At 72.1% G+C, this 57,671-nt stretch carries 42 protein-coding genes, 3 pseudogenes and 1 CRISPR repeat array; of the genes and pseudogenes, 22 read left to right on the top strand and 23 right to left on the bottom strand.

What is annotated here, in order from left to right; genetic code table 11:
- Positions 1 to 92 precede the first annotated feature (92 nt).
- From ACWDCZ_RS17430 to ACWDCZ_RS17410, 5 genes are all read left to right on the top strand, one after another.
- Positions 93 to 1,820 (top strand): type I-E CRISPR-associated protein Cse1/CasA, encoded by a 1,728-nt coding sequence (locus ACWDCZ_RS17430; RefSeq protein WP_449816334.1) that lies wholly within the window; start codon positions 93 to 95, stop codon positions 1,818 to 1,820.
- A complete protein-coding gene (casB, locus tag ACWDCZ_RS17425) occupies positions 1,813 to 2,379 on the top strand; it encodes a type I-E CRISPR-associated protein Cse2/CasB (protein ID WP_387968695.1) in 567 nt (188 codons plus the stop codon). The genes ACWDCZ_RS17430 and casB overlap by 8 nt, the downstream gene beginning before the upstream one ends.
- Positions 2,380 to 2,447: 68 nt before the next feature.
- Positions 2,448 to 3,794 (top strand): type I-E CRISPR-associated protein Cas7/Cse4/CasC, encoded by a 1,347-nt coding sequence (locus tag ACWDCZ_RS17420; RefSeq protein ID WP_449816333.1) that lies wholly within the window; start codon positions 2,448 to 2,450, stop codon positions 3,792 to 3,794.
- Positions 3,791 to 4,717, top strand: a complete 927-nt coding sequence (gene cas5e, locus ACWDCZ_RS17415; RefSeq protein ID WP_449816332.1) for a type I-E CRISPR-associated protein Cas5/CasD — start codon at positions 3,791 to 3,793, stop codon at positions 4,715 to 4,717. The genes ACWDCZ_RS17420 and cas5e overlap by 4 nt, the downstream gene beginning before the upstream one ends.
- Complete coding sequence (locus tag ACWDCZ_RS17410) at positions 4,714 to 5,466, top strand: type I-E CRISPR-associated protein Cas6/Cse3/CasE (protein ID WP_449816331.1); 753 nt, start codon at positions 4,714 to 4,716, stop codon at positions 5,464 to 5,466. The genes cas5e and ACWDCZ_RS17410 overlap by 4 nt, the downstream gene beginning before the upstream one ends.
- A gap of 728 nt (positions 5,467 to 6,194) precedes the next feature.
- Positions 6,195 to 6,467: direct repeats of the CRISPR family, unit length 29 nt; unit sequence ATCTGCCCCGCGCATGCGGGGATGGCCCC.
- 379 nt (positions 6,468 to 6,846) lie between these two features.
- On the opposite strand, the gene ACWDCZ_RS17405 is transcribed toward ACWDCZ_RS17410, so the two are convergent.
- On the bottom strand, positions 6,847 to 7,200 hold the full coding sequence (locus ACWDCZ_RS17405) for a hypothetical protein (protein ID WP_449816330.1): 354 nt from the start codon (positions 7,198 to 7,200) through the stop codon (positions 6,847 to 6,849).
- Between the two features lie 376 nt (positions 7,201 to 7,576).
- Here ACWDCZ_RS17405 and mobF point away from each other — a divergent pair, with 376 nt between their 5' ends.
- A complete protein-coding gene (gene mobF / locus ACWDCZ_RS17400) occupies positions 7,577 to 12,625 on the top strand; it encodes a MobF family relaxase (RefSeq protein WP_449816329.1) in 5,049 nt (1,682 codons plus the stop codon).
- A 65-nt stretch (positions 12,626 to 12,690) separates the two neighbouring features.
- On the opposite strand, the gene ACWDCZ_RS17395 is transcribed toward mobF, so the two are convergent.
- From ACWDCZ_RS17395 to ACWDCZ_RS17350, 10 genes are all read right to left on the bottom strand, one after another.
- Positions 12,691 to 13,809: an NADAR family protein gene (locus tag ACWDCZ_RS17395; RefSeq protein WP_449816328.1), complete on the bottom strand. Its 1,119-nt coding sequence runs from the start codon at positions 13,807 to 13,809 to the stop codon at positions 12,691 to 12,693.
- A 934-nt stretch (positions 13,810 to 14,743) separates the two neighbouring features.
- Positions 14,744 to 16,558 (bottom strand): hypothetical protein, encoded by a 1,815-nt coding sequence (locus ACWDCZ_RS17390; RefSeq protein ID WP_449816327.1) that lies wholly within the window; start codon positions 16,556 to 16,558, stop codon positions 14,744 to 14,746.
- A 73-nt stretch (positions 16,559 to 16,631) separates the two neighbouring features.
- Complete coding sequence (locus ACWDCZ_RS17385) at positions 16,632 to 17,162, bottom strand: hypothetical protein (RefSeq protein ID WP_449816326.1); 531 nt, start codon at positions 17,160 to 17,162, stop codon at positions 16,632 to 16,634.
- Between the two features lie 15 nt (positions 17,163 to 17,177).
- On the bottom strand, positions 17,178 to 18,920 hold the full coding sequence (locus ACWDCZ_RS17380) for a type IV secretory system conjugative DNA transfer family protein (RefSeq protein ID WP_449816325.1): 1,743 nt from the start codon (positions 18,918 to 18,920) through the stop codon (positions 17,178 to 17,180).
- Positions 18,917 to 20,446: a type VI secretion protein gene (locus ACWDCZ_RS17375; RefSeq protein WP_449816324.1), complete on the bottom strand. Its 1,530-nt coding sequence runs from the start codon at positions 20,444 to 20,446 to the stop codon at positions 18,917 to 18,919. The genes ACWDCZ_RS17380 and ACWDCZ_RS17375 overlap by 4 nt, the downstream gene beginning before the upstream one ends.
- Positions 20,446 to 21,975 (bottom strand): SCO6880 family protein, encoded by a 1,530-nt coding sequence (locus ACWDCZ_RS17370; protein ID WP_449816323.1) that lies wholly within the window; start codon positions 21,973 to 21,975, stop codon positions 20,446 to 20,448. Before ACWDCZ_RS17370 ends, ACWDCZ_RS17375 begins: the two co-directional genes overlap by 1 nt.
- A gap of 6 nt (positions 21,976 to 21,981) precedes the next feature.
- Positions 21,982 to 23,799 (bottom strand): hypothetical protein, encoded by a 1,818-nt coding sequence (locus tag ACWDCZ_RS17365; protein WP_449816322.1) that lies wholly within the window; start codon positions 23,797 to 23,799, stop codon positions 21,982 to 21,984.
- Position 23,800: 1 nt separating this feature from the next.
- Positions 23,801 to 24,532 carry a hypothetical protein gene (locus ACWDCZ_RS17360; RefSeq protein WP_449816321.1) on the bottom strand — a complete coding sequence of 244 codons (732 nt, stop codon included), beginning with the start codon at positions 24,530 to 24,532 and terminating at the stop codon, positions 23,801 to 23,803.
- Positions 24,533 to 24,536: 4 nt separating this feature from the next.
- Positions 24,537 to 24,893, bottom strand: coding sequence for a hypothetical protein (locus ACWDCZ_RS17355; protein ID WP_449816320.1), 357 nt, complete (start codon positions 24,891 to 24,893; stop codon positions 24,537 to 24,539).
- On the bottom strand, positions 24,838 to 25,740 hold the full coding sequence (locus ACWDCZ_RS17350; protein WP_449816319.1) for a hypothetical protein: 903 nt from the start codon (positions 25,738 to 25,740) through the stop codon (positions 24,838 to 24,840). The genes ACWDCZ_RS17355 and ACWDCZ_RS17350 overlap by 56 nt, the downstream gene beginning before the upstream one ends.
- 289 nt (positions 25,741 to 26,029) lie before the next feature.
- Between ACWDCZ_RS17350 and ACWDCZ_RS17345 the strand changes: the two genes are divergently transcribed.
- From ACWDCZ_RS17345 to ACWDCZ_RS17335, 3 genes are all read left to right on the top strand, one after another.
- Positions 26,030 to 27,106, top strand: a complete 1,077-nt coding sequence (locus tag ACWDCZ_RS17345) for a C40 family peptidase (protein WP_449816318.1) — start codon at positions 26,030 to 26,032, stop codon at positions 27,104 to 27,106.
- 130 nt (positions 27,107 to 27,236) lie between these two features.
- The gene (locus tag ACWDCZ_RS17340) at positions 27,237 to 27,650 is read left to right on the top strand and encodes a hypothetical protein (protein ID WP_380659956.1); all 414 of its coding nucleotides are present in this window, start codon (positions 27,237 to 27,239) and stop codon (positions 27,648 to 27,650) included.
- Positions 27,647 to 29,224 (top strand): hypothetical protein, encoded by a 1,578-nt coding sequence (locus ACWDCZ_RS17335; RefSeq protein WP_449816317.1) that lies wholly within the window; start codon positions 27,647 to 27,649, stop codon positions 29,222 to 29,224. The genes ACWDCZ_RS17340 and ACWDCZ_RS17335 overlap by 4 nt, the downstream gene beginning before the upstream one ends.
- 658 nt (positions 29,225 to 29,882) lie before the next feature.
- Here the strand turns inward: ACWDCZ_RS17335 and ACWDCZ_RS17330 are convergent.
- Both ACWDCZ_RS17330 and ACWDCZ_RS17325 read right to left on the bottom strand, forming a co-directional pair.
- Positions 29,883 to 30,422 (bottom strand): transposase, encoded by a 540-nt coding sequence (locus tag ACWDCZ_RS17330; RefSeq protein ID WP_449816337.1) that lies wholly within the window; start codon positions 30,420 to 30,422, stop codon positions 29,883 to 29,885.
- 8 nt (positions 30,423 to 30,430) lie between these two features.
- Positions 30,431 to 31,279 (bottom strand): annotated as a pseudogene (locus ACWDCZ_RS17325) (transposase); the annotation flags it as partial.
- 331 nt (positions 31,280 to 31,610) lie between these two features.
- Here ACWDCZ_RS17325 and ACWDCZ_RS17320 point away from each other — a divergent pair.
- Positions 31,611 to 31,814, top strand: a complete 204-nt coding sequence (locus ACWDCZ_RS17320; protein ID WP_449816316.1) for a hypothetical protein — start codon at positions 31,611 to 31,613, stop codon at positions 31,812 to 31,814.
- 161 nt (positions 31,815 to 31,975) lie between these two features.
- Here ACWDCZ_RS17320 and ACWDCZ_RS17315 read toward each other — a convergent pair whose 3' ends face one another.
- Both ACWDCZ_RS17315 and ACWDCZ_RS17310 read right to left on the bottom strand, forming a co-directional pair.
- Positions 31,976 to 32,185 carry a hypothetical protein gene (locus ACWDCZ_RS17315; protein WP_449816315.1) on the bottom strand — a complete coding sequence of 70 codons (210 nt, stop codon included), beginning with the start codon at positions 32,183 to 32,185 and terminating at the stop codon, positions 31,976 to 31,978.
- Positions 32,186 to 32,205: 20 nt separating this feature from the next.
- Positions 32,206 to 33,657, bottom strand: a complete 1,452-nt coding sequence (locus tag ACWDCZ_RS17310) for a radical SAM/SPASM domain-containing protein (protein WP_449816314.1) — start codon at positions 33,655 to 33,657, stop codon at positions 32,206 to 32,208.
- Positions 33,658 to 33,862: 205 nt separating this feature from the next.
- Here ACWDCZ_RS17310 and ACWDCZ_RS17305 point away from each other — a divergent pair, with 205 nt between their 5' ends.
- Genes ACWDCZ_RS17305 through ACWDCZ_RS17295 form a run of 3 tightly spaced genes read left to right on the top strand, consistent with a single transcriptional unit; the run spans position 33,863 to position 37,610 of the window.
- On the top strand, positions 33,863 to 35,920 hold the full coding sequence (locus ACWDCZ_RS17305; RefSeq protein WP_449816313.1) for a carbamoyltransferase family protein: 2,058 nt from the start codon (positions 33,863 to 33,865) through the stop codon (positions 35,918 to 35,920).
- Positions 35,914 to 37,038, top strand: a complete 1,125-nt coding sequence (locus ACWDCZ_RS17300) for a hypothetical protein (protein WP_449816312.1) — start codon at positions 35,914 to 35,916, stop codon at positions 37,036 to 37,038. The genes ACWDCZ_RS17305 and ACWDCZ_RS17300 overlap by 7 nt, the downstream gene beginning before the upstream one ends.
- On the top strand, positions 37,035 to 37,610 hold the full coding sequence (locus ACWDCZ_RS17295; protein WP_449816311.1) for a 2OG-Fe(II) oxygenase: 576 nt from the start codon (positions 37,035 to 37,037) through the stop codon (positions 37,608 to 37,610). Before ACWDCZ_RS17300 ends, ACWDCZ_RS17295 begins: the two co-directional genes overlap by 4 nt.
- Positions 37,611 to 37,801: 191 nt before the next feature.
- Here ACWDCZ_RS17295 and ACWDCZ_RS17290 read toward each other — a convergent pair whose 3' ends face one another.
- Entirely contained in the window at positions 37,802 to 38,101 is a 300-nt protein-coding gene (locus ACWDCZ_RS17290; protein WP_449816310.1) for a hypothetical protein, read from the bottom strand.
- 636 nt (positions 38,102 to 38,737) lie between these two features.
- Between ACWDCZ_RS17290 and ACWDCZ_RS17285 the strand changes: the two are divergent.
- Positions 38,738 to 39,495: pseudogene (locus ACWDCZ_RS17285) on the top strand (IS5 family transposase); the annotation flags it as partial.
- A 582-nt stretch (positions 39,496 to 40,077) separates the two neighbouring features.
- Here the strand turns inward: ACWDCZ_RS17285 and ACWDCZ_RS17280 are convergent.
- Entirely contained in the window at positions 40,078 to 43,590 is a 3,513-nt protein-coding gene (locus ACWDCZ_RS17280; protein ID WP_449816309.1) for a hypothetical protein, read from the bottom strand.
- Between the two features lie 356 nt (positions 43,591 to 43,946).
- Between ACWDCZ_RS17280 and ACWDCZ_RS17275 the strand changes: the two genes are divergently transcribed.
- Both ACWDCZ_RS17275 and ACWDCZ_RS17270 read left to right on the top strand, forming a co-directional pair.
- Positions 43,947 to 46,091, top strand: a complete 2,145-nt coding sequence (locus ACWDCZ_RS17275; protein WP_449816308.1) for a P-loop NTPase fold protein — start codon at positions 43,947 to 43,949, stop codon at positions 46,089 to 46,091.
- A gap of 198 nt (positions 46,092 to 46,289) precedes the next feature.
- Positions 46,290 to 46,601 carry a hypothetical protein gene (locus ACWDCZ_RS17270; RefSeq protein ID WP_449816307.1) on the top strand — a complete coding sequence of 104 codons (312 nt, stop codon included), beginning with the start codon at positions 46,290 to 46,292 and terminating at the stop codon, positions 46,599 to 46,601.
- Between the two features lie 32 nt (positions 46,602 to 46,633).
- On the opposite strand, the gene ACWDCZ_RS17265 is transcribed toward ACWDCZ_RS17270, so the two are convergent.
- Together ACWDCZ_RS17265 and ACWDCZ_RS17260 are read right to left on the bottom strand one after the other, a co-directional pair.
- Complete coding sequence (locus ACWDCZ_RS17265; protein WP_380743222.1) at positions 46,634 to 46,834, bottom strand: hypothetical protein; 201 nt, start codon at positions 46,832 to 46,834, stop codon at positions 46,634 to 46,636.
- 156 nt (positions 46,835 to 46,990) lie between these two features.
- Positions 46,991 to 47,122, bottom strand: coding sequence for a hypothetical protein (locus ACWDCZ_RS17260; protein ID WP_449816306.1), 132 nt, complete (start codon positions 47,120 to 47,122; stop codon positions 46,991 to 46,993).
- A gap of 494 nt (positions 47,123 to 47,616) precedes the next feature.
- Here ACWDCZ_RS17260 and ACWDCZ_RS17255 point away from each other — a divergent pair, with 494 nt between their 5' ends.
- The 3 genes from ACWDCZ_RS17255 to ACWDCZ_RS17245 all read left to right on the top strand — a co-directional run bounded on the left by ACWDCZ_RS17255 (position 47,617) and on the right by ACWDCZ_RS17245 (position 49,468).
- Positions 47,617 to 47,874 carry a hypothetical protein gene (locus ACWDCZ_RS17255; protein WP_449816305.1) on the top strand — a complete coding sequence of 86 codons (258 nt, stop codon included), beginning with the start codon at positions 47,617 to 47,619 and terminating at the stop codon, positions 47,872 to 47,874.
- A 779-nt stretch (positions 47,875 to 48,653) separates the two neighbouring features.
- Positions 48,654 to 48,989 (top strand): hypothetical protein, encoded by a 336-nt coding sequence (locus ACWDCZ_RS17250; RefSeq protein WP_449816304.1) that lies wholly within the window; start codon positions 48,654 to 48,656, stop codon positions 48,987 to 48,989.
- Entirely contained in the window at positions 48,986 to 49,468 is a 483-nt protein-coding gene (locus tag ACWDCZ_RS17245; protein WP_449816303.1) for a hypothetical protein, read from the top strand. Before ACWDCZ_RS17250 ends, ACWDCZ_RS17245 begins: the two co-directional genes overlap by 4 nt.
- A 38-nt stretch (positions 49,469 to 49,506) precedes the next feature.
- Here the strand turns inward: ACWDCZ_RS17245 and ACWDCZ_RS17240 are convergent, their stop codons facing one another.
- Together ACWDCZ_RS17240 and ACWDCZ_RS17235 are read right to left on the bottom strand one after the other, a co-directional pair.
- Positions 49,507 to 50,022 carry a hypothetical protein gene (locus ACWDCZ_RS17240; protein ID WP_449816302.1) on the bottom strand — a complete coding sequence of 172 codons (516 nt, stop codon included), beginning with the start codon at positions 50,020 to 50,022 and terminating at the stop codon, positions 49,507 to 49,509.
- Positions 50,019 to 50,741: a hypothetical protein gene (locus ACWDCZ_RS17235; RefSeq protein ID WP_449816301.1), complete on the bottom strand. Its 723-nt coding sequence runs from the start codon at positions 50,739 to 50,741 to the stop codon at positions 50,019 to 50,021. The genes ACWDCZ_RS17240 and ACWDCZ_RS17235 overlap by 4 nt, the downstream gene beginning before the upstream one ends.
- Before the next feature lie 59 nt (positions 50,742 to 50,800).
- On the opposite strand from ACWDCZ_RS17235, the pseudogene ACWDCZ_RS17230 reads away from it, so the two are divergent.
- Positions 50,801 to 51,337, top strand: a pseudogene (locus tag ACWDCZ_RS17230) (NaeI family type II restriction endonuclease); the annotation flags it as partial.
- A gap of 619 nt (positions 51,338 to 51,956) precedes the next feature.
- Here the strand turns inward: ACWDCZ_RS17230 and ACWDCZ_RS17225 are convergent.
- Together ACWDCZ_RS17225 and ACWDCZ_RS17220 are read right to left on the bottom strand one after the other, a co-directional pair.
- Positions 51,957 to 52,397, bottom strand: coding sequence for a hypothetical protein (locus ACWDCZ_RS17225; protein ID WP_449816300.1), 441 nt, complete (start codon positions 52,395 to 52,397; stop codon positions 51,957 to 51,959).
- A gap of 13 nt (positions 52,398 to 52,410) precedes the next feature.
- Complete coding sequence (locus ACWDCZ_RS17220; RefSeq protein ID WP_449816336.1) at positions 52,411 to 56,376, bottom strand: polymorphic toxin-type HINT domain-containing protein; 3,966 nt, start codon at positions 56,374 to 56,376, stop codon at positions 52,411 to 52,413.
- A 473-nt stretch (positions 56,377 to 56,849) separates the two neighbouring features.
- On the opposite strand from ACWDCZ_RS17220, the gene ACWDCZ_RS17215 reads away from it, so the two are divergent.
- Entirely contained in the window at positions 56,850 to 57,377 is a 528-nt protein-coding gene (locus tag ACWDCZ_RS17215; RefSeq protein WP_449816299.1) for a hypothetical protein, read from the top strand.
- A gap of 59 nt (positions 57,378 to 57,436) precedes the next feature.
- Positions 57,437 to 57,671, top strand: a 235-nt coding sequence (locus tag ACWDCZ_RS17210; RefSeq protein WP_449816298.1) for a trypsin-like serine protease, incomplete at its 3' end; no start/stop codon positions are given.

Raw genomic sequence — 57,671 nt, 5'->3', positions numbered from 1 at the left:
CGCTGCACACTGCGCGCGTCCGGCGCGGTGCCGACTGCCGTTTTCCTCTGCATCTGTGGAGGCTGTCCGGTGCCCCGCCATCCCCGACCGGGATGGCGGGGCAATCCGGTCGATCGACCTACACGATCCAATCCGGGGTGCTAGCGTCGGGCTCTGCTCGGGAATGTCAACTCCCTTGCAGAAAACGGCGATCATATGAAGTGATGGGCAGAGCCTTGCCGCCAACGCACCCTTCGGCCCCGGTCGAGCAGCGCCTCAGCTGGGACCCGCGGCGAGAGCCGTGCATTCCCTCCGTGACGCCCGATGGCGCCAGGGTTGCGCTCTCCTTGTGTGAACTCCTCGATCGAGCAGATGATTTGACGACGATCGACTGTCCGACTCCGGGCGAGACCGTTGCCGTCATCGAGTTCATCATGGCCATCTGCTTCGCTTCCCGTACCTGCCCGACCACGCCCGAGGAGTGGCGGGAATGGATCCGTGACGAACACAGCCTCCGCTGCGCGGCCAAGTGGCTGACCGGTGAGCCGGCCGAGGACTGGGACCTGTTCCATCCCGATACACCCCTCGGCCAGAACTCCCTCCTGGCCTCCTCCTTCGACGAGAGCGGCACGGGGACCGCGCAGTTGGTCATCGAGCGGGCCGGTGACTACAACCAGTTCTTCGATCAGCACCACCTGGAGGACGGCGAGCCGCTGCCCGCGGCGGACGCGTTCCGGGCCATGCTCGCCCAGCACGTGTACGGCACGTACGGCAGGGCGAGGATTTCCGGCCGGATCCTCGGGCCTTCCGTCACCAACTTGTCCACCGGTCGGCTGCAGGGACGGATCCGGGTCGTCCCCCTCGGCCGTACGTTCGGCGAGACCCTGCGGCTCAACCTCTATCCGCCGGAAGGAGACCCGGGCCGGCTCAACACCTCCTGGACCAGCGGCTCCATCAGCCGCCGGAACTTCGCCGTGCGGGCCCGCCCCCGGGTGCCGCAGAGCCCTGCCGACCTGCACAGCGCCCTCGGCCGCTCCGTCCTGCTGCGACCGAAGCGCGGTGCGGATGATGGGATCGTCGTCGACCGCGTGCTGATCGGAGCCGGAGAGGTCCTCGAACTCGAACCGGAAAAGCACATGCAGGACGCCGTGTTCAGCCGGACCACCGGCGGTGAGGTCAAGCCCCTGTGGCCGTCGCCCACGCGTGCTCTCTGGCAGGAAGCACACGCCCTCTACAGCGCGGTGAAGGACGCGCAGCCCGGCCTGTACGCACGACTGCGCTCGCTGCCGCGCAAGCGGGACTCCCAGGGCGCGCCCTACCACCTGTGGGCTGTCGGCCTCGTCTCCAACAAGACGTTGCCCGTCTCCTGGACGGACGGCTACTTCCCCTACGCCCCCGCGATGGAGGCGCAGCTCTACCGCGCGTCCCGGCGGGGCTCGCGCATCGCCGAGTACCTGGCGTGGAGTCTCAAACGGGCGGCGATCCTCGCCTCGGAGAAGGTCCACTCGGCAGCGCGGCCGGCCGACGAGGCCCGGCACATGTCCCGGTTCGACGCGAGGTGGATGTTCTGGCCCGAGGCTGCCAAGCCCTTCGACCAGCTGCTGGAGGCAGTGATCGACGAGGGGTACGACAACCCGGGAGACCCGGTCGCGGCCCTGCTCCTGGAGTACACGCAGACCCTCACCGACGTGGCCCGCACCCACCTCGTCTACCGCCTCGACACCCTCCCGCCCAACGAGCGGGGCTTCCAGGCCAGGGCAGTTGCCCTGAAGCGTTTCGAGGACGACATCAGCCATCCGAAGGCCCCGGCCGAACTCCGGGGGGAGACCGCCCATGACTGAGGACAGTTCCCGAGACGGGTACCCCGTCGAGGACGCATTCCCGCACGACAGCACCGCACTGGTCGCCTGGCTCACCACCCTGGTGCGCAACCGCGAGTACGGCACTCTGGCCAACCTGCGCCGTGCCGGGGGCCGGACGAACGCGCACATCCGGGCCGGCTGGTACGGCGGCGACAACCACCGCGACCTGTTCGAGCGGATGGCCTTCCTCTTCGCGCTCTACCACCAGGGCCGTTCGACGCCCGCCTACGGCTACGGAAGCCTCGGTACGGCGGCGGCGCGCATCGGTGACAGCGTGGGGCGGGGCCCGGGCGACCCGGGTGCGCAGCGGCTCGTGGACAGGGTGGTCGTCAGCAGGAGGGTGCCGTGGCGGCACCTGCAGCACACGATCGTCCGGCTGCGGTCCTGCGACCAGCTCCCGCCCTCCTGGGCGCAGCTCACCGAGGACCTGATCCTCTGGAACGACCGCAAGGCCCGCATCGCCTACCAGTGGTCGGTCGACTTCCATGCCCCGCTCCACCGGGGCCGGACGCCCGCCGGCAGCCGGCAGAGCCGGTAGGCCCGGCAGGACCAGCAGGCCGAGCACGACACGTACTCGATCCCGACCGACCATAAGGACAGGACCGCGTGACCGCAGACGCCCGAAGCCCGTTCCTCTCGCTCCACCTCCTGGAGACGCTCGTCGCCGTGCTCCCGGTCAGGGACGAGAACGGTCAGCCCAAGTCCCTCGTGTACGGCGGGTTCGAACGGCACATGATCACCAGCCAGGCCCGGCGCCGCGCGGAGCGGGTCTACGCCCGCAACCGCGCCAACGCCGGCATCGGCGCCCTCAAGGGCCGGAGCATGGGCACCCGGACCAGGGAATGGGCACTGCTCACGGCGGCCGAACTCTCCTCCGAGCACGGCTGGGAGAAGGAGGAGGCCCTGACCACGGCCCGTGCCGTGATCGAGGCGAGCGGCCTGAAGTTCGGCGACCCGGCCAAGAAGACGGTGGCCAATCTGACCAAGGTGCTGATCTTCGCGCCCGCCGACGCGGGCGCCAGGATCGCCCGGCACATCGCCGAGAACGCCGACGAGCTCCGGCCGTGGCGCGACAGTTACCTCGCCGGCCAGCAGAAGGCCGCGAAGAAGCCCCGCCGCGGAGCGGCGAAGAACGGCGAGGAGCAGGAGAACGGCGAGGAGCAGACCGCCACGGAGCCCGGCACCACAGGCCTCCCGCCGCTCCCCAAGAGCACGCGCAACGCCGTCCTGCTCGCCATCGCGCCCCGTGACGCCGTGGACATCGCCCTCTACGGGCGCTTCCTCGCCGAGATCGCCGATTCGCCGAACGTCGACGGGGCAGTGCAGACGAGCCATGCCTTCACCGTGCACGCTGCGGAGCAGATCGAGGACTTCTACGCGGCGGCCGACGACGCGAAGCTCGACCGCAAGCGCAACGCCCTCAGCTTCCTCGACACGGCGGACGACGCGGGCGCGGGCATGACCGGTTACCAGTCGCTGATCTCCGGGACCTTCTACCGGCACGCCGTCCTGGACCGCCGACAGCTTCGCGCCAACCTCCGGCAGGCCGGAATGGAAGCGGAGGAGGTGGAGGAAGCGGCGACCGCAGCCGAGGCGGAGTTCGTCAACGCCTTCGTCGAGGCCGTCCCGGAGGCGAAGAAGAACTCCACCGCCTCCACTGGCTCGCTTCCGGCACTCGTGCTCGCCTTCGAGGGCGAGCGCCCGTACAACTACGCCGCCGCCTTCCAGAACCCCGTGGACGAGAACCCCGAGAGCAGCGGCGGCGAGGGCCCGGCCGGCCAGGCGGCGGTCCGCCGCCTGATGCGGCACCACCTCTTCGTCAGCAAGCGCCGCGACGACCTGCGGTCCGCGCGCGTCCTCACCTACGCCCCGGAGATCGCGGACCTCCTGGAGACGGTCGACCTCTCCGGCGCAGTGGACGTCGTGGACACCATCAAGGGCCTCACCCCGTGACCGAGGCCCCTGTCGCGACCGCTCCCAGTGTGACGACCGGTACCAACGCGACGCCGGACGCACCGCAGCACGTTCTGCTCATCAGACTGGCCGGGCCGCTGCAGTCCTGGGGCATCAAAGGCCGGTTCGCCCAACGCGACACCCACACCCGGCCCACCAAGTCCGCAGTGATCGGCCTCTGCGCGGCAGCCCTCGGCCTCGACCGGGAGGACCCGCTCGACGAACTCGGGTCCGTCCTCTTCGGCGTCCGCGCCGACCGCCCCGGAACGCCGATGCGGGACTACCACACCGTCGGGGGCGGAAAGTATCCCGTCCGCCCACGCGACCTCGTGACGGACCACCGCCGGGCCGCGGCCCTGGAAGCGCTCGGGGAGCAGGGGGAGGATACGACCGCATCCTTCGGCAGCCATGCGTTGGCATCCTGGTACGGCGCGCCGAAGCGGATCGCGGCGGACCCCCGTTCCGGGGCGCTGGTCGCAGGTGACGTGAGCCGTCACGCCATGATCACCGAGCGCTGGTACCTGTCCGACGCGGCCTTCCTCGTCGGCCTCCAGCACTCCGACCATGCACTGATCGAACGGATCGCCCACGCACTGGAGCACCCGAAGCGCCTGCTCTGGCTGGGCCGCAAATCCTGCCCGCCCTCGGGCGACCTCTTCGTCGGCATCGCCCCGGGCACCCTGGCGGAGGTCTTCGAAACCCGGGCACTGCTCCCGGCAGCCGACGACGGGCAAGCGCCGCCGAACGTCGCCCAGACCCGGTGGGCCTGGATCGAGAGCCCGCACCCGCTGCCGGGCGTCGGGCCGGTCCGTGACCAGCCCGAACGGTTCCTGGCGAGCGGCCCCGTCCACCGGCAGCGCTGGGAGTCCCGGCACCGCATCACCATCGCCCCACACGCCACCGAATGGGACATCATCCCGTGAACACCCCGCGCACCACCGAGCCCGTCCCTGCCCGTACGGCGGCCAGATTCGTCGCCACCCACACTCTGATCACCCTGGACGCCAGGCACCCCTTCACCGCCAAGTCGCTGATCGACGCCCAGGACATGCACCGGACCGTCATGAGCGGCTTCCGCGGCTGGGTCGACGACGGAAGCCGGGACGCCCGCGCCCAGATGAAGGTGCTCTCCAGCTGGACCGTCGACCTGAACACCGCCCGGCTCTCCCTCGTCGTACAGTCCGCCGTCCCCGGCGACTGGAGCGGCCTGCCCCGGGCGGCGCTGGTCGAACCGCCGCACAGCCTGGTGGTGGACCGCACCTTCCGCACCGGGGACCGGCTCGACTTCCGCACGGTCGTCAACCCGGTCAGCAGCCGGCCTGCCGGGCAGCCAGCCGCCGGAGGCGGCCGAGGCGGAAGGGGTGTACGGGTGCCGCACACCCGCCCGGAACACGTGAAGGCCTGGTTCGCCCGCCGCCTCCAGCCGGCCGGCGAACCCGCGGTGGCCCTGGACGGAGTGGTCCGGCTCGGCGTCGACTCGGACATAGAACGGCTCGCCCTCCGCATCCTCCCGAAGGTCTCCAGCCCCGGCCCCCACCGGGGCCTGCTCATCAGCCGAGCCGAGATCCGCGGCACCCTGACCGTCACGGACCCGCAAGCACTCACGGCCGCCCTCACCCACGGCTTCGGCCACGCCCGTGCCTACAGCTGCGGCCTGATCCTGGTCCGATGACTGCCTGACAGTGCTCACCGGACCGGTCGGACTCGGCACCGAGAGCGGGCAGCTGGCATCCTGGCCGGTCCTGGAGGGCGGCTATCTCCACGGGCACACCATTTTGCGTGAACTCCCCTTCCTGGAACGGAAATCAGCTCAGCCTTCATTCCAATCCGCCAGGCCGACACCTGCACCAGCAGTGTCGCTGAACCCCCGCCTACTCGCTCGGAGTAGGTCGCATCGGGATCTCACTAATCGGTCCCGTGTGAGAGGGGCGGCCCCGCCCCGTTGCGCACGGTTGAGCTGCCGTTGTGCATCGGCCCAGCCTTTGGGCGGATGGCTCCGTTGATCCGGAGTTGGTTGCCAACCCAAACGGGTCGTCTCTGCAGGTGCGAGGTGCCCGGCTGGTGAGGTCGAGCCGCGGGCCGATGGCACCGTGCACTGCCCGGTGGAGTTCGACGATCCGCTGCTCAACGTTGCGCTGCAGGATGCTGTCTGCTGCTCCGACCGTGCGGAGTCGCCCGACGTGATCCTGCTCGCCTTTCTCGTCCGCTGCACTGGCACGACTCCTGTGGGGATGGCTGTTCGTTCCGACTGCGCGGAGGTGACCCGAGTTGGCTGTCGTGGAGCTGCGGGTCTTCGGCGTTCGTTCCTCCTGCCCGGGTGTGCTGATTGAGGTGAGCGTCGCGGGAATCGAACTGAATGAACTGGCATATTCTGTGGTGGAGGAGCGCAGGTCAGGAAGTATCTGCCCCGCGCATGCGGGGATGGCCCCGCCACCGAGCCGTCGTGCGGCCCGACAGCGAGATCTGCCCCGCGCATGCGGGGATGGCCCCTCGAGCCGGCGCACCAGGTCGGTGACTTGCTCATCTGCCCCGCGCATGCGGGGATGGCCCCGACCACCTCGCCCGGTACCACCACCCCCACTTATCTGCCCCGCGCATGCGGGGATGGCCCCCTGACGGCCCCGTGCGCGGCCAGGACCGGACCATCTGCCCCGCGCATGCGGGGATGGCCCCTGGCCGTGGATGCGAAGCGACTCGGCGACCGCATCTGCCCCGCGCACGCGGGGCGGGTGTCTTGCCGATACTCCTTGGTGTGACGCATCGTCAGTGGCGGACGGCGGACGGCGGACGGCGGACGGCGGGCCGCGTGCTTGCGGGTCATACCGCCGGTGGTTGTCTGGGGTCGTCGGCTTGCGGGAGGTCCTGATACGTGAGTCAGGACGGGGCTGCGGCCTACTCGGCCTGGAGGCGGCGGCGGTGGCGGAGACCGGTGCGGGGTGGTGGCGGCAGGGGACGGCGATGGTGGTCGGGCCGGGTTCGGGGCAGTGCCTCCGTCAGGCCGTGCGGACGGAGGCGGATCGGGCGGCGTGCGCGGGTTGAGGAGCCTCGGTCATCAGGCGCCGGCCGGCTCGGGTTCCGCGTCCTGGCTTTCGCCACTCGCCGGCGCTGCTGCGGGGGAGGGGAAGGCGAGCTTCGCCATGCGTGCGGAGATCTCCTTCCGGCCCTTCAGCGCGGCCTGCACATCGCGCTTGGGGATCCCGGCCGTCTCCGCGAGTTCCTCGATGTCGCCGTCGAAGAGCGGCACGGCCTTTTCCAGTTCCCGTGCGAGCTCTCCCTGGGCCAGCTCGACTCGCTCCTTGGCCCTGTCGATCGCGGTCAGGGCGGAGGTCTGGCGGCTCTGCCGCTGCCGGAGGTCCTCGCGTTCCTGTTCCTGGCGCCGCTTCAGGGTGGCGCGCCGGTCGATCATCTGCTCGTTCCTGTGTGAGGTCATGGCGCGATCCTGGCGTCCCACCTCGCCCGAGTACAGCACCTTCGGGTGAGCCGCCTCGCGTTGTCGCTCGGCAGAAGGAATACGTGTTCCGGAAGTGCCCGATCACGAGCAGATCGGAAGGCGATGGAGAGACGACCAGGAGGGGTGAGAGGCGATCGAGGAAGAGCAGCGGACACGGACGAGATGCCGAAGCGAGAGCGAACGAGCAACTAGCCTGATCAAGGACAGCACACCTCTTGCTATCCGCCGTTGATCCCGAAGGAGCGCGCCAGGTGCCCTGCTCCGTCGGCCGCCCGAGCGACCGGTACGTCGTCGGCGCTCCGGTGCGTCGGGACGGCGCCGGGGTCGGTCGATGATCACCCTTCACCCGATCAGTGCGGGCAGCGGCATCGACTACCTGCTCTCCACCGTCGCCGGCGACGACGTGAGGATCGGTGCGCGCGAGCTGACGGCCCACTGGGCGGGTGGCGGTGACACCCCCGGCGTGTGGCTCGGGGCGCAGGCCGCCGAACTCGGCATCGCCGGCCGGCGGGTCACTCAGGAGGCCGCCGACGCCCTGTTCAAGGACGCCCTGAGCCCGGTCGACGGCAGCCCCCTCGGCCGGTCCTGGGGTCGTTACCCGAGCGCCGAGGAGCTGTACGAGAGGTATGCCGCCGCCGAGCCGCAGGCCACCGAGGAGCGGCTGCTCCAGCTGCGGGCGAAGGCCGAGAAGGAGGGCAACCGGACCGCCCGGTGCGGGTGGGAGATGGTGTTCTCCCCGGTGAAGAGCTTCAGCGTGCTGTGGGGGTGCGCCGGTGACGATGAGCGGGCCCGGCTGGAAGCCGTCGAGGAGCGCGCGTTCCGGCGGGTCTTCGAGCGTGTCGAGCGCGCGGCCTGCATCACCCGGACCGGCCCGACGCCTGCCTCCCAGGTGCAGGTCCGTGCCAGGGGTTTCATCGCCTGCGTGTTCGTCCACCGCAGCAGCCGGGCGGCCGATCCGGCGTATCACCGGCACCTGGCGATCAGCAGCAAGGTGCGGGTGGAGGACGGCCGCTGGCTGGCCCTGGACGCGCGCCATCTGCACCGGATCGCGGTCGCCCTCTCGGAGGCCTACACCGCCGAGCTGGAACGTGAGATGCATGCCGAATTCGGCATCCGTGCCGGGGCGCGCCAGGACAGCATCCGGCCCGCGAAGCGGCCGGTGCGGGAGTTCCTGGGGGTGCCCCTGAGTGCGGTGCGCGGGTTCTCCCAGCGCCGTGAGGCCACCGAGCGGGCCCTGGCCCGGATGATCGCGCAGTTCACGGTCCGGGAGGGCCGCGCGCCCGAGCGCGCCGAGCAGTACAAGCTGGCCCAGGCCGCCACCCTCGAGTCCCGTCCGGCGAAGACCGCGACCACTGTCGACGGCGAGCGCCGGCAGTGGCGCCGCCGCGCCAAGGCGTACGGCATCAGGCGTCCCGACAAGCTGCTGCGGGCCGCCGCCCGTACCTCCGCCACCCACCCCGCACCGGGCCCCGACCCGATGGTCGTCCCGAAGGCGATCGACGCGGTGCTCGCCGAGCTGGAGAGCCACCGCGCCACCTGGACGCGCGCCAACGTCGAGGCCGAGGCGTGCCGCCGGCTCACCGTGCTCGGCGCCCACCTGCGCGACGACTACCACCGGGTCCTCGTCCGCGTCGTCGACGGCGTCCTCAGCCCCGTCCGGTGCGAGCTGCTGACCCCGCCCGACGCGGTCCCCCTCCCCGCCCGGTACGCCCGCTCCGACGACCGTCCGTCGCTGTTCGCCGAGGTCGGCGCCCGGGTGTGGACCTCCCACGGCATCCGGGCCGCCGAGCGAAGCCTTGCCGAGGCGTCCACGACGCCCGTGCCGGTGCACCGCCTGACGACCGGGCAGGTCGACCGGGTGCTCGCGGCCGGCGAGGCCGGGCGCGGTTTCGCGCCGTCCGACGAGCAGCGCGAGGCGGTCCGCCGGATCTTCGGAGCGGACACCCGGGCCACGTGGGTGGTCGGTCCCGCGGGCACCGGCAAGACCACGATCATGCGCCTGGTGAGGGAGGTCGCGCAGGCCCACGGGATCCCCGTCATCGGCCTGGCAGGCGGCCAGGTCCAGGCCGACCTGCTGGCCGCCGAGGCGGGCATCCGGGCGGAGAACATCGCCAGGTGGCGGACCATGTCCGAGCGGTACGGGCGGGGCCTGCGCCACTGGACGCTCCAGCCCGGCACGATCGTCATCGTCGACGAGTCCGGCCAGGCCTCCACCACCGATCTCGCCGCGCTGCTCGGCCAGGTCCGGCAGGCCGGCGGGCGGCTGCTGCCGATCGGCGACCCGCGCCAGCTCGGCTCGCCAGGAGCGGGCGGAGCGCTCGCCGACATCGAGGAGACCGTTCCCGGCGCCGTCGTCCGCCTCACCGAGGTCCGCCGCTTCCGTGACCCGGGCGGCAGGGTCCGCCAGTGGGAGGTCGACGCGGCCCGCCTGCTGTCCGTCGGCGACGCCGGCGACGCTTTCGACGCGTACGACCTGCGCGGGCGCATCCACTCCGGCCCGGCCGCCCCGGTCATGCGGCAGCTCTTCGAGGACTGGCGGCGGGACGTCGAGGACGGCCTGACCTCCGTCATGATCGCCGCCACCGGTGCCGCGGTCGCCGAGCTGTCCCGCCTCGCCCGCGAGGACCGCATCGCCCGCGGCCTGGTGGACGACCGGCGCACGGCGGACCTCGGCGTCCGCGGGCGCGCCGGCATGGGCGACATCGTGGTCACCCGGGTCAACGACCGCCGCCTGGCCACCGCCGACCGGCGCCAGTCGGTCCGCAACGGCGACACCTGGAGCGTCGAGGCCGTCCGCACCGACGGCTCCCTGACCGTGCGCCACCAGCGCACCCGCCGCACCGTCACCCTGCCCCCGGCCTACGTCGCCGACGCCGTCGACCTCGGCTACGCGATCACCTCCGCGCGCTGCCAGGGCGTCACCGTCGACGTCGGCCGCGCCCTGCTCGACACCGGCTGGAACCGCAACGGCGCCTACCCGGCCCTCACCCGCGGCCGCTACGGCAACCACGCCTACCTCGTCACCCAGGAGCCCCCCGACGAGGACAGCGGCGAACCCGGCCACCCGCACACCGCCCGCGAGATCTGGCACGCCGTCGTCGAACGCGACGGCACCCAGCTCTCCGCGAGTGCCACCGCCCGCCGCCAGGAGGAGCGGGCCCAGTCCCTCGCGACCTCCACCAGCCGCCTCGTCCACGTCCTCGACGAACTCAACGCCGAAGCCGCGCAGCAGGCGGTCGCCGCACTGCTCGGAGGCCGCGCCGCCGCCCGCCTGGCCGCCGCCGAGGCCTGGCCCGCCTTGCGTGCCCGGTGCGCGTGCCTGGCCGACGACGGCTACGACACCGACCGGCTCCTGCGCGCCGTCTGGGCGGACGAGCGGGGCAACGAGACCGACCACCGCACCGGCCGGCCGCTGCGCGACCTGGCGGCCATCGTGGTCGCCCGCCTCGACGCCCTGGTCGAGCACCACGGTGAGCGCTTCCGCCTGCCCGAGGGCGCGCCCCGCCCCGCGACCGCCCCGACCTACTGGGCCCCGCCCTCCGCCCGGCCCGGCGCCGCACTGTTGGAGGCGATGGGCCTGGTGCTGCCCGACGCCGACCCCGGCGACCGGCGCGTCACCCTCGTCCACGACCTCGCCGCCCACGCCACCGTCCGGGCGGAACGCCTCGCCGCCCGCGCCCGCGCGAACGCCCACACCGGCACCGGCTGGGCGGCCGCCTACGGGCCCGAACCCGCCGACGCCGACCGGGCCCGCCCGTGGGCCGACCGGATCGCGGCGGCCGCGGCCTGGCGCGATCTGGCCGGCTTCCGCGCCACCCGGGCCACCGGTGACGCCCCCACCGCCGCGCGCACCGAGCAGCGAGGCCTGTGGCGTGCCGCCCAGCTCCTGCCCGACGAGCAGCAGCACGCCGCCGAACTCGCCGCCACCGGCCCCACCTGGCTCGATGCGCTCGGCCCCGCACCCGCCCCGGCCCACCCCCACCGCCCGCTCTGGGACAGGGCGGCGGCGCTCGTCGCCGCCTACCGCGGCCTGTGGGACCACGGACACGAGACGCAGGCGCTCGGCGACCGTCCCGAGGAGCCGATCCAGGCCGCCGACCACGACCTCGCCCGGGAGGCGGTCACCGCCTGGCAGAACCGTCCGGCCCCGACCGTCGTCGACGAGGAGCAGCGACGGCGGGCCACCGCACGCGGACGGGCCGCCCGCATTGAAGCGGCCGAGGCCGCCGACGCGCTGGCCGCCGTCCACGCGGCCCGGCGCCTGGCCGCCCGCGCACAGCAACAGGCCGACGACGAGCGGGTCCGCGCTGCCGCCGCCCGCCGGACAGCCGCCACCGACGACCAGCGCGCCCGCGCAGCCGCCCTGCAGGCACGGGCGGACGCGCACACCGTCCTGGCCGGCCGGGCCGCCGACGCGCTCGCCGCCGCCGAACGGCGATGGGCCCGTACTGCCCCCGACGGCCTGCGGGCCAGGGCCGAAGCCGGCCGCGGCCGGGCCGCCGAACAGCTTCGTACCCGGCAGCCGGCCGAGCCTCCCGACCGGCAGCGCCCTGTCCCGGCCGGCCTTCCCGCCTGGCGGGAACGGCCGTTCGGCGGCTGGTCGGACGCCGAACTCGGCGCGGCCCTGCGGACCGCCCTCGACCGCGCCGCGCGCCTGGACCGGGCCGCGGCCGACGCCGAGGACCGTGCCGCCCGTGCCGAGGCCCGGATGCGCGACGGCGGCCGCATCGACCAGCAGGTCCGGGCGCTCGTCGCCCGCGTCACCGGCGCCGCCCGGCTGCGGGCGGCCGATGCCGTACTCGCCGACCTGACCCGGCGCCGGACTCACCTGGCCGCCGAACTCGCCGCCGCCGACCCGTCCGGCCGTCCCGCGTTCCCGGGCGGGGAGCGCGAAGACCTCGTCGAGCTGCGGCGCACCCGGCAGGCGGAGTTCGAGGCCCTGCTCCAGGCCGAGCACCACCACCGGCTCCTCCGCGCCCAGGCGCTCGCCGACATCGGCGACCTCGCCGGCGTCGAGGCCGCACTGGACCTGTGGGCACGGATCGGCGGCTCCGCCGAGGCCTACCGCGACCACCTGCGCCGGATCGCGGACCAGGACGCCCGGCACCACCACCGCACCGCCCACGAGTACCGCGACCGGGCTGCTCGCCTGCGCGTGCGGGTCGGTGCCCTGCGGGAGGAACAGCAGGCGCGTACGGCGATGCCGGCCGGCGAGCGCGCACGCGAGGCGGCCGAACGCCTGCCCGCCGTCCGGCGGCGCCGGGCCGAGAAGCGGGAGACCGCCGTGCGCCGGCAGGCCGGGCTGAGCCGGCCGCAGGCGGTGCACCGGTGCGGCCAACGCCTGCCCCACGACGGTGTCCCGCCCTCCTACCGGCCGTAGTGGCTTTGCCCACTACTCACCTATAAAGCCAGTCGGGGTTCTCGAGAGCCACTCGCCTGGTCCGGTCACAACCCCGGGATCTCAGTCCGCCGCGCATGCAGCTCGGAGCGGACCAGTTCGAGGAGACGCCCTGTCCAGTTGCGCCCTCGGCCGGCGTTGTTGCCCCAGAACGCCGACTCCATGTCGTCATAGATCACGGTGGCGTCTTCTGTCGACAGCAGAATCTCGGCCAGCCCGGGGTGCTGGTCGTACTTGGCGCGCAGCAGGCGCGTCATGACGGCGGTCCGGACATGTTCCCAGCCCTCGCGGCGAGGCGCCTCGGCCGCGAGCTTGCGCGCCGCGGAGGCGCTTTCCGCCGCCGCGATCGCGCCCCGGACCTCGGGCTGAGCAACCGACAGAGCCCAGTAGGCATGGGCAACGGAGGGGTATCCGGCCTCCCCCACGGTGATCGGGGCGGGGTAGTCGTTGCGCAGGCCGACCTTGCCGGGATCGTCCACCGGCTCCCTGGGAAACGTCTGGGCGACGTGGACCGCCGGAGCATGGGACGTCACTGGTCCGTCCGCGGGGCCGCGCTTGGGCCGCTCGGCCGTCCAGCGGGCCCGCTCCTCGAAGTACGCGAGGGCACTGTCGTAGTCCTTCTGCGTGACCGTTCCGTCGAACGACAGGTAGGTCCGGCCTCCGGGCCCTGCTACCAGTACCCGCAGCGGCTGGTCCTTGCGGTCCATATCACCCAGCGCGTAGCGGCGCTGGGTTTCCGGGATCGCGAGGAACGCGGTGCGGGCAACGGCCCGGTTCTCCTCGGTCCGGTCAGCGAGGAAGGCATCGACGGCGGCGAGGCAGCGGCCGGTCGAGTCGGGCCGCCCGTTCAACTGCTCGATGGTGTCCCGCACTTCGGCGAGCAGCAGCTCAGGGGTCTGCCAGCTCTGCGGCTCGCTGAACTTCCACTCCGCCAACTCGTCCGCGGACGCCTCCCCGCCCTCCGGGAGGCTGGTGGCCACCCAGCCGGTGCGCAGTTTCTCCTCGAACTCCTCGATGGTGACCAGGCCCCAGCAGTCGATGAGCCCGTCGGCGTAGATGAAGAGGTCGGTGAGGAAGTAGTAGCTGTTGCGGATGAAGACGTGCCGCCAGGTTCCGGGTATGCGGACGCCGTCCACGGTGCGATAGGTGATCCGGTTGCCGATCATCCTGAGATTGTGTCGCAGCGCACGCCCAGTCGACGCCGGTTCTTCCTCCGGGGCGGCTGAACCGCCTCGCTGGGCCGGCGCCCACGTCCGGGCCGACAACCTGCTCGCCGAGCTCGCTGTCCTCGGCGTCCGTCAGCCCGGCCCCGCCAAGCACCGCGCCACGCTGGCCCCCGGCACCGCCCTCGCCCTGGAACTCATCGCCCAGGCCGCCGACGGCGACCTGCTGCCTGCCGCAGAAGGCGCTGCGGCAGCAGGCGGCGGTACACGCCCTGGTTCGGAGAGGCGGAGCAGGGCCAGGAGGGGGGAGCCAGCGGCCGAACAGCTGTAAGCGTCGGCGGCCCGGCTCGACCATCCGCCGGTGGCCGAGGCCCTCGTGATCGGAGCGCGAGGGGGCACCCCGGCGGGACCCGCTCCAAGTAGACCGCGCCGGGTGGTGTTCGGATGCAAAGGATCAAGCGATTCCGCCGGACCGTGCCACGGCCCGCGGACAAGGTCATCACGGGCATACTCGACCTCTACGCCGGGCTGCCAGACCTGGGATGCGTTCAGGTAGCAGCCCGGCTGTTTGAACACCCACTCGAAGCGGGACAACGCGTCAGCAACAGTATTGGTCCACAGCCGCTCGTCTTCGACTCGCCGGACCGCTGCACGCGTCCGCGCGGAGACACCCCGAATCCGGCGCACCGCAACATTCCTGCGTGGCCGCCATCGCTCAGCACGGACGGCCTTCGGACGCCTACGCGGCATCGGCCTTTCGGATCAGCATGACGCCAGGACCGCACACCCAGCCCGCGCCAACGGTCCTCCATGACAACCGATCAAGTCCGTGTACGTCACCAGCCCGGAGCGGACCAACTTCGCTGTCCAAGGACATCGGTGCTTCCGGCCGGTCACCTCCCCGGCCGGTTCGGCCCGACCGCTCGGGAACGGGAGCTCAGACCGCCATGCGCGGTGCCCGCTGTGACGGCCCGTCGAGCCGCACCGCCGCCCGGTGGGCCGGCATCATCGGCGTGCCCGCCCCGGAAGACAGCACGGTTCCGGCGGTCGCGGCCAGTCGGCCCGCGTGGACGGCGGCGGCCAGGGCGAGGGCGTCCAGGCACGCGAGGTCGCCGGGCGGGAAGCGGTCGGAGGCGCGAGCCGCTTCGGCGAGCGCCCTCGTCCTCTCCGCGACCTGGTGGTAGGTCCGGGCTCCTGCGGCGGGGCCGTCGGGGAGGTCGACCGGGGGAAGGTTCCTCCAGGCCGCCCTCAACGCGGCCACCCGGGGGTGCCGGGAGCCGCGCAGGCGGCAGCCCATCTCGGTCGCCGTCCACGCGCTGAGCGCGTCCGCGACCAGCAGGGAGCCGCCGCTCGCGCCCTGCCTGCTCGCGTACGGGGCGTGCCGGGCGGCGGGCGGGGGCGGGGTGAGGCCGGCGGCGGGCGCGATCCGGCGGGTGTGCTCGTCCGCGGCCCGCGTGACGGCGTCCAGCACCGCCACGTCGGCGCTGCGGAACCGGCGCGCGGTGCGGGCGGCGTCGGCCAGGGAGCGGGCCGCCCTCGCCAGCCGGGCGTAGGCGCGTGCCACCGGCGCCGGTTCGACGCCGGGGCGCGGGATCCCCTGCCAGGCCCTGCGCAGCGCGGCGACGCGCGGATGGGCGGAACGCGCGAGCCGGCGGCCCATCGGTGTGCCGGCCCAGGCGGCGAAGGCCGCGGCGACCCGGTCGGCCCCGTCGGCCAGCACCGCGCGCCGGTCGGCCCGCTCCGCCTTGGCCACGGCCGCGACCTCGGCGTCGAGTGCGTCCAGGCGTCGGGCGGTGGCGCGGTCGACGGGACGGCCGAGGACCCGTGCGGCCAGCGTTCCGGCCCGCCGGGACAAGGCGCGCAGCGCGGTCCAGGCGGGCGTGCCGCCGTAGCCGCGGGTGGTGAGGTCGTGGGCGAGGTCGGCCGCGTGGCGGGCGACCGACCGGCAGGCCGCGGCGCAGATCCCCCGCAGGAGACGGGTGGCCCGGTACTCACCGTCGGCGAGCACCGTCTGCTGCCCGACGGCCTCCTTGACGGCGGCCCAGGCCCCGACGGCCGCCGCCTGGACCGACTGGACCTGTGCCCACTGAGGCAGCGCCAGCCACCACTCCGCGCGGGCCCGTACGGTCTCGATGGCGGAGGTGAGTTCGGTGAGGGCCTGCTCGGGCGGGAGCCCGGCGTGCGCCGCGTCGTCGGGGGCGGGCTCGTGCCGGACGTCCCGCGGGGCCGCTGTCAGCACACCGAGGCGGTCCCGCAGGAGTGCGGCCTGCTCCTGCGGCATGTCGGCGGTGAGTGCCAGCGCGTCGGACACCCATCCGTCGTCGGAGGAACGGAGCTTCGGGGCGGGGGCCCCGTCGTCCTCGGCCCGGGCCATGCCGCCGTCGTCGTCGGGCCCCGTGTCCAGGCCGTGCAGGGCCGCCTCGTCGTCGGCCCGCTCGCGTTCGCGTTCCCACCTCTCGTGGTCGCGGACCTGGACGTCCCAGAGGTCGCCTTCCTTGACGAGCTGTTCGTAGAGCGAGGTCGGGGCGTTCGGTCCGGTCATCGCGAGGTAGGCGTCATGGGGCCGGAACGCCCCGCCGCCGGTCATGAGCTCCTCGGACTCCTCGCCGCGGTGGACCCAGAGGGACTCCTCTTCGGAGCCTCGCCGGTAGGCGCGCACATAGGTACTCCCACCGACTCTCCGGGACTCGACGATCTCGTACGCCGGGTCGTCGAAGACGCTGTAGGGCGGTTCGGCGGGCTCGGGTGGCATCAGGTGCTCCTCTGGGGCGGCCGGCTTCCACCGGACCTCGGCGGGCGGGCAGGGTGTCGTCGGATCCGGCGCACTACAGCGGCGGCTCGTCGCTGTTCAGCTCGGCCGCCAGGGCCGGGCTGGGGTGTTCGCGCTCGCGGGTGCCGAGGCCGCCGGGCTCCTCCAGCCACTGCCGCAGGGTCTCCTCGTCCGGACCGCCCCAGGGCCGGGAGACCGGGTCGGCGTGCCCGTTGGCGCACTTCGGACGGCGGGTGGTCGGGAGGAGGTTGTTCGCCGTGATCAGCCAGTCCGCCTCGGCGGTGTCGCGGCCCGGGCTGGGGCAGGTGTAGGAGCGGACCCATCCGATCTGCAGCGCGAGGAGGACCTCGATGACGTCCTCGTGCCGGTGCCAGCAGGGCGGTACCGAGGCCCGGGCCTCCGGGTTGACCTCCACCAGCCAGCGCAGCCAGTGGCCCAGCTCCTCCAGCCGGGAGCGCCGCTCCTCCGGCTCCATGTCGCGCAGGACGATCCGCGGCACGGGCGCCGGGTCGGGTTCGGGGACGTCCGCCCACGGATCGGCCGGGTCCAGGTCGTCGTCGGTCAGGTCGGTATAGGTCTCGGACACGGTGTTCTCGTTTCGTCAGGAGGGCTTGTCCAGCGGGACCGCGGCGGTGGGCGGGTGGCCCGGCCTCGGCGGGGTCACCAGCGGCACCGGGTCCGCGGTGGCGCAGAGGGGCGGGAGGGGCCTGCGGGCGAGGAGCTCGATCAGGTCCGGGTCGGCATAGGTGCGGCGGAGCTTCACCCGCACCGGGCGCTGGTTGCCGTAGACGGCGATCGCGGTGAAGTCGGGCAGCTCCCGCAGCACGTGGGTGGGGGCGAGGTCGGTCTCGACCAGCTGCTCGGAGGTGGAGCTGCCGCCGCCTCCCCTGCTGGTGGACTTCCTCGTCACCAGGGCCCGGCCGAGCAGGTTGGTGAAGGCCTTCAGCGTCTCGGGGTCGGCGTTGCCGGGCAGCAGCATGCGCAGGCCGGAGGCGTTCATGACGGTGTTGGCGGCCTCGCGGCCGAGCACGCCGATCAGCTGGCTGAGGTCGTGCCACACGGTCAGCACGGTGATGCCGATGCCGCGTCCGACGGTCAGCAGCCTCGGCAGGGCCTTGTAGCGGAAGCAGTTGCCGGCCTCGTCGATGATGAGGCCGAGCGCGGGGTCGAGGGGCCGGCCGGTGCGCTGGTAGCGGGCCTGGGCGGCGTGGACGATGCTCGCGGTGATCGCGGTCAGCAGCGGCGCGAAGCGTTCGCCGTCGGCCTCGCTGGCGATCAGGCAGACGGTGGCGCACCGGTCGAGGACCTCCTCGGCCGTGAAGTCGCTGGCGGCGGCGGTGGCGCGGACCTCCTCGTCCGCGTACACCTTGGTGATCACGCTCAGGGTGAACCTGATGCTCCCGACGCCGTCGGGGTGCAGGGCGAACGCGGCGGCGTAGTCGTCCGCGACGTCGGGGTGGCCGCCGTCGACCAGGATCTCGCGGACCTCGTCCACGGCGTCGTCGGCGAGCGCGAGCCAGCGCCGGAACGTGGTGATGTCCCCGCCGGCGAGGTTGGCGGCCAGCAGCACGCCCTTGACGACGGCCTTGGCCTGGTCGACCCAGGGGCCGGACCGCGGGTCGCCCGCGGTGGAGGCGGCGTCGGCCAGCCAGCCGGCCATCCGGTCGGCGGCCTTGGCGTCCGCGCAGTAGTCGACGGGGGACCAGCGGGCGGTGGGGCGGTCGGGCAGGCCGGCCGGGGCGACGACGTACACCGGGCCCAGGGCCGCCCGCCGCGCGTACACCACGTCGAGGTCGGCCGCCTTGACGGTGGTCATCACGCAGGGGCCGTACCACTCGGCGGCGATCGGCAGCACCAGCCCCGTGGTCTTGCTGCTGCCAGGCAGGCCGAACACCGTCGCGCTGATGTTCTCCTTGGCGGCGAGGATCCAGTTCCGGCGGCCCTTGCTGCGGCCGAAGGCCATGCGGTTGCGACGCAGGTCGGGCTCCTCGGCTACCCGGAGCCGACGTTCGGTCGCCCGGCCGCCCCAGCGGGCGCCATCGGTGCCGGGATCGGTGCCGCGGCGCATCCACAGCCACGTCCCGCCCGCGACCGGGCCGGACCAGATCAGCACCAGCAGTGGCCACCACAGCCAGCCCGATGGTGCCGGAGCGAAGGCCGCGCCCGGGCCGCGCAACGGCCAGGTGACGGCGGCGAGGCCGGCGCCGCCGACCAGGCGGCAGGAGTGCCCGGTGAGCAGGGCGGCGGCCCGGGCGGCGAGCACACCGGAGGCCAGCAGCCACAGCACCGCGGCGCCGAGCACGGTCGCGGCCCAGGTCGGCTCGGAGCGCTGGTCGCCCGTCACAGGGCCATCCGCTCGTCCGTGTGGTACAGCTCCTTCTCCTTCTCGGTGAGGTGGAGCTGGACCGGATAGGCGCCGGAGCGGCCGGGCATCCACAGGCCCCGCCCGGCGTGCGCGCGGCCCCAGCCGGAGACGAGCTCCACCTGCGGCTCGGTGAGGCCCACCGCGTCCCGGATCGCGCCCAGCGAGCGGACGTCCTGAGCCATCGTGATCTTGGTGTCGAACGACGAGACCATGTGCTGGGCGATCATCACGGCCTCGGACCCGGCCGGGCCGACCGCCTCGAAGTCCGACAGCCGGTGGGTGGCGGCGAGGTCGAAGACCCCGTCGGCCCGGTGCAACCTGAGGTCGGAGTCGAGCTTGCGGATCACCGTGGCGCCGCCGACCTGGAGCGCGCGCCACAGCTCGTCCCTGACGACCAGGCGCTGGGGCCCGTCGGGCTGGTCGATCGCGGCCTGGGTCCAGCTGGAGATGCACATCATGATCATGGCGACGGTCTCGTCGCCGTAGGCGCGGGTGCGGGAGATGTCGATGCTGACCATCGGCGCGGACCAGTCGATGCGGCTGGTGGAGGTCTCCGCCGTGCTGAACAGGTCGCCGACGTGCCCGTCGAGCATGGTGGCCAGCGCCGCCCGGGACGCCCTGGTCGCCTCCCGGGTGGCCTGGATGTCCTCGCCTCGGATCCGCAGTTCGCGCGCCATTCCGGTGCTCGGGTCGCGCAGGGCGGCGTGCACGGCCCGCAGCGTCGGGGTGGCCAGCACGGTGTTGCCGCTCAGCTGGCCGGTGACCTCCTTGATCGCGGCGGAGATCGCCTCCGTCTCCTCCGGCGTCAGCGGCCTGCGCATCTGCAGTTCCAGCAGCGTGCACAGCAGGCTCAGGCGGCGCCGGTGGATCTCCGTCAGGCGCTCGCGCCACTCCACCGGGTCGGTGACGTGCTCCAGCCCGTCGCCGAGCGAGCCGGCGTCCAGGGGATTGACGCGCCCGGGCAGGCCGGGGCCGAGCTCCAGCGGTTCGCACCCGAGCCAGCGGCACACCCGTCCGTACTCGCCCTTCACGTCACCGGCGATCAGCACCTTCACCCCGAACGCCGCCAACCTCGTGGACAGGGCCTTGATGAGCGCGCTCTTCCCGGCTCCCATGGTGCCGGTGACCAGCACCGCCGGATTGGAGACGATCCTGTGCTGGACCCACGCTCCCGGGTGCATGGAGAACTGCCGGCCGGTCAGGACGTCGTGGCCGATGTAGGCGCCGACCGCGGGCAGGGCCGAGCCGCCCCCGAAGGGGTAGAGGCCGGCGAGGTTGTAGGTGTCGCAGCGGTAGACCTCGGGGGCCGCGACCCGTACGGCCCTCCCGGCGTGGGGGCCTGGCCACCCCAGGACCGGCGTCGGCGCCGCGGCGGCCGGCCGCTGGTGTGCCCGCCGCCCGCGCTGGGCCGGAACCGGTGCCGGTCCGGTCGTCAGGACGTCCGGCAGGCCGATCGAGGGCAGGTCGGTGTCCCCGCGGCGCCTCCAGTCGCGCAGGCGGCCCATCAGATCACCGCCCGCCGCTTCACCGGCAGACCCAGGCCGAGCGGCAGCGTCGCCGCGAAACCCGAGTCCTGCGCGGCGTAGAGCTCTCGCAGGCGAAGGCCGGAAGTGTACGCGTCGCGCTTCAGTCGGGCGGTCGCCAGTGGCAGCTCGCCGGGCTCGTCGACCGTCACGGTGACCACACCGGTGAAGCGCGCGATGCCGTGGCCCGCCGTGCGGGCGTGGTCCTGGTCCTGGGTGTCGACCAGCGCCTTGCGCTCGTCCAGGGACTCGATCCGCCCGCCCCGTGCGCGGACCCGGCGCTTGACGTCGGCCTTGGTGCGCTCGCGGCTCAGCGTGGCCCGGGCAGTACGGGCACCGAGGCACTCGTAGGTCAGGGAGACACTCCGCCGGGCGTTGCCGGAGGCGCTCATCAGCGGGGTCAGCACGCTCGCGTACACCCGGCCCTCGGGCCAGCCGTAGACCTCGAAGCTCGCCGAGACGCCGCTGTCGTGCCGGTAGCGGCCCCAGTGCTGCTCGGCCGCGGCGGGGCCGGCGGCCGACTCGTCCACGCCCGGCGGTGTGCCGGCCCACCCGGGCGCGCACGCGGCCGCCGCGTGGGCGGCGAGCACGGGCGCCTCGCCCGGGTCGTAGGCGGTGCGGATCACCTCGGCGATCTGGCCGACGGTCAGCGTGGCGACGACCTGGAGGTCGGCGGCGGCGATCGCGCCCTGCATCGCGAGCAGCTCGCGCACCAGGACGGCGGTCGCCCCCAGGGTGCCGCCGCCGGAGCTCCTGATGTCCTGGCGGACCCGGGACGCGGCCAGGGTGACGGTCAGGTAGGTGCGGCGGGTGGACGCCGCGGGCGCCGCCTCGGCGGCGAGAGCGGTGACCAGGTCGTGGGCCGCCGCGGGCGCGCCCCGGTCGAGGTGGCCGGTCGTCCAGGCCATCAGCGCGGTGCCGTCCTCGGGAGCGGACCGGTCGGTGACCGAGATCCGCACGATCGGCCCGCCCTCGACGCAGTGCCCCCGGAGGAAGCCGCCCCAGCCGGAGACCCGGGCGTTCACCCGGGCGGTGTCGGCGAGCGCGATCCCGGGGTAGCGCACCTCCATGATCGCCGAGTAGTGGCCCTGCAGCGGGTCGTGGACGACCCCGATCTCACGGCCGGCCCCGGTGGGCACCGTCAGGAACTCCAGGCGGGCCAGCACACCCGGCAGGTCCGTACGCCGCGAACCGTCCGACCGCCGGGGCGCGAACGCACCACTGAAGAACATCGTCTGCCTCCTGACGACAGCAACCTCGAACCGGACCGCGAGGACCGCCCACTCCGCCGCGGTCAGGCCGTACACCCGCAGGTACACCGCCGCGAGCAGCAGCAGCGCGACCGGCACGGCGACGATCTCGCCCGCCCACGCGTGGGTGTAGACCGGCAGCATCGCGACCAGGCCCGCACCGGCGACCGTCACCAGGCCGCCCAGGCTCAGCTCGCCCAGGTACGGGCCGCGCTCGCGCTGCCAGCCGCCGTACGTCGCCGGCTCCTCGGGGGACGTCACGTTCCCTCACCTCCTGGTGGCGGGTCGGCCGGCAGGGGATGGACCGGTGCCGGGGTCGGGCGGGTGGAGGCCGTCGGGACGTCCGTCGGGCCGGGCTGCGGGGGAGCAGGCGGCGCGGGGACCTGCGGCGGGCGGGCCGGGGCAGGACGCGGCGTACCGGGAGCCGGAACGGGCGGGGGCCCGACCTGGAGACGCAGCGGCCGGGGCCCCCGCGGTGCCCGGCGACCCGGCTGGGGGAGAGGCCTCGCCGGAACGGCTGGGCGGCAGGTTGACGGATCCGCCCATGTCGCGCCCGGAGCTGAGCCCGGCGTGCGCGGCCATCGCGTCCAAGCCGCCGGAGGCCAGCTCGGTGCCCGCCTTCGCGCCCTGAGCGGCCATCAGCCCGGCCAACACCGCGCGACTGGCCGAGGAGCGCGGGCCGCCGTCCGCCTTGCGCCGGTCCGCGTCGTCCGACTCCAGCGCCCTGGCCAGTGCCGGCCCCGGCGGCGCCGCGCCGCTCCCGGACGGAACCCCGCCGCCGCGGCCCCAGATCGCCGAGGCCGCGGTGCCGCCGACCGCGCCGATGATGCCACCGGCGACCGACCCGCCGCTGGAACCCCCGCCGGCGAACGGCATGAAGCGGGCGGTCACCGGCCAGGCGACGGCACCGACGCCGACGACCAGCAGGCCACCGACGACGCCCGTGACGGTGGTGGCCGCGCCGACCATGCCCTCCCCGATCAGCAAGGTGATCACGACGACCGGCTTGATCATGACGATCGAGTACACGGCCTTGCGGGCGGTCGGCGCCCACTGCCGGGTGAACTCGCTGATCGCCCCGGCGGCCGACACGGGGAACGCCACGACGAGGAGGTCGAGGGCGTCGTGCCGGAAGATGAACTCGATCCACATCAGCCCGGCGACCAGGCATCCGACGACGCCCAGCACCAGCAGCCAACCCATCTCGGAGACGGCGTCCATCCCGGCGAACAGGCCGCTGATCCGGGCGACGAACTGGTCGGTGGTCTGGCCGGAGGAGCGGATCATCCAGGTGGAGACGTCGTCGGCGGCCCAGATCAGGGTCTGGGTGACGGTGTACATGGCCGCGCAGCTCAGGCCCCACTCGACCAGGCCCGTGACGGCGGTGGCGATCCCCTTGCCCTCGTGCGAGACGCAGGTGCGGGTGACCTCCACGCACAGCAGGATCGTCACGATGATGGCGGACAGCTGGAGCATCAGGGCGAGGGTGTCCGAGATCCCGTCAGCGTCCAGGTCCACGACGGACCCCTCCAGGACCGCCTTGGCCATCTCCCCGAGCACCCACTTCGCCGCGCTGGAGAAGGTGTGGGCGAGCCGGCTGGTGCCCTCATCGGCGATCGCGGCGCCGGGGTTCTTCAGGGCGGCGGCGAGGCTGTGCTTGGCGCCGACCATGCAGTGGGTGCTGTTGGTGTGCTGCTGGCACCACGCGGCCATCTCCTTGTCGGCGTTCTCGCAGTAGACCTCCATCCCGGGCAGGGGCAGGAGATCGGCGTCGCAGTACTTGTGCTTGAAGGTGGCGTACACGCAGGTGGTGAGCGGGTCGTCCCTCAGCCCGAGGGCCTGGCAGCCGCCCTCGTCGAGCGGTACACAGCCGCCGCGCGCGTCCATCTGCTCGGCCGGGGGCTTCGGTTGCGGACCGGTGGCGGCCGGCTTCTCGGGCTGCCCGACGGGCCGGGTGTGCGCGGGGCAGGGCGTTCCGGTGATGGCGCCCGGGACGGGAACCGGCGGGGGCGCGGCGGCGAACGCGGCGGCGGGCCCGGTCAGCGCGGCCAGGACGAGCACCAGGGCCAGCATTGCGCGCCGCACGCTAGTGCTGGTAGGCAACGGGCCTCCAGCCGGCCGCGTCAGCCTGCGCGGTACCCGGATCCTCGACGACCGGGGATTGCGTGACCTTCTTTTCGATCAGATGCCAGTCGCCTCCGTTCCACACCACCGGGGCGGCGATGGCGAAGACGCCGGTGCCGTGTTGGATGCCGCTGACGGTGGGAGTCTGGGTGGTCAGCAGCCACACGTCGACGGCGTCCGCGCTTACGGGAGTTGCCTGGTAGGCGCGGACCTGGAGGGCGATGAAGTCCGAGCCGGTGCTGCCCCCGGCTTCGGGGAGGCCGAGCAGGCGCCGCCAGTCCCGGGCGTCCGCGATCGCCAGCGAGGTCAGCTTGAAGAAGTTCTCGTCGCCCTGGCCGGCCATCACCATCATCTGCGCCGGGGCCGCGTCGGGGCTCAGCAGGTCGCGGGCCTCGGTGTAATGGGCGGCCGCGGACACGGCACCGGCCAGGGTGTGCGGGTAGCCGACCGGGATGCCCTGCTCGACCCGGGCGGGCGCGGGCAACGGCACCGCGTCCACCACCGTGGACGGGCTCGCGGACGGAGGCACGGCGGCAGCCGAAGCGGTGGCGGGGGAGGCAGCGTCGGCCCCCGGTTCGGGCCCGGTCTGCCAGAGCAGGACGGCGACCGCGCCCGCGGCGGCGGCCGCTGCCAAGGCCGCCCCGGTGGCCAGCCTGCGCAGGGCCCGGTGCCGACGGAGCTCGACGGAGTCCACCTCGTCAGCCCTTCAGGCTCGCGCCGAGGTAGACGATCGGCCAGGCCAGCCCGATCACCACGGCCGCCCGGAAGCATTTCGGCATGCCGGCCTTGCCCCGCGCACTGACGTCCGGCTTGTCCGAGATGCTGCCGAACGAGTCCATCGCGGCGCACGCGCACAGCGCGCCGACCACCAGGGCGAGGCAGATCCCCATCGTCCAGTTCACGATCGTGGTCAGCGCGCTGCCGACCTCCCCGGTCGGGACCTGCGGGGTGAAGTTCTTCCCGATGTCGTAGAACGACCCGCTCGGGGCGGCGGTGGGGTCATTGAGCGGCAGAGCGGTCAGCCGGGCCGCCGGCAGGGACGTATAGGTCGTCATGCGAGGGGTCCTCCGGAGTGGCGGCCGTCCCGGCCGGGGCGCGCAGCGGGCCCCAGGACCTCTCGGCCGTGGTGATCAGGGTGTCGGTCAATTGGGAGCCGGCCGCCTCGAACCGGCGGCTGAGCCGGTCGGTCCGCAGGGCGTGCGCCCGCCAGGCGGGGCAGTGCGGCACCCGGACCACCGCGCCGACCCGGGGAGCGAGCATGGTGGCGACCGCCCGGCACTGCCGCGGCATCCCTCCGGCCACGCCGACCAGCACCAGCACGCACCGCTGAAGCGGCAGTCCCGCGCTCTCGGCGGCGGCGATCGCGACGGCGGCCGCCTCCAGCCCCTCTCGCGACGTCGGCGCGCAGATCACCGGCACGGCCCGTTCCAGCAGCATCCACCGGGCGGTGCGCGAGCGGACCCCGGCGTCACCGAGGTCGTCCGCGACGGTCAGCGCCGTGTCCGCCACGCTCACCCGCCAGCCGCCCATCCCCGCCAGCGCCGGCCACGCCGACGGCGCCGAGGGCAGCGCGAGCGGCGGCTGCGACCAGGGCCTGCGGTCGGTGAGCACCTGGACCAGGCCGTCCAAGCAGGACGAGGCGGCCGCGCGGACCTGACCGGTGTGGAGCGACCGGTCGGCGGGCACGGAGGCGAGCCCGGTGCCGCCGGCCAGCGGCCAGCGGCGCCACGGCGACAGCGCGGTCGGCGCGCAGTCGAGCACCACCGTCGGGGCGAGCCGGGCCAGCCCGGCCGCGGCGAGCAGGGCCACGGTGCTCCGGCCGCAGCCGGCTGCCGCCCCCAGGACCGGGACGACCAGCCGGGTGCCGGAGTGCAGCCCGGCCACGGGCGCGGACCTGCCCACGACGCTCACCCCCACCTGACCTGGCCGATGATCAGCGATGCCATCCGTGGCCATCACTGGCTGTAGCCGCACTGTCTAGCACAGTGACGGCCATTCTGCTTACACTCGGCGATCGGCTGAGAGCTGATAGTGATCGGGAGTGTGTCGGTGCAGTACGACCCTGCAGGGGCGGGCCGCCGCTGGTCCCCTTCCCCACCTCCGGGTACGCGCGCGTCGTCAGCGCCGGCCCGCCCGGGGCGGTCGGCATCTGACATGCCGTCGGGTACCACACGATCGAGGGACCTGGACCATGCCCAAACAGGCGATCCTGCTGGCGGCGGGCGCGGCCACCGCGCCCGCCGGGGTGCTCGCCCTGGTGCTGCTGGCGGCCGCCACCGACACACCGGCCGCCGCGAGCGCTCCCGGGCGCGGACCGTACGGCAGCGCCCTTCGGCCGGGCAGCGTCCCGGCCCGGTATGTCCCGATGATCGAGCGCGCGGCCGGGGCCTGCGACCAGGGCTTGACCTCCCCCCGGCTCGCCGCCCAGCTCCACCAGGAGAGCGGCTTCGACCCCAACGCCCAGAGCCCGGCGGGCGCCCAGGGCATGGCCCAGTTCGTCCCGGACACCTGGCATACCTGGGGCCGGGACGCCGACGGCAACGGTGTGACCAGCCCGTTCGATCCGGCCGACGCGATCGACGCCCAGGGTCGGATGATGTGCTCGCTGATCCGCGAGGCCCGCGACTCCGGCATCGACGCCGACCCGTGGCAGCTCGCGCTCGCGGGCTACAACGCGGGCTGGCACGCCGTCGAAGCCGCCCACGGCATCCCGCCCTACCAGGAGACCCGGCAGTACGTCGCCGCCGTCGTCGCCGCGGTTCCGGACTTCACCGCCCCCCTGTCCGCCGGGCCGCAGGGCCCCGCCGACGGCGTCCTGCCGTCGGGGTGGGACGTCCCGGCCGGTACCCACCCGCAGGCCGCCGCCGCGATCCGCTGGGCCCTGGCCCAGCGCGGCGGCTGGTACACCTTCGGCGGGGACTGCGCCGACCCGCTGGGCACCGCGCCCTCCCACCGGTGCGACTGCTCCAGCCTGATCCAGCAGGCCTACGCCCACGCCGGGATCCGGCTGAGCCGCTCGACGTTCACCCAGGTCGGGGAGGGGCAACCGGTCGACCCGGACAGCATCCGGCCCGGCGACCTCGTCTTCACCACCGGAACGGACGGCGGCCCGGGCCGCCCCGGCCATGTCGCCCTCTACATCGGCGACGGCCTCCTCCTGGAGGCCCCCCGCACCGGCCTCCAGATCCGGACGGGCAGCTACCAGGCCTGGAGAGCAGCCGGCAGCGGCCCCGAACAGGTCGTCGCCGTCCGCCGGATCGTCACCTGATCCCCCGTCCGGGTGACCGGATTCGCCCACAACCCCCGGGTTATCCACAGGAACCCGCGCTACCGGCCCCCGGGGACGGCCGGATCGGTCACCCTGACCGCCACGACAACAACCGACGAAGGAGTCCGCCATGACGACCGCCTGGTTCGACCGCCTCGCCGCCCGCCTCGCCGAGCCCGGCATCCAGGGCCCGCTCTCGGCGGCCTGGTCCCTCGCCAACCAGACCGGGTACTGGGCCCTGGCCGTCACCACCGACACAGGCGGCGACACCCTGGCCGCCTGCGGTACCTTCAACCACGCGATCGAGCTCCGCGGCTTCCTGCCGGAGCCCGACGACGGCGACGACCCCGAAACCGACCTCACCTTCGCCGACGGCCGACGGCTCGCCGAATTCCTGGAGCAGGCGGAGCTTCGGCTTTCGGCAGCGGCCGCCACCGCGGCGACGCCGGACGAGGCCTACACCGTCCTGGTTGCCGTTCGCCTCCTCGGGCACACCGCCGCCGCCGTGCGCACCACGCTCCGCCCGGCCGAGACCGCCCGGTGAGCGCGGAGTTCGGCGAGTTCCTTGTGCTCGCCGGCAGCTACCTCAGCGACTCCGACTACCTGCCGATCGAGCGGAGCTCGGAGCTCTACCGACGGACCGTCGGCCATCAGGTCGCGGATCTGCTGGACCTCCTCCTCGCGGTGGAGACCCGGTACGCCTGGGAACCGGTGGACACCCTCCCCGACCGGGCGCCCACCGGCCCCGGCCCGGCACCGGACAGTGCCTGCCGGGCCCGGCTGCACGTAGCCCTGGCCGAAGCCGCCCGACAGCTCAGAGCCGCCTACGGCAAGCCGCCGGCCCTCACGGCCCTCCAGGCGTTCCAAGCACCCCGGTACGTCCCCCATGCCATCCAGGCCCTGCGCACCGGCCTGGACCTGCTCGCCACCCACACCGATCCCGACGGCCGACCCCTCACCCGGCACGGACTCGCCCTGGAGAGCACACACCTGCGCACCGCCGTCCTGGTCCGCGTCCTCGCTCTCGCCGGAACGGTCGCGGACCTGGTGGGCCGCCTCGGCGAGGCCACCTCCAGCGCGTCCTTCACCGAACGCATCCGTGGACTCGGCCGGGTCGTCGACCAGCTGGCAGTGGTGCAGCAGGAGGTCCCGGCGCTCGCCGCCGACCCGGACGTCCGGATCGGCGGCGCGGCGCTCGACACCGTACGGCCCCGCGCGCTGCTTCAGCCGGACCCGCCTCGCACTGCGGAGACCCCTGCGCAGCTCAGCGCCGGCGCCGCCGCCTCGGCCGACCGGCTCGCGGACATCAGCTGGCGCGCCGTACAGGTGGGTGACGACTCCCACGCACACACGGCCTCCGCCATGGGCACCGCGGCCTCCAACGCCTTCGCCGTCTACCAGCTGACCCGGTTGCTGTTCACCCACGCTGCCACCCACGCTCCCGCCACCGTGTCCGCCCACCTCGCGTCCGTCCACGCCGCCGATACCGCCTGGGAAGCAGCCGAGCTCGCCTGGCGCCGCGTACGCGCCTGTTGGTTCCCCCTGCGCTCCGCTCCCGACAACACCCTCTCCGCCGTCACCGCGGAGTCGCACGCCCTGGTCGACCGGGTGGGCCGGCTCCTCTACGCCGACCCGGCCTGGCGGCTGTCCCACGGCCACGGGGGACCGACCCGTCAGGCCTGCGACATCGCCTCGGCCCTGCCGGTGTGGAGCGACGCCCTGCGCCAGGTCTCCGCTCGGCTCCAGCACCTCGCCGAAGACCACGCGGTCCTCGCCGAGCGCCTCGCCGACACCCGACGGCTGATGATGCGGGCCTCCGGCCCCACGCACAACCGGCTGCCGGCCCGGCCGCTGCCCGCCGACCGACGTGCCGAGCTCGCCGAGGAGTACCGGTCCGCCGGCCAGGCGAGCGCGGCCGCCGAGCGGGCCCTCGCCACCGTGGTCTCGGCGCTCGGAGCCGACCTCGCCGCCCAAGGCCTCTACCACCGGCTCGCCTCCACCCCCGACCCTCAGGCCGCCGACCGCATCACCCTCAGGCGCTCAGCGGCCCGTCTCGCCGCTACCGGGCAGAACCCGCAACCGACCCGGCGCCCGAGGCGGAGCGGCCTGGGACTGTGAACCACTGGACCCGCCGGGCGGAGTCCAAGGAAGCGACGTGGCCGACACCGGTGACGATTCCTGCGAGGTGCCTCCCCGCCAGTCGGCGCCGACACCTGGACCACCGGCAAGCGCTGTGCCTTCGCCGACGACCCGATCCACAGTCGGCTGCTCGCGCTCGAGCGGTGGGTCGACCTCGTATGTCCGCAGGACCACACAGCGGCGGTATGCGGCGACGACTTCGGCGACAGCGGCGAGGCGGCCGATCGGGGAGGCGCCGAGGGCGGCGGCATCGCCGAGCTGGAGGTCGTCCTTCGTCAGCCTCTCAGCCCCGGGCCCTGACCGACGAGGCCACCGGCGAACCCGTCCCCTGTACCCATGCCGACAACAGACCGTACGATGCTGACGAAGGTTCAGAGTCGGCTCGCCGGGGCGCAGCTGAGACAGCCAGCCGCTGGGGGGTTGGCCCGGCACACGTCGGGCTCCGGATTCGAACTGAATGGATTGGCGCACTCTGACCCGAATCCGCAGGTAGTGGCTGGCGGCCAGTCAGTTGATCTCTGTGCTGGCCGTTGGCGCCGTTGTGGTGTGGCCGGGTAGGCCGGTGGCCCGGCTGTCGCGCGGGTGGGCGGCTTTCCAGGGCGGTGTCGGGTGGTTCGGGCCCGGTCGGGGCAATCGGTCAGGCTACTGAAAGGTGCCGGTGGGCACGGATCCGGGCCAGCGTGTTGGCGATCAGCTCACTGGCCGCGGCAGTGAAGCGGAGTTCGTGGCGGCGGGCGGTGACCGTCCAGCGGGCGGCGCGGTGGATCAGCAGGCGCCGCACGGTGGCGATGCGGCGGCGGGCCTGGCCGATGGGGGCGAGCATCTGCAGCCATGCGGTGAGGTTGTAGGCCAGCAGCGCGCCCCACGTCCACATGCTGTTGACCGCGTGGGAGCCGGAGGGCAGGTGGTTGAGGCCGGCGCCGTGGGCGGTGTCGCGGAACAGTTCCTCGATCCGGGTGCGGCGGCGGAACTCCCATTCCGCCGCCGCGACCTCTCCCCCAGCCTTCGGCCGGGAGGTACCCCCACGTCCAGGTCCAGCTCCTCGTTGGTGACGAAGAACGAGTAGGCGTATGCCTGTTGCTCCAGACCCTCCAGGACCAGGGCGAGCTGGTCCTTGCCGACGGTGCGCGAGCGACGCGAGCGCGGATCCGCGGACAGCTCGGCGGCCTCGTAGCACACCCGACGGGCGATCACGCGGGTGCCCTCGGGCCAGCCGGGCGGAGCGTAGGCCAGCACGGCGACCCGCGCGCTCGGGTAGTCCAGGGAGCAGGTCCAGTCGTCCTCGTGCACGGCGGCGACCGCCCGCCACAACGGCCGGCTGCGCGGGACGCCGAGCCGGAACAGGCATCCGCGGGCCGCGATCTTCTCGGCGACCTTCCCGGCGTAGTAACCCGTATCGCCTTGGAACAGGACCGCACCGGTGGCTCCGGCCGTGCGCACGGCGTCCACCGCCCGGTCGATCTGGCCCAGGGCGTGGGTGCGGCCGTCCGAGCGGCCGTCCAGGAGGTCGGCGACCACGACGGTGCCGGCCTGGGCCCAGTGCGCCGCGTGCACCCGCCCCGCCACCTCGCCCTTGTAGGAGCGGACGACCTGTTCCTTGCGGGTCGAGTAGACCTCGATGTCCTTGGCGTCCAGGTCGATCGTGACCCGCCCGGCCAGGATCCGGGCCCGCTCGGCGACCGGGAGCGCGGCCAGCGCGCGGGCGGTGACCCGCGCGCAGGCCCGCTCGATGCCCTCCCGCCTGGCCTGGTCGAACCGGGCGGCGAGCGTGGCGGCCGTCGTGGACGGCGGGACGGGCGCGGGCAGCAGTCCCTCAGCGACCACATCCGCCCGCAGCCGGTCGAAGCCGACCAGGTGGTCCTCGCCGGTCAGCTGCACCGCGGCCATGGCCAGTGCGAACTCCCCGCCCGACAACCCCCGCTCGCGTTCCTTGACCGGGCCGACCTCCGTATCCAGCGCGGCGGTGACGCCCAACGCCCGGTCCAGTTCCGCGACCAGCATCAGCCCGCCGTTCTCGGTCAGCGACCCGTCCACCCCGCCCAGCTGGGCGTTCAACCGGGTCCAGCGCCTACCGGGGGCACGGAAGGCGGTACGGCGACGCGATATCTTGTTCACCTGGCAGGTGTCCTTGCTGGTAGAGCGATCAGGCGTAGAGAACCTCGATCATCTCAAACCGGCACGGACACCTGTCGTCGTATCAGCCGCCACACCGCACTACTACCTGCGGATTCGGGTCTGAGCCCAATCGCAGCAGGTCAGGAAGTGTCGGCCCCGCGCTCGCGGGGATAGCTCCCTGGCCTCGGTCTCCTCCGCCGTGAGGGCGCGGTCGGCCCCGCGCTCGCGGGGATAGCTCCGTCCGCTTCAAGTGTCGGCCGAACTCGCGGACGTCGGCCCCGCGCTCGCGGGGATAACTCTATATACCGTCAGGTTTGCCGGGCTGTCGGGCACCGTGATCGCCGTGCCGTCGATCGCGCAGACCAGCAGTCCTCGCCACTATGCCCCGGTGGTGCCGATTCCGGCGGCCGGGCCGCAGTGGACCACGACGGAACTGGCTCACCGAATTCGCTGACCGCCTGGCACGCTGCTCACGGAACACTCGTAGAGCGTCGATGCGCCGGCGGGGGTCCGGTGGCGCAGGCGGACACGGCCACCGTTGATCACCGTCAGGTGTATGGAGAAACGGAGATCAGCCGGTGGCCGTGAGTCACAGCGCATACCCTGCCCGGTGAGTCAGCAGCTGGGCCCGCCGGGCGCGCTGATGCACCCGGGTGAAGTTCCCGAGTTCTGATCCATCATATCGCTGAGGTCCGCGAGCTGGGCCTCGTCGAGCGCGATCCGCATTCCCTTGCCGGACAGGTCGATGTTCGCCTCCGGGACGAAGAACGTGAGCCGCTCGTGTTTCGGTTTCGGGGACTCGGGCACCTCGCGCTTGTCGGACATGATTTTCCCTTTCTCGGTTGTTACCGCATGTGCTGAGCGAAATCGCCAGCCATCTTCACATAATTGCGATGCTTGTCCTCGGGCGTGCACGTGGTGATCAGGCGAGAGCCGGTTTTCTTGCTGTCGCGTACGCGGCACGTCCCGCCGCAAAGGTACCGAATCTCGCACGTCTTGCAGCCCTCGACGTGGTCGACGTCGATCTGTTTCGCCAAGCCCGCCACCAGGTCGACGATGTTTCGCAGGGGCATGTCGTCGATGTGGCAGACCTTCCCGTCCAGCAGGTGGCAGGGGTAGACCGACCCGTCGGGTCCGATCACCATTTGGTCAGCGTATCCGCACGTGGCCATATACCGCGTGATCTGGGGAGCGGTACCGTTGACCGTTTCAAGGAAGTCGCGCACTTCCTCTCGCGATGCCGGCCCGGCAGAGTCGATTTGGGTGCCGCGGCCGTGCGGCATGATGCCGTAGGTGAACTTGAAGGCGACGTTCGGCGCCCCCGCGAAGCGATCTCGCAGCTGAGGGAATTTCTGCACCCAGTTAGGCCACGTGGCGGGCGCGATCGTCATGCCGATGCGCGTCGGAGTGCCCAGTTCGGTCAACCTGTCAATCGCCGCGATCGCGTGCTTGAAGGAGTTGCGGCCGCGGATGGCGTCGTGTGACTCGGCGTCGGGTCCGTCGATGCTGATCTGCACCAGGTCGGCCAGCGGATGAATCTGCTCGGCCAGCTTGGGAATCAGCAGGCCGTTGCTGAACAGGGTCACCTTCATGCGGTGCTCCTTGGCGGTCGCCATGAGCTCGAGACAGCCGGGATGCATCAGTGCCTCACCGCCGGTGAACAGCACCTGCCTGCCCCCGAGCGCGGCGAAGTCGTCGATGAACGTGCGCCACCGCACCGTCGGGAGCTCGTTCGCGCGATCGATGTGCGGGCTCGAATCCGCATAGCAATGTGCGCATTCGAGTTGGCAGGCCTGTGTGAGGTGGAGGCGGGCGAACAGCTTGACACCCACGGGTTTGCGGTCGCGGTAGCCCGTCAACCCGCGAATCAGCCCGGAGGTCGCCAGGAGGGACACGACATTCGAGACAACGTTCCATCCGACGTCGTTCGCGATGCTGCGCGGCGACCCGCCGGCCGCGAATCTGACGATGAGCCGGTGCTGTGCGTCATCCGCCACGGCCAGTGCCGCCTCCTGGACGCCGACCCAGACGTGGGAACCGTTCACCGGCTCGTGGTGTAGTTCATGGACCAGTGGCAAGGGTTCGTCGAGCGCGAGCGTGAGCTCCGTTGGTCCCGAGTCGGTCGGTGCTGCGCTCAGCGTGACGTGTTCGGCCTGCTCGTCGGCTGCTTGCTGCACCAGGGTGCGCAGTTCGTCCTGCAACGCGAGGGCGGAGACGTCCGGTTGGCGGGCCTTGGACGGGCACGAACCGCACCCGGATGTGTTCGCGACGTTCAAGATCGGCAGCTGTTTCAGCATCCCGCCTCCATTCGTTGGGACCGGAAGCCGCAATCCCAGTGCTGAACCTACTCGACGTGCCGCCGTTCGGCGCGCGGGCTTCATTCGGAAGAATTAACGGGGCGGCCTGCTACCGGTCGATTCGACGACGACGCCACCCCTCCGGGCATAGGATTGGCGCGCGCGCCGGGTCGCCTCGAATTCCGATGATAGGCCGGGAGAACACTTGAGAAACACTGAAACGCCGTGGATTCTCGGACTCAGCGCCGCGCACAACGGTGGTGCGTGTCTGGTGCACGGAACCGAGATCGTCGCCGCCGTTCAAGAGGAGCGGCTCTCGGGCATCAAGCGAGACCGCACCTACGGCGCCCGCTCCAGCCTGGCCACCGAGTACTGCCTTCGCCATGCCGGGATCGAGCCGGAGCAATTGGACGCCATCGTGCTGTGTGCGCAGGGGGAGGCGGGTCACGCCGAGCAGGACGTGAGCCTGAATCATCAACTGCGCCAGTGCTTTCACGGGATTCCTACCCTGCGGATATCGCACCACCTCGGCCACGCCATCAGCGCCTACGCCCTGTCGGGCTTCTCGGACGCCGCCATTCTCGTCGTTGATGGAATGGGGTCACCCGATCAAGATCTCAGCGAGGAGGAGCGCTGCGCCGTCATCGGCGCACCCTCCGGCTGGGAGATCATCTCGACGTACGACGCGTCGGGAACGACCATCCGTCCCATCGCCAAGCAGCTCGTCCCGGAAGGCAAGTGGCTGGACCACGCCGGCGGGGGAATGCCCGGCTTCGGCAGTATCGGCGGCATGTACTCCGCCGTCGCTCAGCAGATCTTCGGCGACCCGATGGACGCAGGCAAGGTCATGGGGCTGGCCCCGTTCGGCACGCCGTCGTTCCAGCCGCACGAATTCGTGTCCGTGACCAACGGCCTGGCGACGTTCTCTACTGCGGTACCGGCGACGTTTCGGCACTCCGATCGATGGCCTCTGCGCCAGCGCGAGTATGCCGACCTCGCCGCCTCGGTTCAATCCGCCCTCGAGGAGGCGATCCTGGCGTTGGTGAGTCGGTTACGCGCGTCGTCCACCTCGGCGTACCTGTGCTACTCCGGTGGCGTGGCGCTGAACTGCCTGGTGAACGAACGCCTGATGCACGAGTCCGGCTTCTCCGACGTCTTCGTCGCGCCCTTCGCCGAGGACAGCGGACCCGCCGTCGGCGCCGCGTTCTACGGACTCTGGCGTCACCACCAGCACCGCCCGGCCAGGCTGGTGAGTGAGGGATTCGGGCACCGCTACGGCCCGAGTGAGGTGCACGAAGCTGTCCGATCGATCCCGCTTGTCGCCGTGTGCCCGGACCGGGACGTGACCGACATCGCCGACGTCGCTGCGGATCGGTTGGAGCGCGGAAAGTTCGGGGCGTGGTTCGACGGCGGGAGCGAACTCGGCCCGCGCGCGCTGGGGCAGCGCAGCATCGTGGCGGATCCTCGCCGCGCGGAGCACAAGGTGAGGCTGAACCGCGACGTCAAGCAGCGAGAGGCGTTCCGCCCGTTCGCTCCATCGGTGCTGGCTGAACACGTCCACACCTGGTTCGACGTCGACGAGGCGCGGTGCGACAGCCCGTTCATGCTGCGCACGTTCACCTTCCGGCCGGGCTGCGGATCCCGGGTGCCCGCCGTCGCGCACGTCGACGACAGCGCGCGCGTGCAATCCGTTCACGAAGAGCTCCAGCCACGCTTCCACGCGCTGATCCGGCGCTTCCACGAGCGCACCGGCGTCCCGATGATCTTGAATACGTCGCTGAACGGTTCCGGGCAGCCCATCGTCGAGACGCCGTCCGACGCGTTGTGGACGATGCTCGAACTGGGGCTGGACTTCGCGGTGATCGAAGGCGTGCTCGTCGAGCCGGCGGCGGACTTCGACTCCGTCCTGGGACTGGTGCCCGTCATCGTCGCCGATGGTTACACCGTCGACTATTCGTTCCCACCACGGCCGACGACCTCGGTCAAGAGCCGGGCGTCGGCCATCCACTTCAAGGTGGTCACACCGTGGGGCAGCAGGCTCCAGCCAGTCACTGCGAGGGACCTGTCCGTGCTGGCGCTGATCGACGGCGTGGCGACGGGTCACGAAATCCACGAGCGGCTTCGGCGCGACCAGAACGACGAACTCGACGCCGCCCAGCTGATCCGGACGATGCGGTTTCTTCGCCGAACCCGGATCATGGACTTCCGGGCACGGTTGCCCTCGATTCCATTGGTTGATCGCCAGGGGGTTGTCGCATGGTGACGGGCAGTGAGACGGTGACACGCGGTCGGGTCGACGACTTCGTGTCCTGCACGGCCGCCGAGCTCCGGCACCGCTGGCGACGGTCCGACAAAACCCCTGAATCGTTTCCATCCATTGCCGCCCGAGCCATTTCGGATGGCCTCGCCTGCCAGCCCGTCACGGGCAACGACGTGTTGCACTGGGTACTCGACGGTGCCGAGCTCCCCTTTCAGCCGCGGCTCGACGAGACCTTCGGGCAACCGCCCGTCACGCTCTACCACGACGGCGAGTTTCAGCTCGACGCACTGTTCTGGGTCCAGAGCAGCACCGACGTGCACGCGCACGGCTTCTCCGGTGCTTTCGCCGTCCTGGACGGTCAGAGCGTCCACACTCGCTTCAAATTCGCCGAAACACACCGGGTTGACGAGCATTTCATGATCGGGCGGGTCGTCGCCACCGACGCGGAGTTGCTCGACGTCGGAACCGTGCACGAGATTCACCAAGGCCCCGCGTTGATCCACTCCGTCGTGCATCTTGGTTGCCCGAGCGTGACCCTGGTGGCTCGCACCTGTGCGCATTCCGCCCCCATCCCGGAGTACGCCTACTTTCCTCCCGCCATCGCTCTCGACCCCAGCAAGGACGATCGACTCCGGACACGCACGGTGCAGTTGGTCAGAATGCTGATCCGTTCCGGTGCCACGGGGCTCGGCCGGACGGTGGAGACGTTGATCGCCCGTTGCGACGTGCACACGGCGTTCCTGGTGGTGCGCGAACTCAGCCGCAACCCGGCGGCCTCGGCACTGGTGCCTGCGGCGCTCGGGTGGTCGGACGCGCGGTGGCCGGGAGTGGCGGGGCCGTTCGGCGACGCCGTGGTTGCCGGGCTGCGCCATGCGGGCGCCGTGACGATGTTGCATCGCATCACCGAGCCCGACTACCGGGTGGTACTGGGTGCCTTGGCCGCGCTCGACGAGCCCTCACAGTTGCGTGGTTTCCTGCAGAAGTACGTGGCCGCCGAAACCGATTCGCTCATCGCGGGCTTCGTACGCGCCGTGAGGGAGACCGGCGCACTGAACATCCCCGCCGAGAGACCCTTCGACCACATGATGCTCCGACCGTTGGCGGGCGAGGCGGCAGGATGACGGACGCCAACGCCCGCGTCATCGGCGAGCCCGGGCAGTGGGCCGCGATCGTGTCCGGTCTCGGCCCCGCCGTGTGTGCGGAGCTCGTCGAGCGGTGCAGGTCCCTCGATACCGTCACCCCTGGCGTCGTCGGCCAGAAGTCCTTGCCCGATCACCGTGTCGGCCATTCACGTCTGCTGCCGCGGTCGGCGCTGTTCGAGGACGTCTATCAACTCATCCAGGACGCGGGTGAAGCACTGAACCGCCGCTACTTCGAGCTGGACGTGACGGACATCGTCAAACCCCCGCAGTTCCTCGAGTACGTCGAGGGCCGCGGGCACTTCCACTGGCACAACGACTATGGCCTTGAACGACCGCTGTCCAAACGGAAGTTGACTGTCAGTATCCAACTCAGCGATGGTCGCGACTACGAGGGCGGCGACTTCGAGGTGTTCGGCACGCCGCATCCCATGCCGAGGGCACAGGGCAGCATCGTCGTGCTCCCCGCCTTCGTACACCACAAGGTCACATCCGTCACATCGGGAGTCAGGTGCGCATTGGTCGGGTGGCTGGCCGGACCGCAGTTGCGATAGGGGTGGTAGCACCTCGAAGGTCACGCCACCACGTAGCGCCCACCCGGCTCCGAGCGCTCGATGCACGTGTACCCAAGTGGGGATCGAAGGGCAGGCCGGGGGATCGCGAGTCCCCCTCACCCACCGCCCTCGGCCAGCACCTGCACAGCGACGTGGTGGTGGACGACCTGCGACGTCACGACCCGTACCGCTCAGTGCGCGGCGGAGGGTGACTCCGTCGAGGCGGCTGACAGCAGCAGGTCGCGCAGTGCCGTGGTGGCGTCCGACGGTCCGGCGGGTGTGAGGACGACCTGGTCGGCGATGGTCGAGAGGCCGGTGAAGGGGATGATGCGCAGGCCGGGCGGCTGGTGGTCGAGTGCGGACTCGACGGTGATGCCGATGCCCGTTCCGGTGGCGACATGGGCGGTGCGATGGCGTGGACGCTGTCGGTGGTCCTGATGATCCGCAGGGCGGCTCCACCGATCTGGAAGGCGGACGGGAGACGGTCGCACAGGCCGCTGTTGATCTGGTGGGGCCAGGTGAGCAGGTCGGTGGTGGAGAGTTCGGGTGCGCTCAGCTCCGCGTGCTCGGCCAGGGGGTGGGCCGCGGGTACCAGCGCCATGAACCGCTCGGTGGACGGCACCGTCGCCCGTACGCCGGTGACGTCGCCGGTCGCCCAGCCGATGCCCAGCCCGACAGGCAGCTCGTTGGGCCGAGCATGACCCGCCGCCCCCTTGGCCCCGGGCCCCGCGGTGCGCGAGGAACCGCTACCCCCGACCCACCCCGGTCCCACCCCGGTCCCACCAAGGCACGCCGGCCCGCTCGAACTGAATGGATTGGCGTACCCTGAGCTCAACCGCAGCAGGTCAGGAAGTGTCGGCCCCGCGCTCGCGGGGATAGCTCCGTTGCCGAACTCGTCACCGACGCGATCGTCGAGTCGGCCCCGCGCTCGCGGGGATAGCTCGCCGGACTACCCGCTGCTGATCGCCAACCTCCTGTCGGCCCCGCGCTCGCGGGGATAGCTCCAGGATCGGGCCGACGGTGCGGCCGTCGAGGAGGTCGGCCCCGCGCTAGGGCCTGTGTGAGGTTGCGATCAGTCTTCGGGTTCTGCCCTCACCTGAGGGCAGAACCCGGTAGAACGGTTGGTCGTGACGCGCAGGCAACTGACGGACGAGCAGTGGAAGTTGATCGAGCCCTATCTGCCGATCGGGAGGTTCGGGCCGTACCCCGAGCGGCTTCGGGAGCAGTTCGAGGGCGTGATCTGGCGGTTCCGCTGCAGCGCCCAGTGGCGGGAGATGCCTTCCGAGTTCGGTCCCTGGCCGACGGTCTACGGCCGATTCCGTGTCTGGCGGGACGCGGGCGTCTTCACCGCCCTGCTGGAAGGCCTGATCGCCCAGGCCGCTCGCGAGGGGACAGCGGACCTGTCGCTGGTCAGCGTGGATTCCACGTCCGTCCGGGCTCACCACGACGCCGCCGGGATGCTCGTCGACGAGGAGATCATGGAGGCCCTGGAGGAGGCCGCGCGGGAGCAGGAGGAGACCCGACAAAAAGGGGCGAGCCGCAGGAACAGAACGGACAGGACGAGCGGCGACGCGCCCGGCTCCGTCGCGGGCTCCGCCTGAAGGAAGCCCTCCTCGGACGGTCCCGGGGCGGGCTGACCAGCAAGGTTCATCTGGCCGCCGACCGCAGGTGCCGTCCCCTGGCACTCGTGCTGACCGCGGGGCAGGCCGGTGACAGCCCGCAGTTCGTCCCCGTGCTGGAGAAGGTGCGGGTCCGTCTGCCCGTTGGCCGTCCTCGCACGCGGCCCGGCGCGGTCGCCGCGGACAGGGCGTACTCGTCCCGCGGCAACCGCGCCTACCTGCGTAAACGCCGGATCAAGGCGGTCATCCCGGAGAAGAGAGACCAGGTCCCGGCGGAGTACCTCGCCGCCTGCCGTCAGTCAGCCAACGAGTCGCCAGACGGGGACCCCCGCTGGGACCCGCCACCGGCGGACTGTCTGGATCTGGACTGGGCACCAGCCATGCTGGAACGCGCCTGCAAGTTGGCGCGACTCGATGGCGTCCACCTGGATGCGCTCAGGCACGGGACTCGGGCAAGCTGCTGGGTGACGGCCATGAGGGCAGTACCCCGAGGACGTCCACCGGATTTCCCCTAGTGGAGGACATCCTTCTTCTCCGTCATCGCGCCCTGACACCTGCTGTTCGTCCCACCACGAGCATTGCCAGGGTGCATGGCTTGGAAGAGGGCACCGATCCTCGCTCGCCCCCGCGCGGCAGCACGGTTCACCGGTTCCCCGGGGGTGGGCCCGGGCCGACGCGCACAAGCGAGGTGCGCCGCCCCGAGCCTACCGGCCGGCACATACAAGACCCAGCGGCGCAAGCGGACACGGCGGCCCGGCGGGAAGCCGCGGTGAGGCGCAGCGGGGCGGACGTCAGCATGGCTGCCGGGACGGCCGTGCACCTGCTGGCCCGGCTGCCCGGGAGACCTATCAGACGTTGAGGTCGCCTGCGTCGACGAGGGCCTCGCGGAGCTGCCGAACGGCCTCGGCCCCGGCGGCCGGGCTCGTGGTGTCGGCGGCGGTCAGCAGGGTGCGGGCTTCGGCGCGCACGCGGTGGTCCTGCCAGGCTCCGGCCGGGTGGGCCACCAGGTGCGCGGCCAGGCGCAGCGCGTCCGGGCTGTCGGGGTGGTGGGCGGCGCGTTCGGCGATGAGGTCGGGGTGGTCGAGGCGCGGGGTGTGGTGGGCGGAGGCGAGGGTGAGGGTGAGCCAGGTGTCGTCGTCGAGGGGGGTGTCGGTGAAGGAGCCGGCGCCGGTGAGGGCGCCCTCGGGCAGGACCGTGTCCACCGCGGCGCGCCACAGGCCGGCGGCGCGGGCCCGGACGGCGGGGTCGTCGCCGGTGAAGCGGGCGGTGGCGCGCAGCAGCAGGGTCACGGCCGCGGCCCCGCCGGGGCCGTCGGCGAGGTTGGCCAGCAGCGTGCCCGGCTCGTCGAGGGCTTCGGGGTCGGTCAGCAGGGCGTGGGCGAGGTGGCCGGCGGTCTCCGGCGGGGCCTGGGCGCGCAGGGCGGCCAGCAGCTGGCCGCGGTCGAGGGCGGCGAGCAGCGGCGCGTCGAAGCGGCCCCAGCGCAGCCATAGCCCGGCCGCGCCCTGGAAGGGGCGGCCGGGCTCCAGGGCCAGGAGGTGGGCGCGGTGGTCCTCGAGGAGGTCGGGGGCGTGGCGGTGCAGGAGCGGCAGGCGCGGGGCGAGGGCCTGGGCCGTGCGGGCATCGGCCGGGTGGGCGGCCAAGACCGCCTCCAGGAGGGGGCGCAGCGCCGACGGCAGGGCGGGCGGTGCGGTGGTGCGGGTGTGGTGGGCGGCGTGCTCCAGCAGGGCCTGCAGTGCGCGGGCGCTCGCGGTGGTGGGGAAGGGGGAGGTGTCGTCAGTGTCGGGGGTGGCGGGGTCGGTGAGGGAGTCGGTGAGGCGGGTGAGGTGGGCCAGGGCGTCGGCGGTCAGTTCGGCGCCGAGGTCGGTGTCGGTACGCCAGGCGGCGGTCAGCAGGGTGAACAGGGCGTCCGCCGCCAGGACCGGGGCCGGATCGTCGACGGCGCCGCCGTCCGGGTGCGCCGGCCCGGCGGGGGTGGCGGGCAGGGCGCGGTGCAGGTCGAGGGCCGCGCGTACGGCCGCGGCGAGCGCGCCGCCGGGCAGGACGGCCAGGCGCTCCGCCCGGCCGGCGAGGGCGCAGAGGTAGGCGGCCTGCAAGGAGGGGTGGGCCAGGGCGGCCACCGTCCGGGCGACGTCCTCGGCCCACGCCGCGGGGTCGCGGTCGACCGCGGTGCGCAGCGCGGCGCGGTAGCGCGGGTCGTGGGCGTCGCCGGCGGCCGCCAGGAGCGCGGCCGTGGCGAGGACGTCCGGGGCTCCGTCGTCGCCGGGGGCGATCCGGTCGGCGGGCACGGTGAGGGGCTGGGAGGGGGTCCAGGCGAAGGGGTGGCGGGTGTCGCGGGGGTCGCGCGGGCCGGTCGGTTCGTGGGTGCGCAGCGTGGCCAGGATGTCGGCCCACGGGGCGAGGACGGCCTGGGGCAGGACGGGTGACCAGTCCCAGGCGCGCAGCCACGGGGTGGGCCAGTGCAGCGCCGGGTCCGCGGCGCGGGCGGCGAGGTGATCGGTGCGGTCCCGATGCGTGGGGGCGGGGCCGAGCAGAGCGGTCAGGGCGGCGGTGAGGCGGCCGGTGTGCTGCGGCGGGCAGGTCCCGGCGGCGAGGGCGGTCAGGCGGGCGGTCTGCGGGTCGGGGGAGGCCGGCAGACGCTCCATCAGGCCCAGGGGCTGCTCCCACCACTCCCCCGCCGCGTCGTCGACGTCGGAGGCCGGGGCGGGGGCGGTGGTGGTGAGGTGGTCGGCCAGCAGCCGGTCCGCCAGGCGCGGGTCGGCGGCGGCCACCCGGCCGGTGATCTCGGCGGTTCGCTCGGCGAAGACGGTGTCGGCGGCGGCGTCGTGGGCGGCGATGTCCAGCACGGTGCGGGCCAGGCGCGGGCCCAGCTCGGCGCCGGGAGCGGTCACCACGCCCGGGTCCAGGTCCGCGTAGACCATGGCCGCCACGGCGGCTCCGGTGCGCGTCAGGTCGCGGGCCAGCAGCACCGCGGTGACGGTGCGCAGCAGGGCGGCCAGCGCGGCCGGGGTGGTGCCGGCGGCGTGCGGACCGGCCGCGGCCAGGTGGGCGGCGGTGGCGGCCAGGGCGCTCATGAGGGCGGCGGCCTCGTGGTCGGGCAGGCGCGCCTCGGCCAGGGCGGCGAGTTCCTGCTCGGCGCCGGGGTCGTCCTCGGCGGCGTCGGCCAGGCGCTGGAGCAGCGCGAGGCGGGCGCCGGCCTGGTCGTGGGCGGCCTCCATGGTGGCGCGCAGCAGCGTCTCGACCGTGCGGACCCAGTCGGTGCCGCGCTCGGCGGGCGGCACCGCACGGGCCCAGTGCGCGGCCAGCACCGGCACCGCCTCGTCGGGGCGGTGGCCGGGCTTCAGCTGGGCCACCGTCAGCACGCGTACCTGCGAGGCCAGTCCGATGCCGCGGCGGGCGGCCAGGCGCAGCAGGGCGGCGCGCGCGAGGGGGCCGGCGGCGGTGATCCCACCGGCCCGCTCCGCCAGCCAGGCACGGACGCGCTCGGGGTCGGTGGCGGTGAGGTCGTCGAGGTAGGGGAAGGCCGGCCAGGCACCGGCGGCGGCCGCGTCGGGCATCAGCAGGTGGTCGTCGAGGACCTCCAGCCAGCCCGGGGCCGGTCGGTGCTGGAAGAAGTAGTCGAGGGCGCGCGGGTCCGATAGAGCGGCCAGGGCCTTGGCGTCGGCCTCACCCGGGGCGGACAGGGCCAGCAGGGCCAGGACCTGGTCGCGGCGTGCGATCAGCGGCAGGAAGACGTCCGCGATCGCCGCCACGGCGGTGCGGTAGCGATCGGTGGCGACGTCGAGACCGGAGTTGACGCCGTGGAGCGTGTCGGAGGTACTGCCGTACAGGGCGCCCCATACCTCGAGGGCGTTCTTCTGGGCCTGGCCCGGCGCGCGGCCGGTGCGGTCCTCGACGATGCCCGCGGCGCGGCGCTCGTGGTAGCCGCCCGGGGCGTCCAACTCGAAGCGCAGCACCTCGGCGGCGGTTCGCAGCCGCTCCAGCGCGGCCGCCGGGTCACTGCGGCGGGAGCGGGCGGGCTCGGCCTGCGGCGGCAGGACGTCGGGCGTCGGGGGCCGGTAGGCGTCGACGGCCTTCAGCACGGCGCGGGCCGCGGCAGCCAGCCCCTGCTTTTTCCCGCCGAGCTTGAGCAGGCCCTCGACGGCGCCGCGCACGCACGACTCCGCGATCTCGGCCTGCCGCTGGAAGGGGGCGGGGTCGGTCAGGATCCGGTGCGCGTCGCGCAGCAGGCCCAGCGCCCGTTCCCCTTCCCCTTTCGTACCGACTGATCGCAGGGCGCCGGCCAGGTCGTCGCTGACCGGGGCGAGCGGGAGCGGGAGGATGCACGACGGGGCGGGGGGCGGGGTCTGGTCCACATCGGTCACCTTAGGAGGTTCCGGCCCCCGGATGGCTACCTCTTCCGTTCTCCCCTGGCGCGAACCTCGCGGTCGCTGCGCGGACCAGCGCTCCGAGGCTTCCGGCCGTTCACCGCAGCCCCGTTCAGGCACCCGTGGGGGCGGCCCACGAGTCGGGGACGGGCGTCGCGAAGAACCTGGCCGTGGACGGCACACTCGCTGCCGTCCCCGCTGGCGCTACCCGCATCAAGGTCCTCATCCGGCACGGACCCTCCGCCCCCACTGGCACCCGCGCGGTGTGACCGCACTTGGCGGGGCGAACTGCGGAACGGGTCCCGACTGGGAGGAGTCTTCCCGAAGTCGATCAACCCGAGCAGGATGAGCGGGTGACCTACAGATTCTTCAACGATGATCCGGTCGACGGCAGCGCGGTCCTTCCCGACCTTCTCGGGCACGAGCGGTATGCAGACCATTCCGTCGGCCTTCTGCGGGAGGTCAGGGATCAGAGTGAGTCCGGGGTTCTCGCCCTGATCGGTCCCTGGGGTTCTGGCAAGTCCTCGGTGCTCAAGATGGTGCTCCGTCGGCTTCGGAACGCGGAGCCGGCCTCATGGTCGGTGGCGGAGCTCAATCCGTGGCTCTACTCCGACCTCGACAGCCTGACGGCGGCGCTGTTCAGCGAGATCCGCGCTGCGCTGCCGAAGGGCGAGCGGTGGTCGGTGGCCCGGGAGAAGGTCAGGGACTTCGGTGTCTCTGTCAGCCCGCTGGGCAAGATCGGCGGCTTTCTCGGGCTCGACGTCAGCGAGGTCGTCAAGGACATCGCCGAACGGATCGGCGGAGATACCAGCACTTCGGCGGCCAAGGAGTCCGCCGCTGCGGCGCTTCGCGACGCAGGCCGGCCCGTGCTGGTGGTGATGGACGACCTGGACCGCCTGACGCCCGACGAGCTCTTGCTGGTCTTCAAGCTGGTGCGGCTCGTCGGCAATCTGCCCAATGTCTACTACCTCATCAGCTTCGATGAGCGAACGCTGCTCGACGTCCTCAGCCGCAGCGACCTGGTGGGTGGATCGGAGCACCGGGCGAGCGAGTTCCTGGAGAAGATTGTGCAGGTCCGGTTGGACCTGCCGGCCTTCCGCGAACGCGATGCTTACGCGCTCGTCGACGGTTGCCTGGCCGCGCTGCTCACGAACCACCGGTTGTCGCTGACCGCAACGGAGGAGCAGCGGTTCGCTCGGGCGTACTTCCACTACCTGCAGGACCGGCTGCTCACTCCGCGGGCGATCAAGCGTCTCTTCGGGCAGGCGGCGGCGTCGCTCGGGGCTCTGGCGGGCGAGGTCGACCTCGTCGACTTCCTCCTCGTCACGTTCCTACGCACCAGCGAGCCCGGGGTCTACCGACTCCTCAGCCGTCACCGGGCCGAACTCACCGGCAGCGGCATCTCCCTCCTCGGGCAGCAGCGCCGGGAACGCGACGAGCTGGCCGAGCTGTGGCGTACCCGGCTAAAGGAGGCCGGCGTCGACTCTGGGCACCTTGACGGCGTTCTCGGCCTGCTGGCCAGCCTCTTCCCGAGACTCGCGAGCCAGTTGGGCGGCGGCCTCAGCGGTGAACCGCCGCAGGCGCGCCAGGGAATCGGCAGCGGCGACTACTTCGACCGGTACGTCGTCTTCGGAGTGCCGGACGACGACCTGCCCGAAGCCGTGCTCACCGCCGCTCTCGCCCAGGTGGAATCCGCTACCCCCGGTGTGGAGGCCGACGAGCTGTGGCTCCGGTTCCAGGACGACACGCATCGCATCGCCAGGCGCATCCAACAACGGCTGCAGGCGGGCGCACGGGTGCCTTCCCGGCAGCTGCTGATCCGGATGGCCGAGCTGTTCGCGTCGCTGACCGCAGCGAAAGAGGTGATTCTCAGCCCCGAGTTCACAGTAGTCATCCTCGCGCAGAACCTGTTCCGCACCCTCGCGGCCGACGAGCGAGTGGAGGTCCTCGACCTGATGGCCGCCTCCGCCGCCGGCGCCGACCTGGCCGGCGTGGTCCTGCGCAACGCCATCCGGCCCTCCGACACCGAACCCGCCTTCGCCCAGGAGAGCGACGAGTGGTTCGCAGCAGCACGCACCGCGGTGCTGGCCCGCCTGGAGCCGCACCTCACAACAGCCGGCGGGCGACCCGCCGACGAGCTCGGAGATCTGGACATCTCTCTCCTGTGGCGGTGGAGCCGCCTGGATGCCGCATGCGCCCGCCGGTGGGTCCGCCAACGCCTGGACGATGGCCACTGGGACCTGCTGGCGCTGCTCACCAAGCTCCTCCGCGCACCCCGCACACCCTGGTCCGCAATCGACGCCGACGACCTGGAAGCACTCGACAACCTCGTCGACCGCGCCGAGGTGTACGCCCTCTATGACCGAACCGAGATCCCCGAGAACGACGATTCCCCGCCCGCGCAACTCCTCCGTGCCCTCGGCCGCACCTGGCCAACCGACCCAATGCAGGCCAGCGAGCCCAGCAACGAAGCAGGCGACACAGGCAACGATCACTGACTGCAGCTCCTTAACTCCTGCCCTGGGAGATCCGGGGCGGGAATCAAGGTCTCCGGCCCGACCCCACCAATTGGCTGACCTGCGGCGTAGTCTCACCAGGACCGCCCCGCCAGGTTGCTCGCGCGGCACCCGGGGCCGCCGTAACAGTCGGCGGGGCGCAGCCAGACCCGGATCCGGTCGCGCGTACGATTTGCTGCCGTGGGCAAGCAGCAGAAGACCTTCGAGTACCCCGACCGCCTGATCGAGGCGCAGCGTGCGCTGGTGGCCGTGCAGGCCGAGCAGCGGGCGCACCTGGCCGCACTGCCGGTCTTCGGCGGTGATCTGGACGCGGCCCGCGAAGGCCTCGCCGAGGAGCTGACGGCGGAGTCGGCGCGCCTGGAGGAAGCCGAGCGGCAGGCCGCCCACGCGGTGTGGGCGGACGAGTACTGGTCGTCGCTGCCGGGCAAGGACTGGGTCGCCGCCCGCAGCCGGCTCCAGCACACCGACGACGGGGTCCCGGCGGCGGCGTAACCGCTGTCGGTCGGCGGTGCTCGGCGGCCGGGCTACCGCAGGCGCAGGTTGCCCTTCGCGTCCACGATGATGGTCAGCTCTCCGTCGAGGTTGTCCCGGAGGATCTTGGCGAGCTGCGCCCCGTCGAAGGGATGCCGGGGAGGCGGGAGCACGGCCCCGGAGCCGGACGGCTCCACCACACTGTCGCCCCAGGTGGAGTCGAACAGGAACGCGTCAGCGATCGTGCGCGCCATGGTGAGCCCTTCTACGAGATGCCGGGCGATCACCATAGATCCCGCCCATGGACTGGCGGAAGAGCCGCCCACCCTCAAAGCGTCAACTCCACATCCGGCGCGCCCACGGACAAGCGGCGATACCCGGGCCGCCCGCCCGGTACCTGTAGGCCGTGATCACCACCACCGGCGCCTGATCGGGGTGTCCTGCTCGACCCGGGCGACGTCCTCCACCCAGTGCGTCCTGCTGGCCGCGCTCCTCGCACCGGTGCTCATCACCGCCTCGCTCGCCGCCGTCCCGGCGCTCATGGTCCTGCCGTTCCCGCCCGACGGGACGCCGCGCGCCGAAAGCTCCTCACCACACGCACCGCGACCGCCCGCACGCTCCCGACCTGGAGCCGACACGACGGACCCCGATGACCCCGCCCCTGGCCGGGGCTGCCGGCACCGCCGAACAACTCCACCAGCCGCACGGCGACGACATGGAAGCGACCGCTTGAAGGCCTCGTCGTCGGCCCGGACATCGCCGTGGGAATCAAGGTGAGTACGGGGGTGAGCATGTGAGTACAGTTTGAGAATTTGTGAAACAGCAGGCCACACGGCATGAGGAGCTGTCAGCGCCGCTGGTACGAGGCCGAGGCCGCCTGGACCGCCGACCCGAGCGAGGCAAGGCGCGCGGCCTGACGTGCCCGCGGCCGGGTTCCGGCGCCCGCCCCGGGAGCCCGTCGGCCCGGCGGCGGACCGGGGAGCTGCGGGATGCGATCGAGGAGGTCCATTCCGCCGTCCTGGTTCTGGCCGGGCGGGTGCGTGCCGCGCACCGGGCGCGGGTGTGGACCGCGCTCGGGTACGGCGGCTGGGCCGCGTACGCGAGCACGGAGTTCGGGGTGAGCCGCTCGACCTCCTACCGGCTGCTCGACCTGGCGGCCGCGGCCGAGGCGATCGAGGACGTCGTCGTCCGCCAGGCCGGCCCCGAGCTGTCCCACGCGTGGGACACCGGCCTGGTGCTGCCGGTACGGGCGGCGTCGACCTCAAGGGCAGGATCGCGGAGCCCACCGACCTGATCGCCGAACGACCGGCCGACGCCGGCACCGAGAACGGCCGGCCACCCGACGCCGCGGTCGTCGCCGAGATCGTCGCGCGGTCGGTCGCCGACCTCCGGGCCCGGCCCGACGTTCCGGCCGCCGAGGCCGCCGCGGCAGCACCACGCGGACGACACCCCGGAAAGGCACTCCAGACGCTCCGTGGGGAGCCCGCGCGGGCCGCGAGGTCCACCACCGCGACGGCCATACCCTTCAGCATCCACCCGAACCCCGGGCAGCCGCCAGCGCCGGCCAGCCCTTCACCCGGACCCCCTCTTCAGCCACCGCCGACGGCAGTTCCTGGCGCCACGCCCGGGCTTCTCCGCCCGGCCACCGCACACACGGCCCAGGTCGCCGAGCGGGTCCGGGTCAGTTCCCGATGCCGGGCCCCGTATCCAGACGCAGCAGGCCCATCGCCTTTGGGCCTGCCCGGTAGACGAAGACCAGGCCGTGGACGTCGGTGGGCCACCGTACGGGCCGTCGGGGTCGGCGGGTCGACACAAGGAGGGCACGACAAACGGCGTCGTCGACGAGCATGTCACGAAACCCCCGCGCCGCCTTGCGGAGCATAAATCCGCAGCTCAGAGCGTTTTTTGACTGGCCGTCCGAGTTCCGACATAATCCGTTCACGACGGGTCATCCATGCCCTGAACCAGCGAAGCCTCGCCAAGCGGCGGGGCTTTTCGCATGCCCGATCACATCAGCACACAGCAAGGCCTCCGCCATCGGCGGGGGCCTCTTGTCGTTTCCGGAGGAAAACCTTGGACGCCGACTTCATCACGATCCTCGCGGTCGTCTCCCTCGCACGCGCCATCGGGCGCGCCACCGTGCTGGCACTGCTCGTCCGCTCTGTCGTGCGGGCGTGCGTCGCCCGGACCAGGCCCGCGGACGTCCCCGCCCTCGTCCACGAGCTCACCGGCCTGGTCGGCGCGCTGGAGAGGCCCGCCCCCCGCCGTCAGGGAGTGCGCGAAATCGCGGCCCCGCTCCACGCACTCCAGGCCAGTACCGAGCCCGCTCCCGCGCCGCGGTTCCCGGCCGTCCCCGGCCAGGCCGCCGAGACCAAGGCCACCTCGCCGTCCGCCGGCGGCGCCCGGTGACGCGCCGCCAGGTCCCCGCCGACCCCACCGCCCGAGCCGCGACCACCAATACCCTGCGGTTCAGCGAGCGGGCGCAGAAGAACATCGACATCCTGGTCCTCCTGATGGCCACCCTCGACCTCTCCGAGGCCGAGGTCCGCCGACAAACCGGCGAATCACGGTCCCACCTGCTGTGGAGCTGGAAGTTCCAACGCACCAGGGGCTTCGGGATCGACGCGGCCCAGGCCCGGCGCGCGCTCGACGAGCTGAGGGAACTGGCCGACGGCCTGCCACCCGAGACCAAAGCCGCCATCACCGCTGTGGAGCGCGGCATGCTGCGCGCCTGCGAATGGTGCGAGCAACTGAAAATCCCACCGGCGACCCGGCACGGGGGCCGACCCCAGAAGTTCTGCTCGCCCGCCTGCCGGCAGAAGAACTGCCGCAAGCGCGCCGCTCAGAACCAGGCATCCGCCGACGGTCCTTCCCGAGACTGCCGGTAGGCCCTGGCCGCCGGGGGCGGGCGGCGCCTTGTGGCATGTCAGAACCGGCGGCGCACAACCGGCCGAACCAGCGGGGCCTGCCCGGTGCCGCGCAACGCGAACGCGGCGGTGCGGGTGCGCTCCAGCCAGCCCGCCACCTGGCGCAGCGTGGCTTGGGTCGAGCTGGTGGGTGAGGTCGCGGACGGCCTGGTGGTCGTCGTCGGTGAGCGTGTGGAGGCCGGCGCGGTCGAGTGCGGTGTAGAGGGGCTGGGCGGAGGGTCCGGCGAGGCGTCGGTGGTCTGGTGGGCGTGGTGGGCGGCCTCGTGGGCGCAGGCGGCGACGTCGCGGCGGTGGCGCTCGGCGCGCAGGGCGTGCTGGAGGGCGGTGTCGTGGTCGGGGTCGTAGCGTTCGGCGCGGGTGGCGGTGGTGTGGGCGTGGAGGCGCCGCCACTCGGCCAAGGCCGTGGCCGCGGCGGTGGCGTGGGCGGTCTCGTGGCCGGCGTCGGCGTACCGACCCGCGTGGCGCTCGTCCTCCTGTGCCTGTTCCAGGGCTTGCTGGAGGTTCTCCGGGGTCATCCCGGCCGCCCGGCGACGGACCCGGTGTCGGATGCCGCCGAGCAGCCCGTGCTCCTGGCCGTCGCCTCGTCCCCGTCGTCCTCGTCCTCGTCGTGGAGGGCGTCGGCCGGGTGCTGGGCGAGGGCGGCGTGCGGGGTCGCGCCGGCCTGCCACGCCTCGGCGTGGACGACGGGCTCCGGTGCGCCGCCGGAGCGGGCGCCGAGGACGACCCGGCCCTCGACCAGGGCCACCCAGCCGTCCAGGCTGTCGACGTCGCGCTCGGTCCAGCCGCGGGCCAGGCCCGCGCCGTGGTGGAGGGTGCGGACGCCGTCGTGGCCACTCCAGCGCAGCCACATCGCGCCGCGCACCAGCGGGGTGAGGTGGCCGTGCTCGATGTGGAACCCGGCGGCGACGGCGTGCATGCGCTGCCACTCGACCGCGCGCGGGTTGAACGCCCGCAGCTTCACGGTCTGCAGGATCCGGGCCGCGTGCTGCCGGGCGTCGACCCGCAGCCACTCGATCGGCGACTCGACCGGCGCCGCCGGCTGCTCGCCCTCCCCGGCCCCGGCGGCCTCGCCCTCGGCCGGCCCGGTCGTGGTGGTGTACGCGGCGCCCTGGGAGCGGGAGGCGCGCAGCTCGGTGATCCGGCCGACCACCCGGGCGTCGTGCGCGGCCAGGGCGCGAAGGACCCGCCAGATCGTACGGAAGGAGGAGGCCTCGATCTCGGTATGGGCCGACACGTTCCGGGCCGGACTGTCCGGCGAGGACCAGGCCACCGCCCGCAGCCACCAGGAACCGGGATGGCGAGCGAGCACTGAGCGGAGCAGGACGCAAGGCGATCACCTGGATCCAGCGGGACGTCCCGCTTCCCGCAAGCGTCCTGGCGACACTTCCGCAAAACGAGCCGGCCGCGGTCCTGTCGGGCTCGAGCGGGCAGGATCGGGTGAACCACCTGTTCCGCGTGGCACAGCGCCGACTGGTGCCCCGTGCCGATGTCGCCACCGTCGCGCGGCAGGCCGATGGGCCGAAGCGGGTCCGCGACGCCCGGCGAATGCTGGCCACAGACGGCATCCTCGTGCTCGGGCACCTGGGCAGCGACCCCAGGATCGCCAAGGACCTGGGCTGCCCGTCCCCGAGAAGGGCACCTGGGCAGCGACCCCAGGATCGCCAAGGACCTGGGCTGCCCGTCCCCGAGAAGGGCACCTGGGTGAGCGCACGCCTGGTCCCAACCGAAGAGGGGAGCGCCGCCAGGTCGACCGACCTCGACGAAACCGGCTGGAGGCTCGCGCTACCCGATGACCCGCCCGTCCCGCTTCCCCAGACATCGCCGTTGTAGCGGGCCGCGCTGCGCCTCCAACGGGCGACAACGCTCGGGAAATGCAGGTGGACGGTGTCGCGGTGGGCGTGCGGAATTGCCGTGCCCTCTCCCCCGCCCGTCGCGAGTAGGCTCGACCAGGCGTTGCCGTCGTGTCCGCGTTCGGGTCGGAGACAGGTGACGGCAGGAGTGTGGCTGACAGGGGACCGGTGACGGCAGCGGACCGGAGGTCCGGAAGGCCGGTGAACAGTCCGGTCATGCGGCGTCGGCGAGCCGCGGTCCGGCATGCCGTGGCAAGGGACCGAGGTTACTCGGAGGCGAGCAGAGCAGGCAGCAGAGCGAGTTCCCGGCCGCGGCGGGCTGACACACCGCCGCGGCCGAGCTGGTCCACGTGCCAGGGCACCCGCGTCGCGGGCCCAGACGCCCCCCGCCCTCACCGGATGGCCCATGGCTGCGGGCCCCACCAGCGACGGGCACTGGCCCGCCACCAGGCCACGCCAAGATCCGAACCTTGAACAGCCCCTAGCTAGGGCCCCGCCTGGAACCGTCCGACTGGAGAAGACGCGTGGCGTGCGTCAACGACAGCTGGTGGCCATCCGGTCACATCAGTCCGAATATCACCGAAAGGGCCTCGGACCGGTCAGGCCGACAGGAAACCCTGCGCTTCGACATAGGAGTTCGCCGGTGCAAGCTCCGACATTTTCGTGAAGAAGCTCAAGCCAGCTGCCTTGATGGCTTCTCGGAACTCGGCCAGCGAGGCGTTCGCCTTCCTCACGTCTGCACCGATCTTGGCGGTGACCAGGACACGGCGGCCTTCGGCCTGAAATGAGAGCTTGATCGGCTGGTCCGGGAAGTACGTCTCCGCATAGCTCGACGACGCCAGCTTCGCAGACATTTCGGCAATGTAGCACCACAGCTGATCAACGTAGTCGTGATGGCGAACGCCTATGATCTCCTTCCCCTCAATGGACAGTCGAATAGCGCCTTCGATGTAGTAAGGGTCCGGTGGCGGATTACGGCAGGTCTCTACTGCCACGAACTCACCATCCGCGCCCCTCAGGAACGTTTCGATCTCGATCATTATGTAGATCCTCCTACGGGGTCGGGGGGTAGAATTGGCCCACTCGACCGTTGTTCATGCCGAGTACGTATTCGACGCCGTCGACCTTCCCCTTGATCTGATACATCCCCCTGCTGCCACGCTGAAGCAGCGTGTCGCGGTTCTGCTTCATGACCTGCTCGACAGCATTCTGGACGTCATCGACACTCATGTTCGCATTGAAGAAGGACTGCTTTTCCTTCACCGATCCGTCCCAGTACTTCGGGTGATGGCGGGTGAGGATGTGGTCAAACCCCCGCTTGTCGAGCAGGAAGGTCTGGTTCCCTACCCTGAACTGCTGGCTCTGCCAGTCCCGCAGGACGACCAGGCAGCCACCGCTGTTGTGCACCAGGACCGGCGTCTGTCCGGCAAGCACATAGTACGTGTGAACACTGTTGACGGTGAGATTGTAGGCCGGCTGGAGGGAGCTCCAGTGCTTGGTCGCGATGATGCGTGCGCTCTGGCCTTCAACCGTGCGGAGGCTGTCACCGGCGGTCAGGTCGACGGCTTTCCGCCATTCCTTCTGGTTCTCCGCCCAGTACGGATGATGGTCGGTCGAAGTGATCGTGCTCTCTGCACCATCCGCCAACGCAACTGTGATGTCCGTGAAATCCCGGTCGTCGGGCGTCCGAATGGTGTCGTCCACTCGACGGGACGTGGTCTCGCCGGTCTCGGGATCGGTCGCCCTCACGTTGTCGCCGACGCGCACCTGCTCGATCGGGCGAGTCGATCCGTCCGCCATCAGGACCGGCGTTCCGGCGAGGAAGCTGTCCTTCCGCACACAGTTTTCAACGGATTCCTCAAGGCGCTTGAGGCGTGATGCCTTGGCCACCTCTTCGACGGTCCGGGCCTTCTTCGCAATCTCCAGGAGCTTCACGGCCCTCCCGGCCGGGAAGAAGCCGATGGCGAGCTCCGCGCAGGCCGCGACACTCTTGTTCTTGATGCACTCCTCGGCAGTGTCCACGCCAAGGATCATCTTGAACGCCTGCTTCATGAACTGGACTTCGTCTTCGATGTACTCCCCGAGCTTGACGGCGTTGTCCAGCGTGGTGTTTCCGAACACACCTCCCTGCCTGCACTTGGCGACGACCGAGTTCGGTGTCCAGACGTTGATGGTGAGACAGTTGTACTCACTGTCTCGTTGCGCCTGTGCACGGTCCTGCCGGATCTGCCGTTCCAGCTCCTTGGTGAACTCGTCCTGGATTTGCGTGGCCTCGGTCTGGATGTTCACCTCCTCCTGCTTCAGTCCGGCCTCGCGCTCGTAGCTCTCCTTCTCCGCCACGATGTCCCAGGCCTCGTCTGCGGCTGCTTGCGCCTGCGTGGCGTCCTTTCCGGCCGCAACCGAAGAGGCGTAGGCCTCGAACGCGGCCTCACGGGCCGCTGCGGCCGACGTGCGTGCCTGGCTCGCGGAGGCGCGCGCACGGGCGGCGGAGTAGGTGGCCTTGCTCGCGTCGTTCGCGGCAGCCTGGGAGGCCTTGCGGGCGCTGGTAGCGGACTTGGCAGCGCGGTTGGCGGAGGCCTCGGCCTCCTGGGCGGACGTGCCGGCGGTGGCGGCGAAGCTGGCCGCCTGGTCGGCGGAGGCACGGGCCTGCGCACGGGCTGTGTCGGCCTCGTCGGATGCGTTGTTTGCGACGGCGGCGGCCTCGCTGGCTTCCCAGGCGTTCTGCTGCGCCTTCGCAGCGGTCTGGGACGCTTCGGCAATCAGCCGGCGCATCTGCGCGGCATGGGTGGCGGCCAGCTGATCCTTGCGGTCTGCCATGTACTGGCCGGTCTGCAGGAAGTCGTGGATAAGCTCGGGCGTACCGGCGAGGACATACCTGGCCCCCGCCTGAACCTCCGGGCCACCACTGGCGAGCAACTGAGTCGCCTGGACACGTTCGTCGATCTGGAGGGCGGTGTACTGGCCAGTCCGCAGGAAGGCGGTGACGGCCTTGGGCGAACCGTCCTTCAGAGCCTTCTTGGCGGCTTCCTGCACATTGATCCCACCCACACTCATCACCTGGGCGGCGCGGATCCGGTCCTCGGTTGCCGCGGCCTCATAGCGACCGGTCTCGAGGAACGCCTTGACCTGCTCGGCGTCGCCCTTGAGAGCGACTGCGGCGGCGACCCTGACGGCTTCGTCGGGGTTGTCCTGGGCAATCTCCTGCACACTCTGGCGCAGGTCGTCCTGCTGGGCCTTGGCCCAGCCGGAGCGCAGCCATTCCAGGACGCTCTCGTCCGTGCCGGACAGGGCGTCGGCGGCGGCCTCCTGACTCCAAGGGCCGCCGGTCTTCGCCACTCGGAGGGCGACCTTGCGGCCCTCGGAGACAAGTGACTTCGGGTCCGCCGAGGGACTGTTCGCCTCGACGGAAAGACGGGCGGTTTCCTCGTCCTGGGCGCGCCAGTCACCGAGAAGGGTGCCGAGGTTGGCGGTGGCCAGCTCGTCGTCCTTCTTCATGTCGCGGGCTGTCACGACCGCGGCAGCAGTCCGGGCGGTCAGATCCTCGGCCTCGGTCCTTCGGGCGATCTCATAGACATCGGTGGCGGTCTTCACCGCTCCGCCCGCCTCATTCGCAGCCGTCCTCGCCGCCTCCGCCTGCTTCACTGCCTCGGCGGCCGCACCTGCGGACTGCCCCGCATGGTCGGCGGCGTTGTCCGCGGCGTTGGCGGCGTTGGTGGCGTGGGCGGCCGCAGAGCGGGCGGCGTCGCGGGCCGTGTACGCGGCCTGAGCCGCCTCCTTGGCCAGGGCCGCGGATGCGTTCGCGGCCCGGTCGGCCTCCTTGGCGTGGCGGCGGGCCTGCTCGGCCGCGCTCTGCGCCCGGTTCGAGCCGGCTCCGGCGGCGGCGGCGAGACGGCCGGCCTTCTCTGCGGAGTCGGCGGCAGCGTTGGCGTTGCCGCTGGCGCTCCTGGCTGCGGCCGATGCTTCGCCGGCCGCCAGCGAGGCGCCACCAGCCTGGTCCGCGGCGGCCGCGGCGCGCTCAGCGTCCCTGGCCGCGTTGCGTGCTTCCTCTGCGCGCTGGCGGGCTTCGGAGGCCTTGCCCGCGTCCGAGGAAGCTGCGTTGGCCGCCTTTCGGGCGTTGGCTGCGGCGAGGGCAGCGCCAGTGGCCGCGCTGGCAGCCTGTGCCGCGGCACTGGACGCGATGCGCGAAGCCTGGTTGGCGGCGCTCGCAGCCGAGACCGCCTGCTGAGAGGCAGCCGCCGCCCCCTGGGCCGCAGTAGCTGCGGTTGCGGCGGCTTCCGAGGCACGGGTCAAGTCCTTGCCTGCCTCCTCGGTCTCCTTGGCCGCGTCCTGGGCGTCCTGCTTGGCTTGCTGAGAGAGGTCAACCGCGCGCTTGGAAGCGGCCTTTGCAGCGTCGGTGGCGGCCTGGGCCTGAGCGCCGGCCTGTTCGGCCTGATCCGCCAGCTGCGAGATGGTGGCGCGTTCCTGGTCTCGGGCCTGGGCGACGAACTGGCCCACGTCGAGGAACTCGACCACGTCGGCGGGTGTACCGCGCAGGGCGACCTTGGCGGCCTCCTTCGTAGCGGGCCCCCCGGCGGCGAGGAGCTGCACCACGCGCACCCGTTCGTCGATTTCCTGGGCGCCGTACTGGCCCTGCTCGAGGAACTTCTTCAGGTCCTCGGGGGTGCCTTTGAGCGCGGCGGTGGCCTGTTCCCGGACGCTCACCCCGCCGGTGGCGATGAGTTGCGCGGCCCGCACCCGCCGGTCCTGTTCGAGCGGGGTCTTCCAACCGTCCTTGAGGAACGCGCGCAGGTCGTCCTTGGAACCCTTCAGCGCCTTGGCCGCGGCCTCGCGCACACCCGCGCCGCCGAGACTGTACATCTGGGTGACGGAGACGCGGTCGTCGTGGTACTCAGCGAGATCTTTGTCTGCGCCGAGGAAACGCGAAACGTCGTCGTCGGTACCGGTCAACGCGGCCTCAGCCGCTGCCCTGACGCCTGGTCCGCCTGTCGTCCACAGCTCGAAGACACGGCTGCGGTCCATCAGTGTCGGCTGGAAGGAACCGCCTGGGTCAGGTTCCATCGCCACAGCGGGCGTCGGGCCGAGCAAGCCGAACGCGAGGGCCGCCGGCAGCAAGAGCGCGCACGAACTACGAAGCCCGGCTATTCCACGCTTCAAGCGCCGTTCCCTCCCGGCGACTCCTGGTGCTCCTGGCGATCTTGAGGGGTGGTGCACGATCCGTTCCTCTCTGAGACATGCGCCATCGCGCGTCCAGGCTTCCAAGGCCACACCCCAGCACGTGAAGGGCAATGCGAGAGAGGGCTTCGTGAACACTCAGAATCCGGCCGCGAAACGACGATGGCGCCACCCGGCATGGAGTTGATCCTGCGCGAACTTGTGGCTGGATCATGGGGTGGCGATTGCTGTTATCTTACGCATGCTTTACTCATGGCAGTCACTCACACCAGCCCCCCGCCAGCTCTACTGGCGCTACCTCAGAAAGCAGAATCGTTAGCATGCTGATATCCCGTCCCCGCGCGGCCGCCCTGGTCGGTGCCATCGGCGCACTGACCGCGGCAGGCATCGGATTCGCATCCTTCACCGCAGCACAAGCCGCCGGCGCCCTACCAGTGGACGTCGCCGCCATGCCCGTCACCGTGGAGGACTTCCAGCACCCTGGGGCCGACCGCATCCTCAAGGAGCGACAGATCACGCTCAGGCAGGGCGACGGCCACATCTGGCTCAAGGAAGGCCCGGGCAACACGATTCCGACCGACTGCTCGGCCACGAATGAGATCTTCGTCGAGTCCCGCCTCGACGAGCATGGCTACTGCTTCACCGTCAATGGCAAGAGCGGCTACCTCACGATGGAGGTGCCGGACGTTTACATAATCTGGACCGAGGACCGCGCCGTCAGCGCCAAGCTCACCGCCGCCGGCCAGGAAAAGCGGGTCGACGTGGCCCCGAACTCTGCCGCGCCCGTGGGCGAAGGTCTACCCAGTGGCAAGCGTTCCGTCCTGGTTGAGCTCCGCGTCACCGGATAGCCCATCCCCCCCTGGGGTCTTGCATATCGTCTCCCATAGCTCTCCATAGGACTGAATCCTTGTCTGGCATCACCGCGCGCCCTCAGTGGAAGGCCGCCCTTCTCACCACCGCCGTCGTCACCACTGTCCTTAGCGCACTCCCCACGGGCTCGGCCGGAGCCGTCCCTGGCGACACCGCCGCTGATGGCTCCTACACCTTCACCGCGCACCTGGCGATCGGCGACAACCTGCGGGCCTGCACCGGCACGCTGGTCGACCGCAGCTGGGTGCTCACCGCGGCCTCCTGCTTCTCCG

The organism is Kitasatospora sp. NPDC001225, assembly GCF_053597855.1.
Note: the sequence above shows the minus strand (reverse complement) of the source record. Positions and strands in the feature narration are given on the sequence as shown.

Excerpts from the sequence above, each read along its gene's own strand:
- ACWDCZ_RS17430 (WP_449816334.1), top strand. The coding sequence starts at position 93 with ATGGCGGGGCAATCCGGTCGATCGACCTACACGATCCAATCCGGGGTG.
- casB (WP_387968695.1), top strand. The coding sequence starts at position 1,813 with ATGACTGAGGACAGTTCCCGAGACGGGTACCCCGTCGAGGACGCATTC.
- ACWDCZ_RS17405 (WP_449816330.1), bottom strand. The coding sequence starts at position 7,200 with ATGATCGACCGGCGCGCCACCCTGAAGCGGCGCCAGGAACAGGAACGC.
- mobF (WP_449816329.1), top strand. The coding sequence starts at position 7,577 with ATGATCACCCTTCACCCGATCAGTGCGGGCAGCGGCATCGACTACCTG.
- ACWDCZ_RS17395 (WP_449816328.1), bottom strand. The coding sequence starts at position 13,809 with ATGATCGGCAACCGGATCACCTATCGCACCGTGGACGGCGTCCGCATA.
- ACWDCZ_RS17390 (WP_449816327.1), bottom strand. The coding sequence starts at position 16,558 with ATGCCACCCGAGCCCGCCGAACCGCCCTACAGCGTCTTCGACGACCCG.
- ACWDCZ_RS17375 (WP_449816324.1), bottom strand. The coding sequence starts at position 20,446 with ATGGGCCGCCTGCGCGACTGGAGGCGCCGCGGGGACACCGACCTGCCC.
- ACWDCZ_RS17355 (WP_449816320.1), bottom strand. The coding sequence starts at position 24,893 with ATGACGACCTATACGTCCCTGCCGGCGGCCCGGCTGACCGCTCTGCCG.
- ACWDCZ_RS17345 (WP_449816318.1), top strand. The coding sequence starts at position 26,030 with ATGCCCAAACAGGCGATCCTGCTGGCGGCGGGCGCGGCCACCGCGCCC.
- ACWDCZ_RS17340 (WP_380659956.1), top strand. The coding sequence starts at position 27,237 with ATGACGACCGCCTGGTTCGACCGCCTCGCCGCCCGCCTCGCCGAGCCC.
- ACWDCZ_RS17315 (WP_449816315.1), bottom strand. The coding sequence starts at position 32,185 with ATGTCCGACAAGCGCGAGGTGCCCGAGTCCCCGAAACCGAAACACGAG.
- ACWDCZ_RS17310 (WP_449816314.1), bottom strand. The coding sequence starts at position 33,657 with ATGCTGAAACAGCTGCCGATCTTGAACGTCGCGAACACATCCGGGTGC.
- ACWDCZ_RS17300 (WP_449816312.1), top strand. The coding sequence starts at position 35,914 with ATGGTGACGGGCAGTGAGACGGTGACACGCGGTCGGGTCGACGACTTC.
- ACWDCZ_RS17295 (WP_449816311.1), top strand. The coding sequence starts at position 37,035 with ATGACGGACGCCAACGCCCGCGTCATCGGCGAGCCCGGGCAGTGGGCC.
- ACWDCZ_RS17265 (WP_380743222.1), bottom strand. The coding sequence starts at position 46,834 with ATGGCGCGCACGATCGCTGACGCGTTCCTGTTCGACTCCACCTGGGGC.
- ACWDCZ_RS17260 (WP_449816306.1), bottom strand. The coding sequence starts at position 47,122 with ATGAGCGCCGGGACGGCGGCGAGCGAGGCGGTGATGAGCACCGGTGCG.
- ACWDCZ_RS17240 (WP_449816302.1), bottom strand. The coding sequence starts at position 50,022 with ATGACCCCGGAGAACCTCCAGCAAGCCCTGGAACAGGCACAGGAGGAC.
- ACWDCZ_RS17225 (WP_449816300.1), bottom strand. The coding sequence starts at position 52,397 with ATGATCGAGATCGAAACGTTCCTGAGGGGCGCGGATGGTGAGTTCGTG.
- ACWDCZ_RS17220 (WP_449816336.1), bottom strand. The coding sequence starts at position 56,376 with ATGGACCGCAGCCGTGTCTTCGAGCTGTGGACGACAGGCGGACCAGGC.
- ACWDCZ_RS17215 (WP_449816299.1), top strand. The coding sequence starts at position 56,850 with ATGCTGATATCCCGTCCCCGCGCGGCCGCCCTGGTCGGTGCCATCGGC.